Annotated in this window: 41 protein-coding genes; 24 read left to right on the top strand and 17 right to left on the bottom strand. The window is 71.7% G+C overall.

The window, feature by feature from the left end:
• Positions 1-119 precede the first annotated feature (119 nt).
• From AB0C38_RS45865 to AB0C38_RS45845, 5 genes are read right to left on the bottom strand one after another with little or no spacing between them, the layout of a single operon-like run.
• Complete coding sequence (locus AB0C38_RS45865) at positions 120-1,088, bottom strand: ThuA domain-containing protein (RefSeq protein ID WP_360686680.1); 969 nt, start codon at positions 1,086-1,088, stop codon at positions 120-122.
• 13 nt (positions 1,089-1,101) lie between these two features.
• Entirely contained in the window at positions 1,102-1,953 is an 852-nt protein-coding gene (locus tag AB0C38_RS45860; RefSeq protein WP_360686677.1) for an MBL fold metallo-hydrolase, read from the bottom strand.
• Positions 1,950-3,338, bottom strand: a complete 1,389-nt coding sequence (gene pqqE / locus AB0C38_RS45855) for a pyrroloquinoline quinone biosynthesis protein PqqE (RefSeq protein ID WP_360686674.1) — start codon at positions 3,336-3,338, stop codon at positions 1,950-1,952. The genes AB0C38_RS45860 and pqqE overlap by 4 nt, the downstream gene beginning before the upstream one ends.
• Positions 3,335-4,024, bottom strand: coding sequence for a pyrroloquinoline-quinone synthase PqqC (gene pqqC, locus AB0C38_RS45850; RefSeq protein ID WP_360686671.1), 690 nt, complete (start codon positions 4,022-4,024; stop codon positions 3,335-3,337). The genes pqqE and pqqC overlap by 4 nt, the downstream gene beginning before the upstream one ends.
• Positions 4,009-4,152 carry a hypothetical protein gene (locus tag AB0C38_RS45845; RefSeq protein WP_360686668.1) on the bottom strand — a complete coding sequence of 48 codons (144 nt, stop codon included), beginning with the start codon at positions 4,150-4,152 and terminating at the stop codon, positions 4,009-4,011. The genes pqqC and AB0C38_RS45845 overlap by 16 nt, the downstream gene beginning before the upstream one ends.
• A gap of 266 nt (positions 4,153-4,418) precedes the next feature.
• Here AB0C38_RS45845 and AB0C38_RS45840 point away from each other — a divergent pair, with 266 nt between their 5' ends.
• The 4 genes from AB0C38_RS45840 (at position 4,419) to AB0C38_RS45825 (ending at position 11,224) form a co-directional block, all read left to right on the top strand.
• On the top strand, positions 4,419-6,554 hold the full coding sequence (locus AB0C38_RS45840; protein ID WP_360686665.1) for a PQQ-binding-like beta-propeller repeat protein: 2,136 nt from the start codon (positions 4,419-4,421) through the stop codon (positions 6,552-6,554).
• A 127-nt stretch (positions 6,555-6,681) separates the two neighbouring features.
• Positions 6,682-8,382, top strand: coding sequence for an FAD-dependent oxidoreductase (locus AB0C38_RS45835; RefSeq protein WP_360686662.1), 1,701 nt, complete (start codon positions 6,682-6,684; stop codon positions 8,380-8,382).
• 284 nt (positions 8,383-8,666) lie between these two features.
• On the top strand, positions 8,667-9,872 hold the full coding sequence (locus AB0C38_RS45830) for an LLM class flavin-dependent oxidoreductase (protein WP_360686659.1): 1,206 nt from the start codon (positions 8,667-8,669) through the stop codon (positions 9,870-9,872).
• An 11-nt stretch (positions 9,873-9,883) separates the two neighbouring features.
• Positions 9,884-11,224, top strand: coding sequence for an NtaA/DmoA family FMN-dependent monooxygenase (locus AB0C38_RS45825; protein WP_360686656.1), 1,341 nt, complete (start codon positions 9,884-9,886; stop codon positions 11,222-11,224).
• A 2-nt stretch (positions 11,225-11,226) separates the two neighbouring features.
• On the opposite strand, the gene AB0C38_RS45820 is transcribed toward AB0C38_RS45825, so the two are convergent.
• Positions 11,227-12,087 (bottom strand): LysR family transcriptional regulator, encoded by an 861-nt coding sequence (locus AB0C38_RS45820; protein ID WP_360686652.1) that lies wholly within the window; start codon positions 12,085-12,087, stop codon positions 11,227-11,229.
• An 89-nt stretch (positions 12,088-12,176) separates the two neighbouring features.
• Here AB0C38_RS45820 and AB0C38_RS45815 point away from each other — a divergent pair, with 89 nt between their 5' ends.
• Entirely contained in the window at positions 12,177-13,001 is an 825-nt protein-coding gene (locus tag AB0C38_RS45815; RefSeq protein ID WP_360686649.1) for a TIGR03620 family F420-dependent LLM class oxidoreductase, read from the top strand.
• Position 13,002: 1 nt separating this feature from the next.
• Here the strand turns inward: AB0C38_RS45815 and AB0C38_RS45810 are convergent, their stop codons facing one another.
• The 4 genes from AB0C38_RS45810 to AB0C38_RS45795 form a co-directional block, all read right to left on the bottom strand.
• On the bottom strand, positions 13,003-14,712 hold the full coding sequence (locus AB0C38_RS45810; RefSeq protein WP_360686646.1) for an ABC transporter ATP-binding protein: 1,710 nt from the start codon (positions 14,710-14,712) through the stop codon (positions 13,003-13,005).
• A complete protein-coding gene (locus AB0C38_RS45805; protein ID WP_360686683.1) occupies positions 14,709-16,340 on the bottom strand; it encodes an ABC transporter substrate-binding protein in 1,632 nt (543 codons plus the stop codon). Before AB0C38_RS45805 ends, AB0C38_RS45810 begins: the two co-directional genes overlap by 4 nt.
• Positions 16,341-16,461: 121 nt before the next feature.
• Positions 16,462-17,457 (bottom strand): ABC transporter permease, encoded by a 996-nt coding sequence (locus tag AB0C38_RS45800; RefSeq protein WP_360686643.1) that lies wholly within the window; start codon positions 17,455-17,457, stop codon positions 16,462-16,464.
• Positions 17,457-18,395 carry an ABC transporter permease gene (locus tag AB0C38_RS45795; RefSeq protein ID WP_360686640.1) on the bottom strand — a complete coding sequence of 313 codons (939 nt, stop codon included), beginning with the start codon at positions 18,393-18,395 and terminating at the stop codon, positions 17,457-17,459. Before AB0C38_RS45795 ends, AB0C38_RS45800 begins: the two co-directional genes overlap by 1 nt.
• A 194-nt stretch (positions 18,396-18,589) precedes the next feature.
• On the opposite strand from AB0C38_RS45795, the gene AB0C38_RS45790 reads away from it, so the two are divergent.
• The 3 genes from AB0C38_RS45790 to AB0C38_RS45780 all read left to right on the top strand — a co-directional run bounded on the left by AB0C38_RS45790 (position 18,590) and on the right by AB0C38_RS45780 (position 22,281).
• Positions 18,590-19,990, top strand: a complete 1,401-nt coding sequence (locus tag AB0C38_RS45790; protein WP_360686637.1) for a pyridoxal-phosphate dependent enzyme — start codon at positions 18,590-18,592, stop codon at positions 19,988-19,990.
• A 118-nt stretch (positions 19,991-20,108) separates the two neighbouring features.
• The gene (locus tag AB0C38_RS45785) at positions 20,109-21,170 is read left to right on the top strand and encodes an LLM class flavin-dependent oxidoreductase (RefSeq protein WP_360686634.1); all 1,062 of its coding nucleotides are present in this window, start codon (positions 20,109-20,111) and stop codon (positions 21,168-21,170) included.
• Positions 21,163-22,281 (top strand): LLM class flavin-dependent oxidoreductase, encoded by a 1,119-nt coding sequence (locus AB0C38_RS45780; protein WP_360686632.1) that lies wholly within the window; start codon positions 21,163-21,165, stop codon positions 22,279-22,281. The genes AB0C38_RS45785 and AB0C38_RS45780 overlap by 8 nt, the downstream gene beginning before the upstream one ends.
• Before the next feature lie 7 nt (positions 22,282-22,288).
• Here the strand turns inward: AB0C38_RS45780 and AB0C38_RS45775 are convergent, their stop codons facing one another.
• Together AB0C38_RS45775 and AB0C38_RS45770 are read right to left on the bottom strand one after the other, a co-directional pair.
• Positions 22,289-22,891 (bottom strand): flavin reductase family protein, encoded by a 603-nt coding sequence (locus tag AB0C38_RS45775; RefSeq protein ID WP_360686629.1) that lies wholly within the window; start codon positions 22,889-22,891, stop codon positions 22,289-22,291.
• A gap of 113 nt (positions 22,892-23,004) precedes the next feature.
• Positions 23,005-24,141, bottom strand: coding sequence for an acyl-CoA dehydrogenase family protein (locus tag AB0C38_RS45770; protein WP_360686626.1), 1,137 nt, complete (start codon positions 24,139-24,141; stop codon positions 23,005-23,007).
• Positions 24,142-24,303: 162 nt separating this feature from the next.
• Between AB0C38_RS45770 and AB0C38_RS45765 the strand changes: the two genes are divergently transcribed.
• The 13 genes from AB0C38_RS45765 (at position 24,304) to AB0C38_RS45705 (ending at position 36,344) form a co-directional block, all read left to right on the top strand.
• Positions 24,304-25,413, top strand: coding sequence for an LLM class flavin-dependent oxidoreductase (locus tag AB0C38_RS45765; protein WP_360686623.1), 1,110 nt, complete (start codon positions 24,304-24,306; stop codon positions 25,411-25,413).
• Entirely contained in the window at positions 25,410-26,045 is a 636-nt protein-coding gene (locus tag AB0C38_RS45760; protein ID WP_360686620.1) for an alpha/beta hydrolase, read from the top strand. Before AB0C38_RS45765 ends, AB0C38_RS45760 begins: the two co-directional genes overlap by 4 nt.
• A gap of 8 nt (positions 26,046-26,053) precedes the next feature.
• Positions 26,054-26,476, top strand: a complete 423-nt coding sequence (locus AB0C38_RS45755; protein WP_360686617.1) for an Rrf2 family transcriptional regulator — start codon at positions 26,054-26,056, stop codon at positions 26,474-26,476.
• Between the two features lie 10 nt (positions 26,477-26,486).
• Positions 26,487-26,915 (top strand): cupin domain-containing protein, encoded by a 429-nt coding sequence (locus AB0C38_RS45750; protein ID WP_360686614.1) that lies wholly within the window; start codon positions 26,487-26,489, stop codon positions 26,913-26,915.
• Positions 26,916-26,918: 3 nt separating this feature from the next.
• On the top strand, positions 26,919-27,623 hold the full coding sequence (locus tag AB0C38_RS45745; RefSeq protein WP_360686611.1) for a DsbA family protein: 705 nt from the start codon (positions 26,919-26,921) through the stop codon (positions 27,621-27,623).
• Positions 27,624-27,761: 138 nt separating this feature from the next.
• Positions 27,762-28,730 carry an ABC transporter substrate-binding protein gene (locus AB0C38_RS45740; RefSeq protein ID WP_360686608.1) on the top strand — a complete coding sequence of 323 codons (969 nt, stop codon included), beginning with the start codon at positions 27,762-27,764 and terminating at the stop codon, positions 28,728-28,730.
• Positions 28,727-29,545: an ABC transporter permease subunit gene (locus AB0C38_RS45735; RefSeq protein ID WP_360686605.1), complete on the top strand. Its 819-nt coding sequence runs from the start codon at positions 28,727-28,729 to the stop codon at positions 29,543-29,545. Before AB0C38_RS45740 ends, AB0C38_RS45735 begins: the two co-directional genes overlap by 4 nt.
• A gap of 9 nt (positions 29,546-29,554) precedes the next feature.
• Complete coding sequence (locus AB0C38_RS45730) at positions 29,555-30,517, top strand: ABC transporter substrate-binding protein (RefSeq protein ID WP_360686602.1); 963 nt, start codon at positions 29,555-29,557, stop codon at positions 30,515-30,517.
• Positions 30,514-31,233, top strand: coding sequence for an ABC transporter ATP-binding protein (locus AB0C38_RS45725; RefSeq protein ID WP_360686599.1), 720 nt, complete (start codon positions 30,514-30,516; stop codon positions 31,231-31,233). Before AB0C38_RS45730 ends, AB0C38_RS45725 begins: the two co-directional genes overlap by 4 nt.
• Positions 31,230-32,714, top strand: coding sequence for an FAD-binding protein (locus tag AB0C38_RS45720; protein WP_360686596.1), 1,485 nt, complete (start codon positions 31,230-31,232; stop codon positions 32,712-32,714). Before AB0C38_RS45725 ends, AB0C38_RS45720 begins: the two co-directional genes overlap by 4 nt.
• On the top strand, positions 32,711-33,064 hold the full coding sequence (locus AB0C38_RS45715) for a ferredoxin family protein (protein WP_360686593.1): 354 nt from the start codon (positions 32,711-32,713) through the stop codon (positions 33,062-33,064). The genes AB0C38_RS45720 and AB0C38_RS45715 overlap by 4 nt, the downstream gene beginning before the upstream one ends.
• A complete protein-coding gene (locus AB0C38_RS45710) occupies positions 33,061-34,122 on the top strand; it encodes an LLM class flavin-dependent oxidoreductase (RefSeq protein WP_360686590.1) in 1,062 nt (353 codons plus the stop codon). Before AB0C38_RS45715 ends, AB0C38_RS45710 begins: the two co-directional genes overlap by 4 nt.
• Positions 34,119-36,344 carry a molybdopterin-dependent oxidoreductase gene (locus AB0C38_RS45705; protein ID WP_360686587.1) on the top strand — a complete coding sequence of 742 codons (2,226 nt, stop codon included), beginning with the start codon at positions 34,119-34,121 and terminating at the stop codon, positions 36,342-36,344. The genes AB0C38_RS45710 and AB0C38_RS45705 overlap by 4 nt, the downstream gene beginning before the upstream one ends.
• On the opposite strand, the gene AB0C38_RS45700 is transcribed toward AB0C38_RS45705, so the two are convergent.
• Both AB0C38_RS45700 and AB0C38_RS45695 read right to left on the bottom strand, forming a co-directional pair.
• Positions 36,307-36,666, bottom strand: coding sequence for a hypothetical protein (locus tag AB0C38_RS45700; protein WP_360686584.1), 360 nt, complete (start codon positions 36,664-36,666; stop codon positions 36,307-36,309). The two genes, AB0C38_RS45705 and AB0C38_RS45700, sit on opposite strands and share 38 nt — an antisense overlap.
• Positions 36,667-36,856: 190 nt before the next feature.
• On the bottom strand, positions 36,857-38,032 hold the full coding sequence (locus tag AB0C38_RS45695) for an NAD(P)/FAD-dependent oxidoreductase (RefSeq protein WP_360686581.1): 1,176 nt from the start codon (positions 38,030-38,032) through the stop codon (positions 36,857-36,859).
• Positions 38,033-38,153: 121 nt separating this feature from the next.
• Here AB0C38_RS45695 and AB0C38_RS45690 point away from each other — a divergent pair, with 121 nt between their 5' ends.
• The gene (locus AB0C38_RS45690) at positions 38,154-38,840 is read left to right on the top strand and encodes a TetR/AcrR family transcriptional regulator C-terminal domain-containing protein (protein ID WP_360686578.1); all 687 of its coding nucleotides are present in this window, start codon (positions 38,154-38,156) and stop codon (positions 38,838-38,840) included.
• Positions 38,841-38,944: 104 nt separating this feature from the next.
• A complete protein-coding gene (locus AB0C38_RS45685) occupies positions 38,945-42,142 on the top strand; it encodes a family 78 glycoside hydrolase catalytic domain (RefSeq protein WP_360686576.1) in 3,198 nt (1,065 codons plus the stop codon).
• 186 nt (positions 42,143-42,328) lie between these two features.
• Here the strand turns inward: AB0C38_RS45685 and AB0C38_RS45680 are convergent, their stop codons facing one another.
• Entirely contained in the window at positions 42,329-46,234 is a 3,906-nt protein-coding gene (locus AB0C38_RS45680) for a family 78 glycoside hydrolase catalytic domain (RefSeq protein WP_360686573.1), read from the bottom strand.
• Positions 46,235-46,379: 145 nt separating this feature from the next.
• Entirely contained in the window at positions 46,380-46,733 is a 354-nt protein-coding gene (locus AB0C38_RS45675) for a TraR/DksA C4-type zinc finger protein (protein ID WP_360686570.1), read from the bottom strand.
• 102 nt (positions 46,734-46,835) lie between these two features.
• Here AB0C38_RS45675 and AB0C38_RS45670 point away from each other — a divergent pair, with 102 nt between their 5' ends.
• Positions 46,836-48,386, top strand: a complete 1,551-nt coding sequence (locus AB0C38_RS45670) for a family 43 glycosylhydrolase (RefSeq protein ID WP_360686567.1) — start codon at positions 46,836-46,838, stop codon at positions 48,384-48,386.
• Between the two features lie 82 nt (positions 48,387-48,468).
• Here AB0C38_RS45670 and AB0C38_RS45665 read toward each other — a convergent pair whose 3' ends face one another.
• Entirely contained in the window at positions 48,469-48,801 is a 333-nt protein-coding gene (locus tag AB0C38_RS45665) for a MerR family transcriptional regulator (RefSeq protein ID WP_360686564.1), read from the bottom strand.
• Positions 48,802-48,882: the final 81 nt, after the last annotated feature.

Below are 48,882 nucleotides of genomic sequence, written 5' to 3'. Positions count from 1 at the left end.
CATTTTTGTAAGCACACCTTGTGGGACTTAGAGTCCCTCAAGGTGGCCTTCACGGCTGTGGCCGGCCTGAGTGCTGGCGCCGGGAGCGGGTCCGGGCGATGCAGTCTCGGGCCCGGCCGTCAGCGGCAGAACGGCGAGGCGCCGGCCGCGGACTTGATGCCGTTCACGATCAGCGACTGGAAGTACGCCGCGCCATCCGCCGTCGTCGTGTTGGTGAACGCCCAGGCCTCGTGGCCCAGCGTCGTCACCCACGACCGGCCGCCGTCGTAGTACTGGCACCACGCCACCGGGTGGTTGTCGCCGTGGCCCGGGTGTCCCATCGATCCCTTCACGCCCTTCGCCAGGGTCTTCTCGTCGACCTTGGCCAGGATCCGGACGTTCGTGGGGAACGGCACCAGGTTGTACCACTCGTCCGTGAAGGCCCACCGGTTCGGCAGCCCCTTCGTCGAGACGTCATTGCGGTCGGCCGTCTGCACGACCCCGGGCTGGGCCGGGCCGTGGTCGTAGTAGTTGGCTCCGCCGAGCAGGCCTTCGTACCACGGGAAGTTGTACTCGGTGCCGAACGCGTTGTGGATCGCGACGAACCCGCCGCCACCGCGGATGTACTGCCGCAGCGACGTCTGCGCCGCGTCGTCGAGCGTGTCGCGGCTGGTGCTCAGGAAGACCACCGCGTTGTACTTGAACAACGCGTTCGGGGTGGCCAGCTGCGTGACGTCCTCGGTCCAGTCGACGGCGAACCCGTTCTCCTGCCCGAGCCGCACCATCGCCTTCTGCGCGACGTTCGCGTCGGTGAGCGGCGGGTTCAGCCCGGGCGCCAGCGCCGGGCCCAGGTTGGCGTGCCGCGGTCCCGGGGTGCGCGTGTACACCAGGACCTTGACGCCCTTGGACAGGTCGAAGTTGCCCCAGTTGTGGTAACACCGCGAGTCCAGGCCCCGGCACACGCCGTAGTCCGGGTCGCCCAGCTCCGTCGCGCCGGTCTTCCCGCCGTCGTGGGCGGACGCGGGCAGGCCGAACGCCAGCATGGTGGTCAGTGCGGCCGCCATCGCGCTGGCGAGCGCGGTCAGCACCGTCGCCGATCGTCTTTTCATGGGTCTTCCATCCTTAGATCTCGAGCAGGTGCCCGTCGGCGGCCACGGAAGCGTTGACCTCGGCCAGCTCCGCCAGCTCGGGTGCGCCGGGCAGGACCAGGGGGTTGGTGTTGTTGAGGTGGGTGAACACGTAACGGGGACCGGGGTGCGCGCCGAGCAGCGGCAGCACTTCGCGGATCGCGAGGTGCCCCATGCCCGACGCCGGGCGGTCCGGCCCCAGCTCGTCCTCGGTGAGGAACGTGCCGTCCAGCACGACGACGTCCGCGCCGGTCACGAGCTCGGTGTGCCATGTGGACAGTCCGGGGGCGTACACGAAGACACCGCCGGACGTCTCGAACCGGTAGGCGCTCACCCACTCGCCCGCGGGCAGCGCGGCCGCGTACCGGGGCCGTTTCCCGCTCAGGACGACCGTGGTCACCCGCAGGCCGCCGTCGAGGTCGAAGGGTTCGCCGTCGCGGACCCGATGCTCGCGCACGCGGGTGTAGCCCCCGAGCGCGGCTTCGATCGGAAACGCGGTCTTCAGCGCGTCATGCACCGAAGCGGTGGCATAGACGTCGAGCGCGGTGGTTTCGCGCAGGCCGAGCAGACCCAGGGTGTGGTCCAGCTCGGCGCTGGTGAACAGGACCCCGCGGATCGGCGTGTCGCGGGTGCCCGGCGGCGGCCGGATCTCGGGCGTCGCGAGCAGCTGCGTCCGCAGGTCCGGCGACGCGTTGACGAGGTACCACGACGCACCGTCGCCGCTGACGGCCAGGCCGTCCTGGGTCCGGGAAACCCCCTCACGACGAGCGTGCTCGCAGACCCGGCAGCCGCAGTTCCACTGGGGTGCGCCACCTCCGGCAGCGGTCCCCAGGAACCGGACCTTCACGACATCCGCCGGGGTACGACCGGTTCGGGTCCGTGCGCGCCGACCTGGTCCAGGACGAGCTGGTGGTGCTCGGACAGCTCGCACACCGGGTCGGTGGCCCCGGCGTCCCCGGTCAGCTGGAAGGCCTGGCAGCGGCACCCGCCGAAGTCGATCTCCTTGAGCGCGCAGCTGTGGCACGGGTCCGGGAGCCAGTCGGTGCCGCGGAACCGCCGGAACGCGCTCGACTCGTACCAGATCGACGACAGCGACCGGGTCCGGACCGACGGGATCTCCAGGTCCGGCAGGGTTTCCGCGGCCAGGCAGGGCAGCACGCCCCCGGTCGGGGTGACGACCAGCTGCCGGGCGCCCCACCCGTAGTTGCACGGCTTCGGGCGCGGGTCGTAGTAGTCGGCCGCGACGTGCACGATCTCGAATCGGTGCACTTCCCGCGCCTGGGCGACGGCCGCGGTCGCGCGGTCCACCTGCTCGCGGCTGGGCATGAGCGCGGCACGGTTGCGCAGGGCCCACCCGTAGAACTGCGTGTGCGCGAGTTCGAGACGGTCGGCGTCCAGCCGCGCGGCGAGGTCGGCGATCGCCGGGATGCGGTCGACGTTGGCCCGGTGCAGGACGACGTTGATCGTCAGCGGCAGGCCGGCTTCCCGCACCGCCTCGGCCACGGCCAGCTTGCGTTCGTGCGCCCGGCGGCCGGCGATGACGTCCGCCGGCGCGGCTTCGGAGTCCTGAAGGGACAGTTGGAAGTGGTCGAGCCCCGCGTCGGCCAGCTGCGCGATCCGCTTGCCGGACAACGAAACACCACTGGTGACGAGGTTGGTGTACATCCCCAGCCGGTGTGCGGCGGCGACCAGGTCGGGCAGGTCGCGGCGCAGGCCGGGCTCGCCCCCGGACAGGTGCACCTGCAGCACCCCGAGTTCGCGGGCCTGCTCGAACACTCGAGTCCACGTCCCGGTGTCGAGTTCGTCGCGGTAGTCGCCGAGGTTGAGCGGATTGGCGCAGTAGCCGCACTGCAGGGGACAGCGGTAGGTGAGCTCGGCGAGCAGGCCCAGCGGAACCGGCGCCCGTGGTGACGACGGGGTCTCCCCCGCCACCACGGAAGCCGGCCGCGCCGGGGAGACGCCGGATCCGCTGCCGATCAGGCCACGTGCTTCGAGATCCGCCAGGGTTCGCAGCACCGAGCCCTCGGTGACCCCGGCGTACGACGCGCCGAGGTCCTCGACGATCTCCCCGGCCGTGCGGAGCGTGTCACACCGTTCGACGACGGCGACGGCGGTTTCGTTGAGCAGCAGCACCCCTTCGGGGAACAGCAGCACCGGCCGCCCGCGCACGGAGTCGAACCCCAGCCGGACCCCCCGGCGCAGGCCCGGCCGGTCGCCGGTCGTGACGCTCATGAGCGCTCCGCGTAGTCCACCGCGTCGAGCACGCCCCACAGCACGTCGCACTTGAACGCCAGCGCGCGGATCGCCGCCTCCTGCTCAGCGCGGCTCAGGCAGTGGGCGAGCACGAGTTCGAGGGTGCGGCTGCTGTCCTCGCGGGCGGCGGGGATCCGCCGGTCGAAGTAGGCGAACCCGGCGGGCTCGATCCAGGGGTAGTGCGTGCGCCACGCCGTCACGCGGTCGGCCATGTGGTCCGGGGAGAACAGCTCGGTCAGCGCCGCGGCCACGCTTTCGATCCACGGCTTGGTCCGGCAGAAGTCCAGGTACCGGTCGACGGCGAAGCGCACGCCGGGCAGCACGTGCCGCTCGTCGAGCACCTCGGCCCGGCTCAGCCCGACCGCCTCGGCGAGGCGCAACCATTGCTGCATCCCGCCTTCGCCGTCACGCTCGCCGTCGTGGAAGACGATGCGGCCCACCCACTCGCGTCGCACTTCGGGCAGCGGGCAGGCCGCGACGATCGCGGCGTTCTTCTGCGGCAGGCACTTCTGGTAGTACCAGCGGTTGGCCACCCAGCGGCGGATTTCGGCCGGCTCACAACCCCCTTCGTGCACCCGGAGGTGGAACGGGTGGTGCGCCCAGTAGCGCTTCTCCAGGCCGAGCAGGGCGTCGGTGAACTCCGCCGGCGTCAGCGGGCGTTCCACGGCGCCCCGTCAGCGGCGTAGGCCGTCACCTCCGGGCGGGTCTCGTAACACTCGGCCACGGGCTCCGACCAGCTCGGCAGCACGGGCACGAGTTCTTCGGCGGCAACGGATTCCAGAACCGACGACATGCTGACGCTCCTCTTCACGGCAACGGGACAGAGAGACCGACAGGTCCACCTAGCGGACCGATCGACCCGCCTAGCGTTCCGGACAGTACCCCCGGCCCCGATGCGGAACAAGAGGCGGAACGCAATCCGCGAACCCTTGCGAGAGAGCACTCAGGCGTTTTAAGCTCAACCGTCTCTCGGGTCATGCGTACCACCAGGCGGACCACTTAGCTTCGGCTCGTTCACCTCCTCGCAGCGCTGTTCCTCAATGAAGAGAGGGCAATTCGATGGATCGTCGGAAATTCCTGACCGGTGCGGCGGGAGCGACCGTGCTGGGCACCGTGCTCGGCTCCCAGCCCGCCGCGGCGGACACCCCGAAGCAGCCCGCTTCGTTCGGCGCGCCGGGGGCGAACTTCCCGAAGGTGGGCGGCGATCTCGGCAACCAGAACCACACCCCGCTGAGCCAGATCAACCGCCGCACGCTCGACCGGCTCGGCGGCGCGTGGCACGTCAACCTCGAGGGCGGCGACACCTCGAGCGCGCAGCAGAGCACGATCGTGGCGCAGGACGGCGTCCTGTACGTCCAGACCACCCAGCAGAACGTGTACGCCGTCGACGGGCGGACCGGCGCGGTCAAGTGGAAGGCGAACGTCGGCTCCGAGCGCACCAACATGCGAGGCGTCGCGCTCGGGCAGGGCAAGGTGTTCTCGACCTCCGGCGCCAACATCCTCCACGCGCTGGACCAGAAGACCGGCGCCGTGGTGTGGAAGACCCCGCTGCTGACCGAAGACCCCGGCCAGGGCACCCCGGAGCCGTGCGACCCCGCCAACGGGCAGTGCGGCGGCACGACCGGGACGCTCGCGGGCGCGGTCGTCTACTGGGACGGCCTGATCTACGTCGGCATGCAGGGCAGCACCGCCGGCGCGCGCGGGCGGGCGTACGCGCTCGACGCGGCCACCGGCAAGATCGCCTGGACGTTCTGGGCGGTGCCGGGTCCGGACCAGTTCGGCGGCGACACCTGGGAAGGCGACAGCTGGAAGACCGGCGGCGCGGTCTGCTGGATCCACCCGGCGATCGACCCGGACCTCAAGACCGTCTACTGGACCTTCGGCAACCCCTACCCCCGCACCAACGGCTCCACCCGCGGCGGCGACAACCTGTTCGCCAACTCCCTGGTGGCGCTCGACGCCAAGACCGGCAAGCGCCGCTGGCACTTCCAGTCGGTGCACCACGACATCTGGGACTACGACAACGTGATGTCGCCGGTCCTGATCGACCTCCGGATCGACGGCCGGCTGCGCAAGGTCCTCGTGTACGGCAGCAAGGTCGGCATGTACTACATCCTCGACCGCACCAACGGAAAACCCGTCCAAGGCATCGAAGAACGCCCGGTCCCCCAGGACCCGCGCCACAAGACCTCGCCGACGCAACCGTTCCCGAAGGGCGACCCGTTCGTCCCGCAGGAGCCGCGACTGGACAACGCCACGCGGCCGGTGCCCTTCTACCCCACCGGCGGCCTGTTCGCGACGCACTGGGACCGCGCGACGATCATCTTCCCCGGCGCCGGCGGCGGGGCCGACTGGTCGCACGTCTCGTTCAACCCCGAGACCGGCTGGGTCTACGTCGGCTACGGCCTCATCAACTCCGCCTACTCCAACACCGTCGGCGGGCGGGTCAACACCGCCCGGCCCTACGGCGAGTACTTCGCCGGCGGGCTCGCCGCGGTCGACCCGCGCACCAACAAACTGGTGTGGAGCAAGGACAGCCAGTGGTCGCTGGCCCACGGCAACGGCATCCTCACCACCGGTGGCGGGGTGATGTTCCAGGGCGGCCCGGACGGCGTCCTCATCGGCATGGACGACACCGACGCCCGCGAGCTGTGGCACTTCCAGTGCGGCGCGGGCGTGCACACGAGCCCGATCAGCTACGAGATCGACGGCCAGCAGTACCTCGCCGTCTTCGCCGGCGGCAACGGCCTCCCCTACCCCGACATCCCGAAGGGCGACCACCTCTGGGCGTTCAAGCTCGGCGGGAAGGTCGCGCCGGCCGCCGCGCCCACGCCGCCGTCGAAGCGCAACCAGATCCGCGCCGCGGCGGTCACCGCGGCGGCCGCCCGCAACACCGTCACGCTCGGCCGCGTCTGGGACGCCGCCGCCGGGGCACCGGGCGCGCAGGAGAACACGGTCGCGCAGACGGCCATGGCGCCGCAGAACCTCAGTGTTCCGGTGGGCACGGAGATCACGTTCGTCAACCCGGCGGGCAACGTCTCCGCCCACGGCGCGGTGTCGTTCTTCGAGTACGAGTTCGACAGCGGGACGCTGATGCCGGGCCAGTCCTTCAAGCACACCTTCACGAAGAAGGGCGAGTTCTTCTACAACGACCCGATCTACCCGCAGAGCACTGGGAAGATCGTCGTCACCTGAGCGCGGCAGCGCGACGCGGACGGCCACCGGCACCTCCTCCGCGTCGCGCCCAGCGTTATGAACTATCCGGTTAGTACCGAAGATCCTGAGCGCCGCCGGCGGCGGTGTCAAGCCTCGAGGAGCGCCCTTGCTCGGCCAGCCCCTCCGCCTCGGCGGGATCACCCTGCCGAACCGGCTCGTGTCCGCGCCCATGGAACGCAACTACGGCGACGCCGACGGGCACCTGACCGCCCGGTACGCCGACTACCTGCTCGAACGCGCCCGCGCCGGAGTCGGCCTCGTGTTCACCGAAGCCACCTACGTCCGAGCCGACGGAAAGGGGCGGACGCACCAGCTCGGCGCCCACGACGACTCGTGCGTCCCGCCCCTGGCCGACCTCGTGACGCGCATGCACGCCGAGGGCGCGCTCGTCGGCTGCGAGCTGAACCACGGCGGGCGCACCGCGCAGAGCCGCGTCAGCGGGCAGCCGTGCGTGGCCCCGTCGCCAGTGCCGTGTGAAGTCGCCGGTGGTGAGCTCCCGCTCGAACTCACCACCGACGACGTCCACCGGCTGGTGACGTCGTTCGCGGACGCGGCGGCCCGCTGCGTCGCGGCAGGGGTAGACGTCCTGTCCGTCCATTCCGGACACGGCTACCTGGTGCACCAGTTCCTGTCGCCGCGCTGCAACCGCCGCACGGACGAGTTCGCCGACCCCGTCCGGTTCCTCAACCTGGTCCTGGCCGCGATCCGGGAGCGGGTCCCGGACACGACCCTGGGCATCCGCTTCTCGGCGCTGGAGGGCGTCGAGGACGGTCTCGACGCCGACGCCACCTACAAGGTGATCGAACGCGTGTCCGTGGACCGGCTCGACTTCCTCGACATCTCCGCCGGTAGTTACGAAGCGGGCGAATGGATCGTCCAGTCCGGCGAGTGGGAGCCCGGGTTCCTGCGCGACCTCGCGAGGCGCTACCGCGCGTTCGGGCTGCCGCTGGGCATAGCGGGCCGGATCAACTCCCCCGAAGTCGCGGCCGGCCTGGTCGCCGACGGCACCGCCGACTTCGTCAGCCTGGCTCGCGCGTTGCACGCCGACCCCGCCTTCGCCGCGGCCGCACTGGGAAACGCACCCTCCTACCGCCCCTGCATCGCGTGCAACGTGTGCATCGACGACCTCCGCGACGGCCCGGTCGGCTGCTCGGTCAACCCGGCCCGCCCGCCGATCCCGCTCATCACGAACCGGCCGGAGGTGACCGTGGCCGGCGCCGGGCCGGCCGGGCTGACCGCGGCCCGCGAGCTCGCGCTGGCCGGCGCGCACGTCACCCTGGTCGACGAACACGACGAACTCGGCGGCGCGATGGCCCTGGCCGCGCGGATGAAAGCGACCCCCGAGTTCCCCCGGTTCCTCACCTGGTCGGCCGCCGAACTCGCCCGGCTCGGCGTCACCCCGGTGCTCGGGCAGCGGTACGAACCGGCCGCGACGACGCTGGTCGACGCGACCGGCGGTGTCCCGGTCGTCCCGGACGTCGAAGGCGTCGGCTGCCGCGCGTGCACACGCTTCGCGCCTGGCTGTCCTCGGGCGCGCCCGATCCCGGAACGTGCGTCATCTGGGGCGTGGACGCGGCGGGGATGGCCGCCGCCGACACCCTGGCGAGCCGGGGCGTGGTGGTCGTCCTGGTCGGCGCGGAACCCGAGATCGCCCCCGAGTCGGGGCGGCGGGCGAAGATCCTCGCCGTCCCCCGGCTCCGGTCCGCCCCGGGCGTCCGGATCTTCCTGTCGACGGAGGTCCGCGCGATCACGACCGACCGGATCCTGCTGCCGGACGGCTGGCTCGACGCGCCCGGACCGGTGCTGATCTCCCACGGCATCGCCCCAGCCGAAACTCTCCGCGGCGCTGCCGCAGTCACCGGGCCCGCCTCGACCATCCGGCAGGCGGTAACGGCCGGGCACCGGGCCGCGGCCGAGGTCTCGGCCCGGCTGCGCGGGATTTTCGGGGCTTGACGTGCGGCGTCGCCACGCCTGATGGATATTCCCGTCACCGGCCACGACCTCGATTCGTCCCAGTGGTTGGCCATCCCTGCCCGCCACCCGGAACCCGGCGCACACTGCGGACACGGGCCGAGCGAAGGGAACGCCGGGATGGCATCAGGAAACGGACCACGGATCGCCGTCGCGCTGGACGGCGCCGGCTGGCACCCCGCCGCGTGGCGCGAACCCGGTGCGCGACCGGCCGAGCTGCTCACCGCCGCCTACTGGACCGACCTGGTCCGCGAGGCCGAGGCCGCCAAGCTGGACTTCGTCACCCTCGAAGACTCGCTGGCCCTGCAGACCGTGAGCTACCTCGACCGGCCCGGCGAGCGGACCGACATCGTCCAGGGCCGTCTCGACGCCGTGCTCATCGCCGCCCGCGTCGCCCCGCTCACCTCCCGCATCGGGCTCGTGCCGACCGCCGTCGTCACCCACACCGAGCCGTTCCACCTGTCGAAGGCCATCGCGACGCTCGACTACGTCAGCGGCGGCCGGGCCGGCGTCCGCGTGCAGGTCGCCGGGCGCGCCGACGACAACCGGCACTTCGGCCGCCGCGAGTTCGGCGAGTTCCGCCTGGAGGACTCCCACGAGCCCGACCGGCCCAGCCCGCTCGCGGACCTGTTCGACGAGGCCGCGGACTACGTCGAGGTGCTGCGCCGGCTGTGGGACAGCTGGGAGGACGACGCCGAGATCCGCGACGTGGCCACCGGCCGGTTCGTCGACCGCGAGAAGCTCCACTACATCGACTTCGAAGGCCGCTGGTTCAAGGTCAAGGGCCCGTCGATCACCCCGCGGCCCCCACAGGGCCAGCCGCTGGTCACCTCACTCGCCCACGCCCCCATCCCCTACCGGCTCGCCGCCCGCTCCGCCGACGTCGTCCACGTGACGCCGTTCGACCGCGAGCAGGCCGCCACGATCGTCGCCGCGGTGCGCGACGAGCAGGACCGGGCCGGGCGCGGCGGCGAAACGCTGCACGTCTTCGGCGACGTCGTCGTGTTCCTCGGCGAGACCGAGCGGGCCGCCGCGGACCGCAAGGCCCGGCTCGACGACTTGGCGGGCACGGAGTACTCCTCCGACGCCCACGTCTTCACCGGCACCCCGGCCGGCCTCGCCGATCTGCTGCTCGACTGGCACGGCGCCGGGCTCTCCGGCTTCCGGTTGCGGCCGGGCGCGGTGCCGCACGACCTGACCGCCATCACCCGGGGACTCGTCCCCGCGCTGCGGGCCCGCGGGGCCTTCCGCACCGACTACGAGGCGGACACCCTGCGCGGGCTGCTCGGCCTGTCCCGCCCCGCCAACCGCTACACCGCCGTCTGAGGAGGATCGAGATGTCCCAGCCCCGCAAGCAGATCCACCTCGCGGCGCACTTCCCCGGCGTCAACAACACGACCGTGTGGAGCGACCCCGAAGCCGGCAGCCACATCGAGTTCAGCTCCTTCGTCAAGCTCGCGCAGACCGCCGAGCGCGCGAAGTTCGACTTCTTCTTCCTCGCCGAAGGCCTGCGGCTGCGCGAGCAGAACGGCGAGATCTACGACCTCGACGTCGTCGGCCGCCCGGACACCTTCACCGTGCTGTCGGCGCTGGCCGCCGTCACCGAACGCCTCGGCCTGGCGGGAACGATCAACTCGACTTTCAACGAGCCGTTCGAGGTGGCCCGCCAGTTCGCCTCGCTGGACCACCTCTCCGCCGGACGCGCCGCCTGGAACGTCGTCACGTCGTGGGACGCCTTCACCGGCGAGAACTTCCGCCGCGCCGGGTTCCTCCCCCAGGACCAGCGCTACGCGCGCGCCGAGACGTTCCTGCGCACCGCCTGGGAGCTGTTCGACTCCTGGCGCGGCGACGAGATCGCCGCCGACCAGAGCACCGGCGAGTTCCTCCGCGACCTGGCCGCGGGCGCGTTTTCCCACCACGACGCGCACTTCGACATCGAGGGCCGGTTCCCGGTGCCGCGCAGCCCGCAAGGCCGCCCGGTGATCATCCAGGCCGGCGACTCCGAAGAAGGCCGCGAGTTCGCCGCGGCCACCGCCGACGCGATCTTCAGCCGCTACGGCACCCTCGAAGCCGGACAAGCGTTCTACTCCGATGTCAAGGGCCGCCTGGCGAAGTACGGCCGGACCGCCGAGCAGCTGGTGATCCTGCCCGCGGCGACGTTCGTCCTCGGCGACACCGACGCCGACGCCCACGAACGCGCCCACGTCGTGCGGCGGCAGCAGGTCAGCGCGCAGACCGCGATCAAGTTCCTGGAGCAGGTCTGGAACACCGACCTGAGCGACCACGACCCGGACGGCCCGCTGCCGTCGACGGATCCCGTGGTCGACGGGTCCACGATCGCGCCCGGCCGCGCCAGCGTCCGCATGTACCGCGACCCGCTGGCCACCGCCCGCGAATGGCGGCAGCTGGCCGAGGCGAAGAACCTCTCCACCCGCGACCTGATCGTCGAGGTCACCGGGCGCCAGACGTTCATCGGCGCACCCTCGACCGTGGCGGCGGCGATCGACGACCTCGTCCAGGCCGACGCGAGCGACGGGTTCATCCTCGTCCCGCACGTCACCCCCGGCGGGCTCGACGAGTTCGCCGACACGGTGGTGCCGCTGCTGCAGGAGCGCGGCTCGTTCCGCACCGAGTACACCGGCACGACCCTGCGCGAACACCTGGGGCTGGACGCCTGACGTCAGTCGCCGAAGTCCGCCACGTGGGCCGCGGCGCACCGGCCGGGCAGGTCGGGTGGGGTGATGACGCTGCCGGTGATCGTCAGCCGCGGTTCCACCGGAACCGCGCGCACCCGGGCCGAGCGGACTTCGGCGAGCTGGTCCGCGGGCAGCAGCGCCCAGCTGTGCGGGTCGGTGCCGATCTCGACGATCGTGTCCTGGAGCGTCCCCGGCGGGCGGCCGAGCGGGGCGCGGACCCCCGCGTCGCGCAGCGCGGAGGTGACGGCGTCGTGCAGGGGCAGGTCGTGCTCCCGCGACGGGACGCGCAGGGTCCCGCCGGCCAGTTCCGCGACGCCGACGACGGGCCGGCCGGCGGCGGGGTGGTGCCGGGACAGCAGCGCCACCAGCGGTTCGGTCCACGTCGGCAGGACTTCGAGCTCGTCGGCCGAGTGCACTCCCCTGGCCAGCGTCAGGTCGATCTCGCCCTGACGCAGGGCGTCCAGGCGCGCGGCGATCGGCAGGTCGACGAGGACGACGTCGAACGTCGGGGACGCCTCGCGCAGCGCGTCGATGCCGCGTTCCAGGCGCGTGGTGAACCCGGCGCCCGTGCCGATGCGCATGGTGCCCCCGGACGCCCCGGCGGCCGTCCGCACCCGGTCGGCCGCCGCCAGCGCCTCGCGCGCCGCGCCGAGCACCCGGTGCCCGGCCGCGGTGAGCCGGACGTGGCGCGGGGAGCGGTCGAGCAGCCGGACCCCCAGCTCGCGTTCCAGCCGGGCGACCTGCTGGCTGACGGCGGGCTGGGCGATGTGCAGCCGCTCGGCGGCCCGGCCGAAGTGCAGCTCGTCGGCGACCGTGACGAAGTACCGCAACGCGCGTAGCTCCACCGTTCCTCCTCCCGGCGATAGCGCCAGGTTATCGCTGCGCGTGGGCGCCGGGGCTGGTTCCACGATCCGGGCGGTGCTGGAGTCTTCCCATGACGATCGACCCCGGAACTCTCGGCGCGCACCTGCGCGAACACCAGGCATCCCCGGCCGCGGCCCGCGAACTCGAGCGGGCCGGCTACGGCACGCTCTGGCTGGACGCCTCACCGCCGGCCGAGCTCGCCCAAGCGGAGGAACTGCTCGACGCCACCACCCGGCTGGTCGTCGGCACGAGCGTGGTCAACGCCTGGACCGCCGAAGCGGCGGCCGTCGCCCGCTCCTACCACCGGATCGAGGCCAAGCACCCCGGCCGGTTCCTGCTGGGCGCCGGGATCGGCCATCGCGAAGTCCACACCGAATACGCGTCGCCGTACGACCGGCTCACGTCCTATGTGGACGATCTGACCGCGGCCGGCGTACCCGCCGGGCGGATCGTGCTGGCCGCGCTCGGACCGCGGATGCTGCGCCTGGCCCGGGACCGCACGGCCGGCACCGTCCCGTGCCTGGTCACGCCCGAGCACACGCGGCGGGCGAGGGCCGTCCTCGGTCCGGGGAAGCTGCTGCTGCCCGGCCACTTCGCGCTGCTGGAAACCGATGTGGAGCGGGCCCGCGCCCTCGCCCGGTCCCAGCCTCCCGGTACCGCGCTGGGCGTCACCAACTACGCCGCCAACCTGCGGCGCCTGGGCTTCACCGACGACGATCTCGCCGGCTCCGGCAGCGACCGGCTCATCGACGCGCTCGTCGCCCACGGCGAGCCCGGCACGGTCGCGAAAGAGCTCCGGAGCCACCTGGAGGCCGGGGCGGACCAGGTCGGCGTCTACCCGATCGGCGACGACCCGATCGCCACGCTCCTGGCGATCGCCGAAGCGCTGCGGTGACCTAACGCAGGAGCCGCCAGGCTTCACGACGGCGGCGCTGGGCGTCGGGATCGGCGACCGGCGCCGCCGACAGCAGGCGGCGGGTGTAGGCGTGCGCGGGCGCGGTCAGCACGTCCTTGGTGGCCCCCTGCTCGACGACGTGGCCGCGGTGCATCACCGCGACCCGGTCGGCGAGCTGCTCGATCACCGCGAGGTCGTGGCTGATGAACAGGCACGCGAAGCCGAACTCGTGCCGCAGGTCGCGCAGCAGGTCGAGGATCCGGGCCTGGATGGTGACGTCGAGGGCGCTGGTCGGCTCGTCGGCGACCAGCAGGTCCGGGCGCAGGGCCAGGGCCCGCGCGATGCAGGCGCGCTGCCTTTGCCCGCCCGACAGCTCGTGCGGGTAGCGCGTGCGCAGCGACGGCGACAGCTGGACCGCCTCCAGGAGCGCGGTGACCCGGCTGTCCACTTCGGACTTCCGGGCGGCGTGGTGCAGCCGCAGCGGCGTCGCGACGCTCTCCCCCACCGTCGTCCGCGGGTTGAGCGAGGACAGCGGGTCCTGGAACACGACGCCGATGCGCCGCCGCAGCGCCTTCGCGGCCCGTCCGCGGACCCGGGTGATGTCCGCGTCGCCGATGTGGACCGCGCCCGCGGTCGGGGCGAGCAGGCCGGTGACCGCCCGGGCCACCGTGCTCTTGCCCGAGCCGGACTCCCCGACCAGGCCGAGGATCTCCCCCGGCTCGACGTGCAGGCTCACGCCTGCGGCGGCGTGGACGCTCATGGCCCGGAACCGGCCGCGGTAGGTGACCGAGAGGTCTTCCACCCGCAGCAGCGGAGCTACGGCAGGAACGTCCGGGACCGACTCGACCGCCGGGTGTTCGGTCGCGGCCACGTGCCCGGGCGAGACCTCGATGTCCGCGGACAGCGCCCGTTCGAGGCCGGTCGTGGCCGCGCTGCTCAGCGACACCACCGAACCGAGCAGCTGCCGCGTGTAGTCCTCGGTGGGCGCGGTGAAAATCGCACCGACGTCGCCATGTTCGACGACGCGGCCGTCGTGCATCACCACGACGCGGTCGGCGAGGTCGGCGACCACGCCCATGTCGTGCGTGATGAGCAGGATCGCCGTGCCCAGCCGGGACCGCAGGTCCCGCAGCAGCTCGAGGATCTCGGCCTGGACGGTGACGTCCAGGGCCGTGGTCGGCTCGTCGGCGATCAGCAGCTTCGGCTCGTTCGCCACCGCCATCGCGATGACGACGCGCTGCAGCTGGCCGCCGGACAGCTCGTGCGGGTACGACCGGAACCGCTGGCGCGGCGCGGGCAGCCCGACCAGGCCGAGCAGCTCGACCGCCCGCTCGCGGGCCGCGGCCGGCGGGATCGGCTGGTGCGTGCGGATCGCCTCGACGAGCTGGTCGCCGATGGTGAACACCGGGTTCAGCGCGCTCATCGGCTCCTGGAACACCATGCCGACCTCGCCGCCGCGGACCTCCCGCAGCTCGGCCGGGGCCATCGCGTAGAGGTCCCGCCCGGCCAGCTCCGCGCGCCCGGAAACCCGGGCGGTGGGCGGAAGCAGGCCGAGCAGGGACATCGCGGTGACCGTCTTGCCGGAGCCGGACTCCCCGACCACCGCGACGACCTCGCCCGCGGCGACTTCGTAGCCGACGCCACGGACGGCTTCGACGTCCCCGAAGGAGACCGCCACGTCGTGCAGCCGCAGGAGCCCGGCTCCGGTCACGAGACGATCCCGAACTTGCGGTAGTCGACGTAGGCCGGGAACTTGCCGATCTGGACGTCGCCGACGTTCGAGCCGTGCAGGAACGAGTTGCGGTTGTAGAGCAGCGGGACCACCGGCGAGTCGGCGAGGATCTTCTTGTCCAGCGCCGCCCACTTCTTGCCGGCCTCGGCCGGGTCGATGGTGGCCTGCGCCTCGGCGATCAGCCGGTCGACGTCGGGGTTGCTGTAGCGCGACTCGTTGTACCCGCCGTTGCCGATCTCGGTCGACTGGAACAGCGGCTGGATGTTCGCGTTGGCCGACGGGATGTCCGGCTGCCACGAGGTGAGCGTCAGGTCGTAGTCCGACAGGCCCTTGGTGTCCACTTCGGACGTGTAGGTGTCCGAGTCGAGCGGCTTGATGGTGACCTTGATGTTCGCCCGCGCCAGCGCGGCCTGGATCGCCGCGGCCTTCTCGGGGTAGCCGTTCTCGTTGTGCGTGGCCAGGACCAGCCCGTCGATCCCGTTCGGGAAGCCCGCCTCGGCGAGCAGCTGCTTGGCCTTCGCCGGGTCGCCGGACGGCGGCGCCGGGAAGAGGTCGTACTGCTCGCGGCCCTGCAGACCCGGCGTGATCAGCGTGGTGGCGACGTCGCCGGCGAGCTGCGCGTTGCCCGCGCTGGCCACCTGGTAGGCGGCCTTGTCGACGGCGTACTGGAACGCCTCACGCACCTTCGGGTTGGTCAGGTTGCCCCGCTGGACGTTGAGCGAAAGGTACGACAGCGCCCCGGATTCCGACGTGACGAGCCGGGACTTCGCCGACGCGCTGCCCTGGATCTGCGCCAGCTGGGCCGGCGAGGCGAAGGACATGCCGAAGGCGTTGCGGTCGTTGCCGGTGTCGTCGATCAGGCGCTTGGAGATGACGCTGGTGTCCTGGCCGAGCTCGAAGGTGATGGTGTCGGCGTTGGCCTGGCGCGTCGGGTCGGTGGCGCGGTCCCAGTTCGGGTTGCGGACCAGCTTCGCGGACTTGCCGCGCTCGTAGCTCTGCAGCTGGTACGGCCCGGACGCGATCGAGTGGTCACCGTAGTTCGCTTCGGCGCCCTTGCCCTTGGGCACCGGGGTGAACGCCGGGGTGCTGGCGACCCAGTTCCAGTCGCCGTACGGCCGCGCCAGGTGGAAGATGATGGTCTTCGCATCGGGCGTCTGGATGGAGTCGAGCTCCTTGTTGCCGTCGTACGGGCCCTTGTACGCCAGGCCCGGCGAGAGCAGGTCCTTGTGGTAGGCCAGACCGCCGGAGAACGCGGGCGCGAACGAACGTTCCAGGCCCCACTTGACGTCCGCCGCCGTGATCGGCGTGCCGTCGCTGTACTTCAGGCCGTCCTTGAGGGTGAACGTCCACGTCTTGCCGCCGTCGCTCGGGCGGCCGGTGTCGGTGGCCAGGTCCGGCACGACCGTGGTGTCCTTGCCCGGCGCGACGTCCCACGACGTGAGGCGGCGGTGGATCAGCCCGAGCGTCGTCACGACGAGGTTGGAGCTCTTCGCCGGGTCCCAGGTGATCGACGGCGCGTCGTTGAGCAGGACGAGGTTCCCGCCCGGCTTGACCGAGCCGCCTTGGGCGGCCGGTGTGTCGTTGGCGCCGCACGCCGTCAGCAGCATGACGGCGGCCGTCACCCCCGCGGCGAGCCGCAGTGACAACCGGGGCTTCGCCCCGGGCCGGGGGCTCCGCCACCCGGAACCCCCGAAAAGCTGCCAGTGTCCCCGTTTCATGAGTTCCCCTTCAGACGAGGCGGGCTCGCGGATCGAGCGCGCCGTAGCAGAGATCGACCAGGAAGTTCAGGAGCGTGACCAGCAACGCCGAGAACAGCGTCACGCCGAGCAGCACCGGCAGGTTGAGCGACGAGATCGCGTCGACGAGCAGCCGCCCGACGCCGGCCATGCCGAAGATCCGCTCGGTGATCACGGTCCCGGCCAGCAGCGAGCCGAGGTCGACGCCGAACACGGTGATCACCGGCAGCAGGACGTTGCGCAGCGCGTGCCGGCCCACCACCTTGCGCTCGGTGAGGCCTTTCGCCCGCGCGGTCCGGATGTAGTCCTCGCCGAGGGTCTCCAGCATCTGCCCGCGCGTGAGCCGGGCGTAGATCGCGGCGTGCAGGAACGCGAGCACCAGCCACGGCAGCACGAGGTGCCACGCCCACTGCGCGGGATCCTCGGTCAGCGGCACGTACCCGTTCTTCGGCACGACGTCGAGGGCGAACGCGAAGATCGTGATGCCGATCATCCCGGCCAGGTAGGCGGGCATGGACACCCCGGCCATCGCGGCGGCCATCGTGATCCGGTCGACGGCGGTGCCGCGGCGCAGCGCGGAAAGCACGCCGAGCCCGACCCCGAGGACGATCCAGATCACGGCCGCGCCCAGCGCCACCGAGAAGCTGACCCCGACCCGGCTGCCGATCTCGCTGAGCACGTCGACGTTGTTCTGGAAGTCGTAGCCGAAACACGGTGCGGTGCAGTGGATCGCGGTGACCCCGACACCGAACGTGCGGCCGCCGAAGATCCCGCCGAGGAACTCGAAGAACTGCTGGTACCAGGGACTGTTGTACCCCATGAACTCCCGCGCCAGCTCGAGGCTTTCCGGCGAGCACGGGCGGCCGCAGGCCATCCGCGCCGGGTCCGCGGGCAGGACGTAGAACACCACGAACGTCACGAAGGCGACCACGAGCAGGACCAGCAGCATCCCGGCGAACCGGGTCGCGACGAAGCGGACGGTGCGCATCAGGCCGCGCCCCCGGACCGCGGGTCGAGCGCGTCGCGGATCGCGTCGCCCACGACGTTGAACGCCAGCGTGATGAGGAACAGCAGCAGGCCGGGGAAGACCAGGTACATCGGGTCGGTCTCGAAGAAGTCGATGGCCGCGCTGATCGTGCGGCCCCAGCTCGGGGTGGGCGGCAGCACGCCGACGCCGAGGAACGACAGCGCGGCTTCGCTGCCGATCATCGACGGGATGCTCAGGCTGGCCACGACGATGATCGGCGCCCAGAGGTTCGGCAGCAGCTCCTTGGTGAACACGTGCCACGGCCCGCCGCCCATGACCCGCGCCGCGGCGACGAAGTCGCGCTTGGCCAGCGTCAGCGCCTGCGCCCGCAAGATCCGCGCGACGCGCGGCCAGCCGAACAGCCCGAGGACGACGACCAACGTGAACTGCCGCGGGAAGTCGACGGGCAGCACCGCACCGAGCGCGATCATGAAGATCAGGTAGGGGAAGCCGAGGATGACGTCGGCGGTCCAGGTGACCAGCCGGTCCCACCAGCCGCCGAGGTAGCCGGCGCTGATGCCGATGACGACGCCGAGCGCGGTGGCCAGCACGGTCGCGCCGAGCCCGACCAGCAGCGACGTCCGCGCCCCGTGCGCGGCGAGCGCGAAGAGGTCGACGCCGGTGAGCGGTTCGACGCCGAACCAGTGCGCGCCGCTCACGCCCCCGAGCGTCCCCGCGGGCAGGCCGGTCGGCCCCAGCGTGCCGATGTCCGGGACCAGGCTCTGCCCTTCCACCAGCACGAACAGGTCCGCGGCGGCGGCGAGCAGCACGATGAGCACGATCAGGGCGGCGCAGGTGGACGTCCACCACCCGGACCGGACGGCACGCCACAAAGCGGCCGGAAGTGAGCGCGCCGCGGCCGGGGTCACACCGGCGGGCAAGAGCGTGGGGTCGGGCACGGCACCTTCAGGATTCAGCCGATCGAGTGATGATCGGGAACTTTAAGGAATGACGCCTCGTAAACCCAGTGGGCAATCCACTGTCCCACGATCTGGACGGCAAGTCCCGCACTCTTCCCACGAACTGGTAGTGCGTGCGCCGGCCGCGTCCGCCTGGATAGCTGGGGAACAACCGAACCCCGAGGTGGTGCCGCATGGCCTCCGATGACGTCGACGCGTTCGACTCCGTGCTCGACGCGATCGGCGGGACCCCGCTGATCCGGCTCGCCCGGATCGCGCCGCCGGACGGGCCGCGGATCTACGTCAAGGCCGAGTTCCTCAACCCGGGCGGGAGCGTCAAGGACCGCGCCGCGCTCTCGATGGTCCTCGACGCGGAGCGCTCGGGTGCCCTGCCGCCCGGCGGTCTGATCGTCGAAGGCACGTCCGGTAACACCGGGATCGGGCTGGCGATCGTGGCCGCCCAGCGCGGCTACCGGCTGACCGTCGTCCTGCCGGACAAGAGCAGCCGGGAGAAGATCACGATCCTGCGGGCCTACGGCGCCGACGTCGTGGTCACCCCCGGCGCCGTGCCGCGCGAGGACCCGGCGCATGTCTCGCAGGTCGCTCGCCGGATCGCCGAAGAGAACGGCGGCTGGCTCGCCGACCAGTACGACAACCCCGCCAACCCGGCCGCCCACGCCGCGACGACCGGGCCCGAGATCTGGCGGCAGACCCGCGGCCGGGTCACCCACTTCGTCGCCGGCGTCGGCACCGGCGGGACCATCAGCGGGGCCGGCGCCCACCTCAAGCAGGTCAGCGACGGCCGGGTGCGGGTGATCGGGGCCGATCCCGAGCACTCGGTCTATTCGGGCGGCGACGGCAGTCCCTACCTGGTCGAGAGCATCGGGCACTACCTGCACCCGGACACCGTCGAGGACCTCTGGCCGCAGTCGTACCACCAAGACGTCGTCGACCGGGTCGAGGCGATCGGCGATCGCGAGTCCATCCTGACCGCGCGACGGCTGGCCCGGGAGGAAGGACTGCTGCTCGGCGCTTCCGCCGGCACGGCCGTCGCCGCCGCGCTGCGGGTCGGCGCCGGGCTGGGCCCGGACGACCTGATCGTCGTCGTGGTGCCCGACTCCGGCCGCTCGTACCTGTCGAAGTACTACGACGACGACTGGCTCCGGCGCCTCGGCTTCCTCGACGACCGCGAGGACGAGCCGACCGTGGCGGACCTCGCCGGACCGTGGCCGAATCCCGCACCCGGACTGGCGGCCACGGCCTCGGTCGGCGAGGCACTCGCCCTGGCCGACCGGCATCCCGGCGCCGGGCCGCTGTGGCCGGTCGGCCCGGACCGGCCGGGCGTTCCGGGACCACCGTCGGTAGCGGAGGTGACCGGCGCGCTCGACGTCGGCGAGCTCGGCCTGATGGTCCGGGCCGGGGTGGCCCGCCCGGCCGACCCGATCGCCGGCTACGTCACGGGTCCGCTGCCCGCCATCGGGATCGGTGAGGGTCGCGCCGCCGCCGTGTCCCGGCTCGGCACCCACGAAGCCGCGTGGGTCCTCGTCGACGGCCGCGTCGCCGGCTCGGTCGGCAAGCGGCTGCTCGGTTCCTGACTATTCCCTTCACCGCAACGATTCTCCCGCCGTCCCACTCCCTGGCCGTCCCCGCACGACGGACCGGTTCCGGCGCACACTGAAGCGATCCCGGCCGGGGAACGAAAGGGGCGGCCGCGTGAAGTTCCTGCTCATCACCCTGATCACCCACGTCCCGGACCCGGTCACCGGCGTTCTCACCCCGACCCACGACCGGTTGCGCGAGGTGGTCGCGAACGCCGAACTGGCCGAGGAACTGGGGTTCGACGGCTACGGCGTCGGCGAGCGGCACGAGCGGCCGTTCATCTCCTCCTCGCCCCCGGTCGTGCTCAGCCACATCGCCGCCCGGACGGCCCGGATCCGGTTGTTCACCGCCGTCACGACGCTCAGTCTGCTCGACCCGGTCCGCGCGTTCGAGGACTACTCGACCCTGGACAACCTCTCCGGCGGCCGGCTCGAGCTGATCATCGGCAAGGGCAACGGCGCCGCCCAGCGCGAGCTGTTCCACGTCACGCCGGACGACCAGTGGGACCGCAACGCCGAGGGTTACGAGCTGTTCCGCAAGCTGTGGCGCGAGGACAAGGTCACCTGGTCCGGGCGGTTCCGGCCGTCGCTGACCGACGCCGAGGTCTGGCCGCGGCCGCTGCAGCGGCCGATCCGCGTCTGGCACGGCAGCGCGACCAGCCGGGAGTCGGTCGACCTGGCCGCGAAGTGGGGTGATCCGCTCTTCTCCGCGAACGTCACGAATCCCGTCGAGCCGTACGCGGAGCTGGTCCGCCACTACCGCGAGCGGTGGGTCCACCACGGCCACGCCCCGGCGGATCTCGTCGTCGGCGCCGGAACCGCCGGCTACTACGCCGCCCGGACGTCGCAGGAAGCGCTCGAGGTCTACCGGCCGATCTTCGAGAGCCGGCTGGCCCTGCAGACCCGGCTCGGCCTGGAACCGGTGTTCCGGACGCTCGAAGACTTCGTCGAGCGCAGCTCCGCCCTGATCGGCAGCCCGGCTCAGATCACCGACAAAGTCCTGCGGTACCACAAGGAACTCGGGCACGTGGTGATGCACCTGCACGCCGACCGTGACGGGCTCACCGCACGCCAGCACCGCGACACCCTCGAACTGTTCCAGTCGGACATCGCGCCCGTGCTCCGCCGGGAGCTCCCCGGCCCGCCGTGGCCCGCCGGAAAGGACCGTCATGCCTGAAGTCCCGTTGTCGGTGCTGGACCTCGTCCCGATCAGCTCCGGGTCCGGCGTGGGCGAAGCCGTGCGCAACACGGTCGACCTCGCGCGGCAGGCCGAGCGCTTCGGTTATCACCGCTACTGGTTCGCCGAGCACCACCTGAACCCGGGCGTCGCCGGTGCCTCGCCGCCGGTGCTGATCGCGCTCGTCGCCGGGGCCACCAGCCGGATCCGGCTCGGGTCCGCGGGTGTCCAGCTCGCCCACCGCACCCCGCTGGCCGTGGTCGAGGAGTTCGGTCTCCTCGAAGCACTCCACCCGGGACGGCTGGACCTCGGGCTCGGCCGCAGCGGGAAGCAGCTCGTCCGCGAGTACGCCGCCGCGGCCCCACGACCACCGGCGACCCAGGCGGGCAACGGCCTGCTCATCCCCGAGAAGCCCGACTTCGGCACCCTCGCCCGCTCGTCGCGGATCGGCCTGACGTTCGGGCTCCTGCAACAGCCCGGCGCCGAGTCGCCCGACTACGGCGAGCAGGTCGACGACATCCTCGCGCTGCTCGCCGGCACCTACCGGTCCGCCGAAGGGCTGGACGCGCACGCGGTGCCCGGCGAAGGCGCGCAGGTCGAGGTCTGGATCCTCGGCAGCAGCGGCGGGCAGAGCGCGTCCGTGGCCGGCCTCAACTCGCTGCGCTTCGCCGCGAACTACCACGTGAGCCCGTCCAGCGTGCTCGAAGCCGTCGCGGGCTACCGGCAGGCGTTCCAGCCATCGGAGGCGCTCCCCCGGCCCTACGTGGCCGTGTCGGCCGACGTCGTCGTCGCCGAGGACGACGTCACCGCCCGCGAACTGGCCACCGGCTACGGCCTGTGGGTCCGCAGCATCCGCCGTGCCGAGGGCGCGATCCGCTTTCCCACCCCGGAAGAAGCCGCCGCGCACGTCTGGAGCGACGAGGACCGCGCCCTGGTCGCCGACCGCGTCGACACCCAGTTCGCCGGTTCCCCCGCGACGGTGGCGGCCCGGCTGCGGCAGCTGCAGGAGGCGACCGGCGCCGACGAGCTCGTGATCACCACCATCACCCACGACCACGCCGACCGCGTCCGGTCCTACGAACTGCTGGCGCAGGAGTGGTACCGGGGCTGAACCGGGGTCACCCGGAGAAGAACTCGTCCTCAGACGGGATCGTGTGCCGTACCCAGTTGTCGACCCTCGTGAAGGTGGCGCCGCCGAGGCGGCCGACGGGGTGGTAGACGTCCTGGTCGAGGCGGCCGTCCTCGCGCAGCAGGTGGTCGTCCACCGCGACGCCGAGCACCTCACCGAACACCAGCTTCGAGCCCTTGAAGTCCTGGACGGTCACCAGCTCGCACTCCAGGCTCGGCCCGGCGCCCGCCGGGTGCGGCACCGCGATGCCGACCCCCGGCGCCCAGGCCAGCCCGACGTGCGAGGCCTCGTCGACGTCCGGGCCCACGACGGCCGCGGTCCTGGCGACGAGCTCCTCCTGCCCGGCCAGCGCGATCGTCACGGCGAACTGGCCGGTCGCGAGGATGTTGTCCACGGTGTCCTTCCGGCCCGACACCGAGAACATCACGGTCGGCGGATCCATGGTCGTCGGCGCGAAGTAGCTGAACGGTGCGAGGTTGGGCGTGCCGGCCGCGCTCACCGTGCTGACCCACGCGATCGGCCGGGGCACGACGGCGTTCTTCACCATCCACACGAACCCGTCGTGGTCGGCATCGGTGTTGCTGCTGTACATCCTTCTCTCGATCCGTAGTCACTGCCGGGCGGGCTCGGCGGCACCGGTGGTGGGGGTGATCGACTCGGGCACTCCCCCGACCCTACCCAGCGTCGCGCCGGTGAGCAGAACACTCACCCCAGGATCGAGCGGCCCAGCCCGGACAGCACCGCGTCGTCCTGCGGGGTGTGGACGCGGCTGCACAGCACGTCGCGGTAATGCCGCTGCAACGGGTTCGCGTGGGTCAGCCCCGGATTTCCCGCCAGCGCGACGGCCTGCTCGACCGCCTCGATGAGCAGGCGCGTCGCCAGCACCTTGGCCACCCCCGCGTGCGTGCCGGGTTCGCCGGCGTCCACCCGGGCCGACAGGCCGAAGAGGATCTCTTCGGCCCCCGTGATCCGGGCGGCGATCTCCCCCACCCCGGTCTGGAACCGCGGCAGCGTGGACAACGGCTTGCCCAGCCCGCTGGGGACGCGCTCGCGCAGGAAGCCGGTGAGCCACTCCAGCGCGTTGCGCGCCACACCGAGGTAAAGCGCCGGGAGCGCCAGCGGGAACGTGAGCACCGGCGGTCGCTGCTTGTCCGGTGTGGACAGTCCGGCGGTCGCACCTTCCGGGACCGGGACGTCGGTGAAAACGACGTCGTGGCTCGCGCTCGCCCGCAGGCCCAGGTGGTCCCACGTCGGTTCGATCGTGATGCCCCGGGAATCCGCGCGGACCAGGAACCCGCCGACCCGCGGGTCGGGCTCGTCGGTGCGAGCCCAGACGATCATCCAGCGCAGGCCCACCGAGCCGGTCGAGTAGATCTTGCGGCCGGACAGGCGCCAGCCGGCCGCGGTGCGCCGGGCGATCGTCGCGGGCAGGCCGCCGCGGGTCGGCGAGCCGAGTTCGGGTTCCACGCGCAGCGCGTTGATCAGGACCGGCCGCTCCGCCGACTCCGCCAGCACCTCGCGGTAGACGTCGTCAGGCCACGAAGGCGCGGTCGCCTGCCCGGCGTGGACGAACAGCGTCATCGCCGTGACGAGCGCGACCGACGGGTCGCCGCGGCCGAGTTCGGCAAGCAAGCGGGCGGTGTCGAGCACGCCCGCGCCCGGACCGCCGTAGCGCGGGTGCACGGTCGTCGTCAGCAATCCCGCCGCGTGCACCAGTTCGACGCCTTCGTGGGGGAAAGTCCCTTCGCGGTCGTGCTCACCGGCGCGCGCTGCCAGCCCGGCGACGATCGACGGCAACGCGCCCAGGTCGGGCGAGGGCACGGTGGCGACGCTCGTGGTCACGAGATCCTCCGGAGGGTCGGGTGCGGCGAGACCATAAGCCGCCCGGAACGCCGGTGGCCAGCGGCGTCCAGCAAATGGACACCTGGAGATGCCCAATTGACAGCGCGGGTGCTCGTGCCGTTCCCTGACGCCTGCGTTTGTCTTGCGGCGAAAGGAAAGCAGATGCCCGTCGAGTTCGTCGGCATGATCGGCACCCGGGACGCGAGCGAGACCCGGCCGGCCCGAGGCCCGGTCATCGACCCGGGTTACGTCCGGCGGTTCGCCCGCGCCCACGAGGACGGCGGCTTCGACCGCGTGCTGATCGGCTACGGCGCGGGCTGGCCGGAGGGCCAGCAGGTGGCGGCCTACGCTGCCGCCCACACCGAGCGCCTCGGCCTGCTCATCGCCCACCGCCCGGGGTTCGTCGCGCCGACGCTGGCGGCGCGCGCGTTCGCCACCCTCGACCACTTCAGCGGCGGCCGCGTCGCGGTGCACACCATCACCGGCGGCAGCGACGTCGAGCAGGCCCGCGACGGCGACTACCTCGGCAAGGACGAACGGTACGAACGCACCGACGAGTACCTGGAGATCCTCAAGCGCTCCTGGACCTCCGGCGACGCGTTCTCCCACCACGGCAAGCACTACCGCCTCGACGACTACACCCCGCAGGTGCGGCCGCTGCAGAATCCCCGGATCCCGGTGTATTTCGGCGGTTCGTCGGAAGCGGCCTACCGGGTCGGCGGCAAGCACGCGGACGTCTTCGCGCTCTGGGGCGAGCCGCTGAAGGAGACGGCCGAGCAGATCGCCGCCGTCCGGGCCGCCGCCAAGGCCGCCGGGCGCCTCACGCTCCCCGGGATCAGCGTGTCGTTCCGCCCGATCCTCGGGCCGACCGAAGACCTCGCCTGGGAACGCGCGCAGCGGATCCTCGACACGATCACCGCGTCCGGCGCGGCGAAGGCGGCCCGCGAATGGCGCGACGGCGGCACGCCGACCAACGTCGGCAGCGTCCGGCTGCTGGCCGCGGCGGCGAAGGCCGAGCGGCACGACCGTGCACTGTGGACTCCCACGGCCACCGCGACCGGCGCCGCGGGCAACTCCACCGCGCTGGTCGGCACGCCCGAGACGGTGGCCAAGGCGCTGCTGGACTACGTCGACATCGGCGTCACCACCCTGCTGATCCGCGGTTACGACCCCCTGGACGACGCGATCGACTACGGCCGGCACCTGCTGCCGCTGGTCCGCTCCGAGCTGGCCCGCCGCGAGCGGCAGCCGGCCACGGCGGCCGCCGTATGACGCTCGCCGCCCCCGTCCGGTGGGCCCCGGCCGACGGCGTCACGGTCCGCGGCACCGTCGTGCTGCTGCCCGGCCGGGGCGAGCACCCCGCGCTCTACCGCAGGCTCGGTGCACGGCTGGCCTTCGACGGCTACCGCGTCACGACGGACGCGGCCGACACCGCCGGTCCGGCGCCCGTGGTGCTGCTCGGACACGACACGGGTGCCGCCCAGGCGCTCGACCTGGCCGCCCGGTCCCGGGTCGCCGCGGTGGTCGCGAGCGGCCTACCCCTCGGCGCGCCGGGCGACTGGGCGGACGAGCTGGACGCGCGGACCGCGTGCCCGGTCCACCGCGCCCTCCTCGACGGCGATGACCGGTTCGCGCCCGGCGAGCTGCGGACGCCCGCCGTGGGTCCGGTGGCGGAACCGGCGGTTCCGGTCCTGGTGCTGCACGGCGAGGCTGACCGCGTCGCCGACCCCGAAGCCGCCCGCGCGTACACGGCGAAGCTGCCCCATGGCCGGTTCGTGCTCGTCGCCGGCGGCCGGCACGACGTGCTCAACGACGTCGACCACCGCAGCGTCGCGGCCGAGGTCGTCCAGTTCCTGGAATGGCTGCGGGCCGGAGCGAGCACACCGGCCCTGGTCCGGGGATGATGGCGGGCATGCGCATCTCGGCCAGGGCGGACTACGCGATCAGGGTCCTGCTGGAGCTCGCCGCGGACACCACGCGGCCGATCACCTGCGAAGCCGTCGCGTCCACCCAGGACATCCCGGCGCGGTTCATCAAGGCCGTCCTGCGCGACCTGCGCCAGGCCGGGCTGGTCCGCAGCCAGCGCGGCTGCGAAGGCGGCTACTGGCTGGCCAGGGCCGCGGCGGAGATCACCGTGCGGGACGCCGTGGTGGCGGTCGACGGCGAGTTCCTCTCCGTCCGCGGCGAACCGCGCCCGGCGCTGGCCTACCACGGCACCGCCGCCGGGCTCGCGCCGTTCTGGTCCGAAGTCGAGTCCGGCCTCGACGCCATCCTGCGTGCGACGACGCTCGCCGACCTGCTCACCGACGCGGCCGCGGACCGCGTCGCCACCTGAAGGGACTCCGATGACCGACCTCTGGCACCAGCCGCTTCGCCACATCCGCGGCGCGGACCTGACCGGCGACACGAACCAGACGACCGGGATGACCCGCCTGGAGGCGATCTCCGGCAAGACCGTGGGGTCGCAGAAGGTCTGGATGGGCGAGACCCACGTCGCGCCGGAGACCAACTCCGGCGATCACCACCACGGCGAAGCCGAGACGGCGATCTACGTCAAGTCCGGCCACCCGGTGTTCGTCTTCGCCGACGGCGACGAAGAAATCCGCATCGAGGCCGGGCCCGGTGACTACATCTTCGTGCCGCCGTACGTGCCGCACCGCGAAGAGAACCCGACCGGCGAAGAGGCCGTGGTGATCATCGCGCGCAGCAGCCAGGAAGGCATCGTGGTCAACCTGCCGAGCCTCTGGTCCCCGGTCGACGTCCCCACGGATTGAGCCGTGGTGCTCGAAGTCGTCGAGTACACCGACCCCGCCTGCCCGTGGGCGTGGGGGTCGGAGCCGAAGTTCCGCTGGCTGCGGGGAAAGCTCCCGGACGCCCGGTGGCGCCGGGTGTTCGGCATCCTCTTCGACGACGACGAAGACCCCGCGCCGGATCCGGCCGCCGAAGCCGCCTGGTACGCGAAGTTCATCGACGGCGTCACCGAACACACCGGTGCCCCGAAGGCACCGCATCTCGAATGGGTGGCACGGACGAGCTGGCCGGCTTCCCTGGCCGCGAAAGCCGCTGAGGCCCAAGGGGAAACCGTCGCCGACCTCGTCCTGAGCCGGCTGCGCGAGACGACGTTCGTCCACGGCACCCCGGCCGACGACACCGATCGCGTGCTCGCCGCCGTCGACGGCATCCCCGGCCTCGACCTCGCGGCGTTGCACACGGCCATGCTGAGTGACGAAGTCCGCCAAGCCGTTCGCGAGGACTGGCGCGAAACCCGGAACCCGTGTCCGGAAGTCCTCGACATCACCGCGCCCGGACCGCACAGCGGCCGCGCGAAGCACCTCGAGCACCACGTCCGCTACGCCCTGCCGACGCTGACCTTCACCGGTCCCGGCGGGCGGTTCGTCGTGCCCGGCTGGCGTCCGCTGCGGGAGTACGCCGACGCCGTGCGCGCGGCCACTGGCGTCACGCTCGACGACTGTCCACTGTAGATTCTTCCCGGCTCGTGGGAACCCGCCCGGGAGCGTTGACTCTCCCCGGCCGCCGAGCAGAATAGACACACGCCGGTGACCATTTGGTCCGCGCCACCGGCTTCTTCCGCGGACAACACCGTATTGGGGAGTTCCCGCATGCCTTCGAAACCCCGGCTCGCCCTGCTCGTGGCCGCCCTGCTCGGCCTGACCACGCTCACCGCGTGCGGATCGTCCACATCGGACGCCTCGGGTGAGGTGGTGCTGCGCGTCGGCGACCAGACGGGTGCCACGCAGTCCCGGCTGAAGGCCGCCGGCCTGCTCGACAACCTGCCGTACAAGATCGAGTGGTCGCAGTTCGCCGCGGCCGTCAACCTGCACGAGGCCCTGCGTGCCGACGCGATCGACATCGGCGGCGCCAACGACTCCCCCACGGTCACCGCGATCGCCGGCGGCTCGAAGATCAAGGTCGCCGCGGCCTGGAGCAACGGCGGCAAGGGCACCTACCTCCTGGTGCCGAAGGACAGCCCGATCCGCACCCTGGCCGATCTCAAGGGCAAGCGGGTCTCCCCGACCACCCGCGGCAGCGTCGCGCACTACCTGGTGATCGGCGCGCTGAAGCAGGCCGGGTTGTCGGACAAGGACGTCACGCTGAACTTCCTCGCCCCGTCCGAGGCGAACGGCGCTTTCTCGACCGGCAACATCGACGCCTGGGCCACCTGGAGCGTGTACGCGGCCCGCGCCCGTGGTGAGCTGGGCGCCCGGGTGCTGTCCGACGGCGCCGGCGTCAACTCCGGCCTCAACGTGCTGTCGGCCACGGACAAAGCCCTGGGAGACCCGCGCAAGCGCACCGCCATCCAGGACTTCGCGAGCCGCGTCGACAAGAGCTACGCCTGGTCGAAGGACAACCCCGACGCGTTCGACAAGTGGTACGCGGGCTTCGCGCACCAGCCCCTGGCCGTGGCGACCCAGGTCCGGCCGGACGAGACGACCTACCAGCGCATCCCGGTCGACGCCGCGCTCGCCGCCCAGTTGCAGAAGACCTACGACACCTGGGTCCAGCAGGGGCTGTTCCCCGGCGGAAAGAAGCTGAGCGAGTACCTCGACTCGGGACTCGATCCGCGGTGACGCGCGCCGTGGTCGTCCCTTCGGCGTCCCTGCCCGCGAGCAGCCGCGGGTTCCCCTACCGCGCGGTGTCCTGGCTGACGCCGGTGGCCGTGCTCGCGCTCTGGGAGCTGCTGGCCCGGACCGGTGTCCTGCCGAAGCAGGTGCTGCCGGCGCCGAGCGGCGTCCTGGCCAAGGCGGGCGACCTGCTCGCCGACGGCGAGCTGGTCACGAACCTCTTGGCCAGCCTGCAGCGTTCGGCCACCGGGTTTGTCATCGGCGCAAGCCTCGGCCTCGCGCTGGGCCTGCTCGTCGGGCTGTCCCGGGTGGCCGAAGCGCTGCTCGACCGCAGCATCCAGATGGTGCGCGCGGTCCCGTTCCTGGCGATCCTGCCCCTGGTCATCGTCTGGTTCGGGATCGGCGAGGCCGGGAAGATCTTCCTCATCTCATTGGGCACCGCCGTCCCGCTCTACCTGACGACGGTCCTCGGCATCCGCCAGATCGACCCGAAGCTCCTGGAGATGACCGACGTCGTCGGCCTCGGCCGCACGGCACAGATCCGGTGGGTGGTCCTGCCGGGCGCGCTGCCGTCGATCCTGGGCGGGCTGCGGCTGTCCCTGACCGCAGCCTGGCTCGCCCTGGTCATCGCGGAGACCCTCGGCGCCGACGCCGGGCTCGGGTTCATGGCCACCAACGCCCGGGAGTTCCTGCAGACCGACGTGATCGTGCTCGTCGTGATCATCTACGCCGTGATCGGGATCCTCTGCGACCTCGTCACCCGGCTGCTCGAACGCCGCCTGCTGCGCTGGCACCCCACCTACGCCCGCCTGACCGCCTGAGGAACCCCCATGACGCTCTCACGCCGAACGTTCCTGACCGCTGCCGGCCTGGCCGCGCTGTCCGCCCCGCTCGCCGCCTGCGGTTCGGCCGGCGGCGCCACCCAGGGCAAGGTGCGCCTGACCTACAGCACGATCTCCGTGCCGAAAGCCCGTGGTGTGCTGGAGAAGACGCTCAAGGACCAGGGCATCACGGTCGAGTGGGTCGGGCCGTTCCCCAACCACGCGCCGACCCTGCAGGCCGTGGTCGGCGGCACCGCGGACTTCAGCTTCGGCGGCAGCACCACCCCTGCCGACCAGGCGATCCTCTCCGGCGCCGACCTGGTGTACGTCGCCTGGGCGGCGTCCACCCCGCGGACCACGGCGATCGTCGCGGGCGCCCACACCGGTATCCGGAAGGTCACCGACCTCGTCGGCAAGACCGTCGCGGTCAACAAGGCGGGCCTCGGCGAGTTCCTTCTCGTTGCGGCGCTGGAGAAGTACAACGTGCCGCGCGAATCCGTCAAGGTCACCTACCTCAACCCGCCCGAGGCGTCCGCCGCGTTCGGCGCCGGGAAGATCGACGCCTGGGCGATCTGGCAGGGCTTCCGCGAGATCGCCGAGGTGCAGTACGGCGCCAAGCCGATCTTCGTCGACGGCGACGAGCTGGACTTCCAGATCGACTTCACCAGCTACCTCGTCCGCCGCGAGTACGCCGAGCAGAACGCCGACACGATCCGCAAGGTGATCAGCGCGTTCCAGGCCGACTACGAATGGCAGAACCAGAACTACAAGCAGGCGCTGGACATCGGCAACGCCGTCTCGCACTACCCGCAGCCGGTGCTGGACAAGATGGCCGCCGAGAACGTCCAGACCAAGCTGTCGCTCATCAACGACGACGGAATCGCGCAACTGCAGCGCGGCGCCGACTGGCTGAGCCAGCGGAAGATCCTCAGCGGCCCGATCACCATCGCCGACCATGCGGTGAAGCTGTGACCACCGCCGTGCGCGTGCGCGCGCTGACCAAGAGCTTCGGGGAGCGCACTGTCCTCAACGGACTCGACCTCGACATCGCGCCCGGCGAGTTCGTCGCACTGATCGGCGAAAGCGGTTGCGGCAAGACGACGTTGCTGCGGCTGCTCGCCGAGCTGGACGAACCCGACAGTGGTGAGCTGAGCGCCCCGCCGGAGCGGATGGTGGTGTTCCAGGAGCACCGTCTGCTGCCGTGGCGCCCGGTGTGGCAGAACGTGGCGGTCGGTCTCCCCCGCACCGGGGCGCGCGAGGCCGCGGCCCGGGCGCTGGCCGAGGTCGGCCTGACCGGCCACGCCGACGCCTGGCCCGCGACTCTGTCGGGTGGCGAGGCCCAGCGCGTCGCGCTCGCCCGGGCGCTGGTCCGCGAGCCGCGCCTGCTGCTGCTCGACGAGCCGTTCGCCGCCCTCGACGCCCTCACCCGGATCAAGATGCACGCGTTGGTCCGGCACCTGGTCGACGTCCACCGCCCGGCGGTCCTGCTGGTCACCCACGACGTCGACGAGGCGATCCTGCTGGCCGACCGGGTCGTCGCGCTGCGCGAGGGCACGCTCGCCGCTGAGCACCGGGTCGCGTTCGAGGGTGAACGCACCCGCCGCAACCCCGAGTTCGAGGAGCTGCGCTACCGGCTGCTCGCCGAACTCGGGGTCGCCGCCGACGCCGAACTGGCGGAAACGCGATGACCAGCGATCTCGAACTCACCGCCGACGTGCTCGTCGTCGGCGGAGGTCTTGCCGCGACCTGGACCGCCTTGGCCGCGGCCCAGGCCGGTGGGACCGTCGTCCTGGCCGACAAGGGCTATTGCGGCACCAGCGGCGTCACCGCCACGGCCGGGGTGACGCACTGGTTCGTGCCGCCGGCCCGCCACGAACAGGCGGTCGCGGAACGGCACGCGCACGCCGGCGGGCTCGCCGACCCCGAACAGGCGTTGCGCGTCCTGCGCACCACCTGGGAGCGACTGCCCACTTTGGACAAGTACTACCCCTTCCCGGTCCGCGACGGGCAGCCCGACCGGACCAACAACGTGCGCGGCCCGGAGTACCTGCGCGCGATGCGCGGCCTGATCCACCGGGCGGGCGTCCGGATCCTCGACCACCACCCCGCGCTGGAGCTGCTGCTGCGTCCGGACGGCTCGGCGGGCGGCGCGACCGGGGTCCGCCGTCAGGCCGGCGGCACCTGGCGCGTCCGCGCAGGCTCGGTGGTGCTGGCCACCGGCGGGACGGCGTTCCGGTCCAACCTGCTGGGCTCGCGCGGCAACACCGGCGACGGGCACCTGATGGCCGTCGAAGCGGGGGCCCGGCTGTCGGGCATGGAGTTCTCGAACTACTACACCCTCGCCCCGGCCTACTCGACGATGGCGCGGTCGATGTCGTACCTGTTCGGCACCTACACCGACGCCGGCGGCGCGGAGATCGAGCTGGGCCGGAACCGCAACCGGGACCTCGGCGCCGCGCTGCTGCGCGGGCCCGTGTTCACCACCCTCGACCGGACGCCGGAGTGGGTGCGCCGGAAGATGCCGATCGTGCAGCCGAACTTCCTGCTGCCGTTCGCCCGGCGCGGCATCGACCCGTACACCGACCGGTTCGAGGTCACGCTGCTCGGCGAGGGGACGATCCGCGGGGTCGGCGGCCTCACCGTCTCGGCTCCGGACTGCGCCACCGACGTGCCCGGGCTGTTCGCCGCGGGCGACGTCACGAGCCGCGTGCCGGTGGTCGGCGCGATCTCCGGTGGCGGCTCGCCGAACTCCGCGTGGGCGGTGTCGTCGGGGACCTGGGCCGGGCGCGCCGCGGTCCGCCACGCTCGTTCGGCGGGCACGGCGCCGCTGCACTCGGTAGGACGCGCCGGGATCCGCCCGAGCGGCCGGACGACCACTGTGGACACCACCGGCGTGGTCGACGTCGTGCGCGAAGAGCTGAACGCCTACGACAAGAACATGTTCCGCGACGAGCGTGGTCTCCAAGAGTCTTTGTCTACTTTGGATGCACTGTGGACGGTGGTCGAGGGCGGCCTGACCGGCACCGGCCGCGAGGCCGTCACCGCCCGCGAAACCGCGTCGCTGGTGGCCATGGGCCGCTGGGTCAAGACGGCGGCCCTGCGCCGGCCCGAGACCCGGGGCATGCACTGGCGCACCGACGACCCCACCTGGCAGGAGGCCGCCGCATGATCGAACTCGTCCTCGCCGACCGCTGCATCGAGTGCGACAAGTGCGTCCAGGTGTGCCCCAGCGACGTCTTCGACGCCGTCCCGGAGGCAGCCCCGGTCATCGCCCGCCAGGGCGACTGCCAGACGTGCTTCCTGTGCGAGCTGTACTGCCCGGTCGACGCGCTGTTCGTCGACCCCGACTGCCGCACCCCGGTCACGGCGGACGAAAAGGCTGTCCGCGACACCGACTGGCCCGCCCAGTACCGGCGCGACTCCGGCTGGGGCCGGGCGCGCCGCACCCACCCCAACGAGAGCTGGCGGATGAGCGACATCTTCGCCGCCGCCCGCGCCCTGGGACAGGAGACCCCGTGACTGTCGAGTTCATCGGTTACGCCGCCGGCCGCCAGGCCAGCGAGATCGTCGCGCCGGAAGGCCCGGTCGTCCAGCCCGGCTACCTGCGCGAAGTCGCCCGCACCCACGAAGAGGCCGGGTTCGACCGCGTGCTGATCGCCCAGTCGGCCAGCAGCCCGGACGGGTTCGTGCTCGCCGACCAGGTCCTGGCCGCCACCGAGCGGCTCGGCGTGCTGCTCGCCCACCGGCCCGGTTTCGTCGCGCCCACCCAGCTGGCCCGCAAGTTCGCGACGCTCGACGCGTTCCACCCCGGCCGGATCGCCCTGCACGTCATCACCGGCGGCGACGACGCCGACCAGGCCCGCGACGGCGACTTCACCGACAAGGCCACCCGCTACCGCCGCACCGACGACTTCCTCGAGGTCGTGCGGAAGACGTGGGACGAGACCGAGCCGTTCGACCACGACGGCGAGTTCTACCAGGTCCGCGACGCCCGTTCGGACGTCCGGCCGGACCGGATCCCGGTCTACTTCGGCGGCGCGTCGGCCGACGCGATCCGGGTCGGCGCGAAGCACGCCGACGTCTACGCCTTCTGGGGCGAACCCCTGGCCGGGATCGCCGAACGCATCGAGCAGGTCCGCGCGGCCGCCGCGCCGCACGGGCGGACCCCGGCGTTCAGCGTCAGCCTCCGGCCCATCCCGGCGGCGACCGAAGCCGAGGCCTGGGAGCGCGCGAAAGACATCCTCCGGCTCACCCAGGACCGCGTGAGCGACTTCAAGGGCATCCGCGACTCCAGCGCCGCCGTCGGCTCACAGCGGCTGCTCGAAGCCGCGGCCACCGGCGAGGTCCACGACGAGCGGCTCTGGACGGCCGTGGCGAAGACGACCGGCGCCGCCGGCAACTCGACCGCGCTGGTCGGCAGCTACGAGCAGGTCGCGGACTCGCTGCTGGACTACGTCCGCCTCGGGGTCGGCACCCTGCTGATCCGCGGCTTCTCGCCGCTGGCCGACGCCCGGGACTACGGCACGCTCGTGCGTCTCGTCCGCGAGCGGGCCGACGTGGCTATCGTCGGGGTATGAGGCCGAGCACATCTCACTGGGGCGCGTTCTCCGCCGAAGTCGAGGACGGCCGGCTGCGGGTGGTCCCGCACCCGGCCGACCCGGCGCCGTCACCCCTGCTGGGGAACCTGGCCGCGGCGCTGGACCACCCGAGCCGCGTCGCCCGCCCCGCGGTCCGCCGCGGCTGGCTCGAAGACGGTCCCGGGCCCGATGAGCGTCGCGGCCACGACGAGTTCGTCGAGGTGCCGTGGGACGAGGTCCTCGACCGGCTCGCCACCGAGCTCGGCCGCGTCCGCGACGAGCACGGCAACCAGGCGATCTTCGGCGGGTCCTACGGCTGGGCGAGCGCCGGGCGGTTCCACCACGCGCAGAGCCAGCTGCACCGGTTCCTGAACACGATCGGCGGCTTCACGACGTCTCGCAACAGCTACAGCACCGGGACGTCCTCGGTGCTGCTGCCGCACGTCGTCGGCGGCGAGCACGCCGTGCTGCGCCAGGCGTCGAGCTGGCCGACGATCGCCGAGCACACCGAGCTGATCGTGGCCTTCGGCGGCGTGCCGGAGAAGAACGTGTTCGTCACCCCCGGCGGGGTCACCGAGCACGGCACGCCCGGGCACCTCGCCCGGCTGGGCGCCCGGGTCGCGCTCGTGAGCCCGCTGCGCGACGACATCCCGTCCACAGTGGACGCCCGCTGGTACCCGATCCGCCCGGCGACCGACACCGCGCTGATGCTCGGCCTCGCGCACACGCTCGTCAAAGAAGGATTACACGACCGCGCTTTCCTCGACCGCTACTGCGTCGGCTACCCGGAGTTCGAGCGGTACCTCCTGGACACCGGCAAGGACGCGCGCTGGGCGAGCGGGATCACCGAGATCCCGGAAGCCGACATCGTCGCGCTCGCCCGCGAAATGGCCGCGCACCGCACGCTGGTCACGGTGACCTGGTCGTTGCAGCGCATCGAACACGGCGAGCAGCCGGTGTGGGCCGGCATCGCGCTGGCCGCGATACTCGGGCAGATCGGCCTGCCCGGCGGCGGGTTCGGCCACGGTTACGGCTCGATGGGCGACGTCGGCGACACCGGCCCGGAGCTCCGGACACCGCACCTGCCGCAAGGCGTCAACCCCGTCGAGGAGTTCATCCCGGTCGCCCGGATCGCGGACCTGCTGCTGCACCCCGGCACTTCCTACGACTACAACGGTGAAGTCCGCCGGTACCCGGACACCCGGCTCGTCTACTGGGCGGGCGGCAACCCGTTCCACCACCACCAGGACCTCAACCGGCTGCGGCGCGCCTTCACCCGGCCGGACACCGTGGTGGTGCACGAACCGTTCTGGACGGCCACGGCCCGCCACGCCGACGTCGTCCTGCCTGTCACGACGGCTTTGGAACGCGAGGACCTCGGCTCCGGCCGTCGCGACACCCACCTCATCGCGATGCACCGGATCGCCGAGCCCGCCGGAGAAGCTCGTGACGACTACGCGATCTTCTCCGGCCTGGCCGCCCGGCTCGGCGTCGAAACGGCGTTCACCGAAGGGCGATCGCCGCGGCAGTGGCTGGAGCACCTGTACGGCAAGTGGCGGGACAGCCCGTCCTTCGCGGAGTTCTGGGCGGCCGGCGAACTGCGGCTCCCGCCGGGGCCGGCGCACCACACGCTGTTCGAGGACTTCCGCACCGACCCGGACGCGCATCCCCTGCGGACGCCGAGCGGCCGGATCGAGATCACCTCCGCCGTCATCGCCGGGTTCGGGTACGACGACTGCCCGGGTCACCCGGTCTGGTTGCCGCCGACGGAGACCGGTCCGCTGTACCTCATCGCGAACCAGCCACGCACCCGGCTGCACAGCCAGCTCGACGCCGGCGACGTCAGCCGCGCGGGCAAGGTGGCGGGCCGCGAGGCGATCCGCCTCAACCCGGCCGACGCGGCGGCCCGCGGCATCGGTTCCGGGGACGTGGTCCGGGTGTTCACCGCGCGCGGCGCGTGCCTGGCGGGCGCGGTCCTCGACGACGCCCTGCGCCCGGGCGTGGCCCAGCTCCCGACGGGAGCCTGGTTCGACCCGGTCGACGACCACCCGGCCGGCCCGCTGTGCGCCCACGGCAACCCGAACGTGCTGACGGCGGACGTGCCGTCGTCCCGGCTGTCGCAGGGGTGCGCGGGCCAGCACGCCGTCGTGGAGATCGAGCGGTTCGACGGCCCGGTCCCGGAGGTCACCGCGCTGCGGCCGCCCCGCTTCCGGCCACGGTGAACCGCAGCAGGTTTCCCGAAGGGTCTCGTATGTGCAGCGCGTCCGCCGCAAGGTCGTGCGGGTAGCCCTCGACGTCGAAACCGAGCAGGTCACAGTAGAAGGGCTCCGTGGCCGTCAGGTCCGGGTCGGTCACCTTGAGCTGGACGTGCCCCAGCTCGGTGCCCGCCGGAAGGCCGTCGAAGGGCAGGTCCCAGCCGGGCTCGGCGGAGAAGTCCCGCAGTTCGAGGGGATCGGCGACGAGCACCGGCCGGCCGTTCTGCCAGCGCCACTCCGCCTGAGGCCGGGCACAGGTGACTTCGACGCAGTGACCGTCCGGATCCACGATGTAGATCGAGCGCGCGACGACGTGGTCGGTCAGTTGGTACTCGGCGTGCCGGGCCGTGTAGTGGCGGACGAGCCTGGCCAGCGTTGCCGCAACACAACGAAAGCCCGCTCGGGCACTCCCAGCCGGGCACGCCCGTCGTCGCGGTCAGCGACCGTCAGTTCGACGGCGCCCAGAGCCACGTTTTCCGTCATTTCGTCCGGCCCCCTAAAGCGAACACGCGCTCGAACGGCCGGGTCAGGCGCGAAACGACGTCCATCGTCCGGAAGAACCGGACGATCTTGCGCGGCGGGCCGTCGACGAACATCGTGTCGAGGCCCTTTTGCGACGCCGCCGCCGACTTGGCCGCCCGCGGGAACATCGTCTTCTCGTAGACCGCGAGCGCCGTGCCGAGGTCGTCGTGGTGCAGGATCGCCCGGGCGAGATCGGCGCCGTCGATCAGCGCGAGGTTGGCTCCTTCGCCGGCGAACGGCGACATCAGGTGCGCGGCGTCGCCGACGGCCGTCACCCCGGGGACCCCGTCCCACGTGAGCCCGATCGGCAGGGCGTAGATCGGGCGCGGCCAGATGGTGTCGTCGCAGTCGCGGATCAAGTCGGTCAGGGACGGCGCCCAGTCCTCGAACCGGCTCAGCAGCGCCTCGCGGGCCGCGGGCGGGGACTCCCAGTCGATCCCGCCGGCGGAGACCCAGTCTTCGGGGACGCGGAAGCCGCAGCCGAGCGCGATGGTGTCCCCGCCGTGCCCGCCGAGGTACTTGTCGTCCGAGAGCGCGAAGAGGCTTCCCCGGCCGGTCAGGGCGAGCGCGTCCGGGTGTTCAGTGGCCGCGTCGGAGAGCCGGATCTCGACGATGGTGATCCCGGTGTAGGCGGGCTTGGCCGGAGTCAGCAGGGGCCGGATCTTCGACCACGCGCCGTCGGCTCCGATGACCAGGTCCGCGCTCGCCCTGCTGCCGTCGGCGAACTCGAGTTCCGCGGGCCGCGCGGCGACGACCTTGTGTCCCCAGGCGATGGTGCCCGGCTCGAGTGCGTCGATGAGCAGCTGCCGCAAGGCTTTCCGGTCGATCTCCGGGCGGCCGCGGCCGCCGGGTGGCTCCTGGTGGTCGATGTGGACCCGTGCGTTCTTGTCGAGCACGCGGACGGCCTCACCGCCGACGTGGGTCCGCTCCCGGAACGCTTCGAGCAGGCCGGCCTCTTCGAGCGCGATCTGGCCGGTGTCGGCGTGGATGTCGAGCGAGCCGCCTTGCTGGCGGGCGGCGGCCGTCGCATCCGCTTCGTAGACGGTGACGGCCCTCCCGTTCCGCTGGAGGATCCGCGCACAGACCAGGCCGCTCAAGCCTGCTCCGACGATCGCGATGCTGGGTGTCGGCATGGCGGGTTCAGCCTCTCCTCGTCCGAAAGGTCACTAACGAACGGTATTCGTTAAGAACGCCGTTCGTCAAGGACGGGACACCGATTTGACGAACGGTGTTCGTGACGAATACCGTCGGCTGATGCCGTCTCGCGACCCTTTCCGCGAATCCACCGTGGCGAGCCGCCGCAACCGGCCGGCGAAGGCGCCGCTGAGCCGCGACGCGATCGTCGCGGAGGCGCTGCGCCAGATCTCGCAAGACGGCGGTGGGATGAGCCTGCGCAAGATCGCCACGGCTCTCGACACCGGCCCGGCTTCGCTCTACGCCTACGTCGACGACCTGAGCGAACTGCAGGCGCTGGTCCTCGACCACGCGCTGGACGAGGTCACCGTCGGCGAGACCGGCGAACCCTGGCGCGGCCGCCTCGAACGGCTCCTTCGCTCCTACGCGGAAGTCCTGTCGAAGAGCCCGACCCTCGCCCAGCTGGCCTTCCAGACGGTCGCCGTGGGACCCAACGCGCTGCGCATCGCCGAAGCCCTCCTCGAGATCCTGGCCGAAGCCGGCGTCGAGCCGACGACCGCGGCGTGGGCCATCGACATGATGTCGATGTCGATGGCGGCGATCGCGGCGGGACACGCTTACGGCGTCGACCCCGCCGCGCCGGACAGCCCGGTCAGGCAGGCGATCAACCGGGTGTCGGCGGACCAGCACCCCCGCGTGCACGCGGCCCGGGAGGACATCATGTCCGGCACCGGCGAGGAGCGGTTCGCCTGGTCGATCGACGTCCTCGTCCGCGGCATCCTCTCGTCCGGACAGCCGCACCCCTGACCGCGCGGCCATTGTCACTTCCAGGGAAGCGCTATATCGTTTCCCCATCTCCATGAATTGAAACGATTCAAGACCACTCACCTGCGACGACGGAGGAAAGTGCGATGAGATCGCGGATGGCGGGAATCTCGGCCGCGCTGGTGGTCGTGCTGGCCATGCCTGTCGTGGGATCAGCTCCGGTGCTGGCCGACCCGGCCGGGGCCAGGGGCCTGCAGGCCGGGACGCTGACGGTCGAGCACCAGGAGGACCCGCTCGGTGTCGACGTCACCAAGCCCCGGCTCGGCTGGGTGCTGGACTCGGACCGGCCGGGTGCCCGGCAGTCGGCGTACGAGGTGCAGGTGTCGTCGGCGCCGGGCCGGGCGGGCGATGTGTGGGACAGCGGCCGGGTGCCGTCGGCGAAGTCGTTCGACGTCGAGTACGCCGGAGCCCGCCTGCAGCCGCGCACCCGGTACTACTGGCGCGTCCGCGTCTGGGACGCCGACCGGCGGACGTCGGCGTGGAGCGAGGCCGCGTGGTTCGAAACCGCGTTCCTGGACGGCAAAGACTTCCAGGGCGACTGGATCGGGGCGCGCGCAGAGCCGGCCGCCACTTCGCTGCAAGGCGCGAGCTGGATCTGGTACCCCCAGGGCAATCCGGCGGACTCCGCGCCGGTCGGCACCCGGTACTTCCGGCGGACGATCGACCTGCCCGCCGACGCCCAGGTCACGGCGGCCCACTTCCAGCTGACCGCCGACGACAACCTCATCCTGCACGTCAACGGAAAGCAGGTCGCCGCCTCGCCCCAGGTCACCGACTCGTGGCGGACGGCCGTCGACGTCGACCTCACGGCCGAGCTGCGTCCCGGGCGGAACGTCCTCGCGATCCAGGCCGCCAACGCCCAACCCGGGCCATCGGGGCTCGTCGGCAAGCTGCACCTCGAGACGTCGAAGACAGACCCGGTCGACCTCGTCACCGACGCCGCCTGGAAGTCGTCCGACACGGAGACTCCGGGGTGGCAGCAGCCGGACTTCGACGACTCGGCGTGGCCGGCGGCGCTGGTGGCCGCCGCCTACGGATCGGGTCCCTGGGGAAACTCGGTCACGACGGCGCCGCAGCCGGAACCGCTGCTGCGCAAGGACTTCACGGCGAAGAAGCGAATCAAGTCGGCCCGCGCCTACATCGCCGGTCTCGGCTACTACAAGCTCTACCTCAACGGCCGGCGCGTCGGCGACCACGAGCTCGACCCGGGGTTCACGGTCTACGACAAGACGGACCTCTACGCGACGTACGACGTGACGCAGGCCCTGCGGTCCGGCGACAACGCGCTCGGCGTGAGCCTGGGGCGCGGCTACTACGCGATGACGAACCCCGACGAGTGGAACAGCTCGCCGTGGCACGGTGAGCCGAAGCTGAAGCTCGAGCTCGACATCACCTATGCGGACGGCACGAACGGGCGCGTCGTCAGCGACGGGAGTTGGACGCTCGCCGACGGCCCCACCACGTCCGAATCGCTGTGGTTCGGCGAAACCTACGACGCCCGGCTCGAGCAGCCGGGCTGGAACGACACCGGGTTCGACGACGCCGCCTGGCGCCCCGCCCGCGTCGTCCCGGCGCCCGCGGGTGCGCTCCGGGCGCAGTCGTTCCCGCCGATCAAGGTGACCGGCACGCTCCCGGCCGGGAAGGTGACCACCCCCGCGCCCGGAACGACGGTCCGCGACTACGGCACCCCGACCGCGGGCTGGGCCGGGGTCGCCGTGCGCGGACCGGCCGGCGCCGCCGTGACGATCACCTACGGCGAGAAGCTGAAAGCCGACGGCACCGTCGACAACGTCGGTGGTTTCGGGATGCAGCTGCAGAAGTACACCTACGTCCTCAAGGGCGGCGGGCGGGAGACGTTCACGCCGAGCTACTCCTACGCCGGGTTCCAGTACGTCCAGGTCACCGCACCCTCAGGGGTCACCGTCGAGTCGGTGACCGGGCAGCGCGTCCACACGGCGGTCACGAAGACCGGTGACTTCACCAGCTCGAGCGACCTGCTCAACCGCTACCACGACGCGCAGGCGAACACGATCCTCGACAACCTGCACTCGGTGCCGACCGACACCCCGATGTACGAGAAGCGGCCCTACACCGCGGATGCCTTCCTGGCGGCCGACTCGGCCATCGCCAGCTTCGACATGCGGAACTTCTACGAGAACTGGATGCGCGCCCACCGGGACGACCAGACGCCGGAGGGGAACATCGGCCAGACCGTGCCGGGGACCGTGGGCGCCAAGCAGGTGATCGACCCGGTCTGGTCCGCGAGCTTCGTGCTCGTCGACTGGGACCTCTACTGGTACTACGGCGACCTCCAGCCGCTCGCGGACAACTACGCGGCGATGAAGGCGTGGCTCGGGTTCTTCGAGAAGAACATCGCGCAGACCGGCTACATCTACACGGGCGGCAGCTACGCCGACTGGCTCGCGCCCGGTTATGCGCAGCCGCCCGAGGGCGCGCGGCTCGCGGGCACCGCCTACATCCACAAGACCACCACGACGATGGCGGCGATCGCGCGTGCCCTCGGGCACAACGACGACGCGGCGCGCTTCGACAGCCTTGCGGGCACGATCGCCAACGCGTTCAACACCAAGTTCTTCGACGCCTCCAAGGGTGCGTACTACGACGACCCCGCGGCCGGATATCGCCAGACCAGCAACCTGCTGCCGTTGAGCCTCGGCATCGTGCCGGAAGCGGCCCGCGCCGGCGTCGTCGCGAACCTCGTCGGCGACATCAAGGGGCGCGGCGTCCACCTGAACACCGGTGCGCTGGGCACGAAGCTGATCCTGCCGGTGCTCACGGACACGGGGAACTCGGAGCTCGCCTACAGCGTCGCGACGAACCCGGCGTACCCCGGCTGGGGTTACTGGTTCCAGACCCTGGGCGCCACGACGATGTGGGAGGAGTGGCCCGCCACGTCGCGGTCCCACCAGCACGCGTTCATGGGCACCGTCGACGACTGGCTGTACCAGAACGTGGCCGGTATCGAGCCCGCGGCGCCGGGGTATGCGAAGGTCAAGTTCCAGCCCTCCCCTGTGGGTGACCTGCGAAATGCTTCCGCCGAGGTCGAGTCTCCGCTCGGTAAGGTCCGCTCGGCTTGGACTCGGGACCGGAACCGCTTCACGTTGCGGGTGAGCGTGCCCGTCGGCGCGACGGGTGAGGTCTTCGTGCCGGTTCGCCAGGGTGACAAGGTCGCCGCTCCGGCCGGTTCAAGGTGGGAAGGTACGCGGAACGGCTATGCGAGGTACCAGGTCGGCTCCGGAACCTACGAGTTCCGGGCCGGTTAGTGTCGCGCGCCTGAGGTTCGTCGACGGCGGTCCGGCAACGCGCTCGGGTCCGGCGGTCCCAGGCCGCCTTGGGTGCGATGCCGCCGGCCGAGGCCGGCGGCATCGCATGGGAACTCGCTAGCCGTTCGGAGGGCGCGAAGCCTCACGCACGGTCAGCCGAGGCGAACCGGTCGGCTCGCACCTGCGTCACGGCGTCACTTCCGCGATCCTCGAGAAGCTGTTCTGCGCAGCCGCGACAACCACCCGCACCTGGGTCGTGGTCACCGGCGCCGGGAACGGGATCCACCGGTACACCGCCGCGTTGCCGGTCACGTGGACCTGGTCGGCCCACTGCGCGCCGTCCCAGGTCTGCACCGTGAAGTCCGTCGGGACGCCGTCCGGGTTGGACGCGAAGCCGACACCCGTCAGCGCGGTCGCGGCCGGGGCCGTGACGGTGAGCGTGTCCGGGTACTGGCTGTCCGTGTCGTCGTTCCAGAACGTCGCCAGGTCGTGGTCGATCGCGTTCGACGCGAGGTAAGTCCGCGTAGCACCATTGACGACGTTCGGTGCGTGTTCGCTCGACGCCGAAGCCGTCGTCCCGCTCGCCCAGCTGCCGAACACCGGCACGTTCACCGTCGTCTTCGCCTCTCCCCCGCGAGGCGTCTTCACGGTCAGCGTCACCGGGTACAGACCGCTCTTCACCCCCGCGGGCACGGTGATCCGCACACTCCCCGGTGTCTCGGAAGTGGCCGGAGTCAGCGGGATCTGAGTCGCCGTCGCCGTCCAACCCGAAGGGACCTGCGCGCTGAGCGTCGCCCGCTTGTCCACCGTGGACCGCCCGGAAACGACCACCGGGATGTCGCCGCGGCCGCCCGCGGTGATCGCGGCGGGCGTGCCCGTCGTGAGCGCGAGCCGGGTGAACGGCGTGCGCGGCGGGGTCACCGTGAACGTGTAGTCGCCCGAACCCGCGGTCAGGGTGAGCGTCTCGTCGTCGGCCCGGCCGACCGTCAGCCCGGGGTCGGGCTGGGCCGCGTGGCCGTCCGCGAAGATCGTCCGGCCGTTCTCGCGCACCGACGACTGCTTGCCGCCGAGCAGCGGCAGCCGGATCGTCGCCTTCGCCCCGACCGGGACCGTCGCGTGGTAGGTGAGCGTGCTGCCGTCGCGCCGCCAAGAGCTCACCACGGTCCCCCGCACGGTCTGCTGCTGCGCCGTCACGTGGGTGAGGTTCCCGGCGACGGCGGGCGCGAGCGTGAACTCGCGCCAGCCCGGGGTGCCGGGCTGGATCCCGGCCAGCTGCTGCTGGAACCACTGCCCGATCGCGCCGCCGAGTCCGATGTGGTCCTTCGACGACGTCCCGTCCGGCGCCGAGGAGTTGTCCCACTTCTCCCAGATCGTCCCCGGCCCCTGGTTCACCATGTAGCCGAAGCTCGGGTAGTCGGTGCGCTGCGCGATCGCGAGGGCGACGTCGTTGCGCTGGTACGTACCCAAAGCCTGGAACACCAGTGTGGTGCCGACGAACCCGGTCGTGACGTGGTTCTGGTGCGCCGCGATGTCGGCCACCAGGTGGTCCACTGTGGACTGCTCGCGCCCGGCCGGGACGAGCCCGAACACCAGCGGCAGGGCGTAGGACAGCTGCGTCCCGGTGCCGAAGACGCCGGTCTCGGCGGAGTAGAAGCGCTTCAGGAAGCCCGTCGCGATCTGCCCGGCGAGTGCGTTGTACTTCGTGGCGTCGGCCTTCTTGCCGAGCACTCCGGCCATCTTCGCGAGCAGTGTGGCGTCGAAGTAGGAGAAGCCGGTCTGGAAGTAGCCGTGCGGGGTGCTGACCGTCGAGAGCCAGTCGTCGCCCCAGGACGTCGGCGGGTTGACGACGACGTGGTCGGCGTCGCTGATCGTGCCGAGGTAGTCGACCCAGGCCTTGACGTGGTCGTAGTGCGTCGCGAGCAGCTGCGTGTTCCCGTACTGGGTGTAGGAGTCCCAGATGATCTGCGGGTACGCGGTGCCCCACGCGGGGTCGGTGAGCCAGTCCGTACGCCCGTTGACCGGAGCGACAGACGGCAGGCTCCCATCGGCGTTGCGGCTGGTCACCATGTCGCCGAGCCACTTCGTGTAGAACGCCTGCATGTCGAAGTTGGCCATCGCCTCCTGGTCGGAGTCGGCGGCGTCGCCGAGCCAGCCGTGCCGCTCCCGGGTCGGGCAGTCCATCTGGATCGACTCGAGGTTGTTCAGCTGGGTCTGTGTGACGGCGGCCTGGATCTTGTTCAGCTCGGCGTCCGAGGTGTCGAACCGGCCCACTGAAGCGACATCGGTGTGGATCTCCTGCGCGGTCACGGTGACGGCGGCGTCGTCGGGGACGCCGGTCAGCTCGGCGTAGCGGAAGCCCGCGTAGTTGAAGTGCGGCAGGTAGGTCTCGGTGCCGGTGCCGCGGAACGTGTAGTGGTCGGTCTGGCGCGGCGGTTCGGAGCCGTTGAAGCTGATGTTGGCGGTCGTGACGCGGCCGTTCGCGTCGAGGATCTCGCCCTTCTTCAGCGACGCCGTCGTTCCGGCGGGCTGGGCGGCCCGGAGTGTCGCCTGGCCGGTGCGGTTCTGGCCGAAGTCGTAGACGCGCACCCCCGGCGCGGGCCGGGTTTCCTTCACCGGCTGGAAGTTCGCGACGACCCGGGTCGGCGGGGTGGTGTCGGGCTGCAGCTGCGTGACGCCGCTGTCGACCACCGCCGGGTTCGGCCCGTACACGCCGATCTCGGCCAGCCGGAAGGTGCAGCTGGTGCCGGCGCAGGCGAGCTTCGTCGCGGTCACCCGCACGTACCGGCCGGTGACGTTCGCGGGCAGGGTGACGGCCGCGGTGCCCGGGTTGGGCTGGTCGGCGTCCGTGCGGTCGGCGACGGTGGTCGCGGTGGCGAACGCCGGGTCGTCACTGACCTGGACCCGGTAGCGCACGGGGAAGCCGGCGCCGACGACGTCACCGGCCGTATCGTTGGTCGGCCGCGCCGGGAACAGCGCCACCGAGCCGATCTTCTGCGCCGAACCGAGGTCGGCCTGCGCCCACTTCGTGCTGTCGGCGCTGGATTCGATGGCCGAGTGGTAGCCCTCCGACGCGTCGATCGAGCCGTCGATGCCGTCGGCCGCGGCCGCCGGGGACCAGCCGCAGCAGGTGGTCGTGTCCGACGCCGTCACCGGCTTGCCCTGCGCCAGGCTCCGGCGGTGGGCCGCCGGGGCCACGGCGTGCGCGGCGGGCCAGGCGCCGGCGTCGAACCCGGCGGTGTCCCAGCCCGCGATCTCCTTGCGGGCGTCGTAGGTCTCGCCGTAGTAGAAGTCGTCACCGGTCACCGGGCCCGCTTGGGCCTTCCAGTCGGTTCCGGTGCCGAAGCGCGCGGTTGAGCCGTCGGTGTAGGTGACGTTCAGCTGGGCGACGAGGGCGGGACGGCCGGTGTACTGGCCCTTCCCGGCCATGAACGCGAGCGCGTTGCGGCCGGGCTTGACCAGGTTCGTGACGTCGAGGTCGCGGTAGAGCACGCGGGCGGCGTAGTCGGTCACCGCGGAGTCGAGGACCCGGTCGGGCTCGACGCGGGCGCCGTTTAGGTGCGGCTCGGCGACGCCCTGGGCGCCGAAGTACAGCCGGGCGCGGGCGACCGGCTTGGTGACGTCGAAGCTGCCCCGGACCAGCGCGCCGTCGTCGACCTGCAGCCACCAGGCCGACCAGTCGGCGGGCCGGAGCAGGCCGGTGTCGAACTTCGCGGGCGCCGACCACGGCGACGGCCGGCCCTGGCTGTTCCAGGTCCGCACCGACCACTGGTAGGTGCGGTCGCTGTCCAGCGCCGGTCCGCTGTAGGCGACGTCGACCGAGTTCGGCGACGGCACCCGGCCGGAGTCCCAGTGGGACCGCGGGCCGTCGACGCGGATTTCGTACGCCGTCTGGGTTTCCGCGCGTCCCGAGTCGTTCACGGCCCACGCGAACGTCGGCTGTGGACTGGCCGCCAGGACGTTCGACACCTGGCCGTCGGCACGCAGCGACGTCGGCGGCAGCGGGCCGCCGTGCGCGGGCTCGGCGGTCGCGGCCGTGGCGGGCACGACCGCCGCGGCGAGCGCGAGCGCGACGACGACGGCCCGTCTCTTCATCGAGGTTCCCGACCGGCGCATGAACGTCTCCTGACGCTATAAAACGTTTCAAATAGCCGTGGGACTTTCTACAACCTCCGTCGCGGGGAAACAAGGAATGGCGCCGATCCTGTCCGGATGACGCGCAAGAAGACACTCGATCAGCTCAGCGCGTGGCCTTGTTCGCGCAGGTGATGCAGATCCGCGTCGCCGGGAGGGCGGCGAGCCGGCCTTCCGCGATCGGTCCCCCGCAGCGTTCGCAGGTTTCGTAGACCCCGGCGCGCACGCGTTCGGCGGCGCGGTCGAGGTCCACGAGGTCGTCCTGCGCTTGCCGCAACAGGGACTGGACCTGCGCCCGTTCGAACGCGATCGTGACGCCTTCCGGATCGTGCTCGTCGTCGTTGCTGGTGAACTCCGACGCCGCCACGATCCCGTCCCGCTGCCGGGCCAGCGCGCCGGCCAGGCGCTCGGTCTCGGCACGGGCCCGGGCGATCAGGTCCGCCGCGGCGTGCTCATCCATGCGCGAAGTCTGTCACGAGCCTTGACGACCGTGACCCGGGTCACGTAGGTTGCGTCGTTGAATCGTTTCATACATCGAGGATGAGCGAGGGAGAAGACCACCATGAGGAATCTTCGCCCGCTCGTCTTCGTCGTCGCGCTCGTGGCGATGCTCGCCCTGGCGCTCCCCGCGAGCGCGGCACCGTTCACCACGACCGTGACCAACTTCGACGCACAGGGCCACCAGGTCATCCGGTTCGACACGAACGGTGACTCGGTGGACGCCCACGACGGAGAGATCGCCTTCTTCGGCGGGACGTACTACCTCTACGGCACCAGCTACGACTGCGGGTTCGCCTGGCAGGCCACGACTTCGCCGTTCTGCGGGTTCAAGGTCTACACCTCCCCCGACCTGGTCCACTGGACCGACCGGGGCCGGCTCTTCGAACCCACCGGCGTCTGGCAGACGCGCTGCGACGGGGCCACCTACGGCTGTTTCCGGCCGCACGTCGGCTACAACGCGCGGACCCATCGTTACGTGCTCTGGGTGAACGTGTACGACAACCAGGTCGGCTTCCGGGTGCTCACCAGCCCGTCGCCGGCCGGGCCGTTCACCGAAGCACCGGTGCCGGCACTCGCGGTGAACAACAACGCCCCGGCGGGCGGGGTGAACAACGGCGACCACGACGTCTTCGTCGACTCCGACGGCACCGCGTACCTCGCCTACACCGACTGGCGCAGCAACGGCGACCTCGTCGTGGAGCGGCTTTCGGGCGACTACCGCACCGGAACGGGCCAGTACACCCGGCTCGGTCAGCAGCAGACCGAAGCACCGGCGTTGTTTAAGCGCGGCACCGTCTACTACCTGACCTACTCCGACCCGAACTGCGGGTACTGCGCGGGCACCGGGACGTCGTACCGGACGGCTTCGAGCCCGCTGGGCCCGTGGTCGGCGCCGGTGAAGATCAGCACCGACTCGTGCGGCGGGCAACCGGCGTTCGTCTCGGCGATCCCGACGACGTCGGGCACGACGTACCTCTACGCCAGCGACCTCTGGAACAACGCGCAACGCAACGAGGCTCTGGCGAACTACTTCTGGGCCCCGCTGAGCTTCACCGCCACCGGGGCGATCGAGCCGCTCAGCTGTCAGAACTCGTTCTCCCTCACCCTGTCGACCGGCGCCGCCGGGCACCAGGTCCCGCCGCCGGACGCCGACCAGGCGGACGGCGTGAGCGGGTTCCGCTCGTACTGCGACGTCGGCTCCGGCGTGGCCCGGTTCCAGACGTTCGTGCCCGGCCGGACCGGCAGGCTGTCCGCCGTCTCGTACACGAGCTTCCAGGCCGGCAACCCGGACGCGGGCCTCGAAATCAGCGTCTACCGGGCGACCGACGCGTTCCAGCCGACCGGTGACGCGCTGAGTTCGACGGTGGTGCCGGCCGCGCGGATCGGCTGGTCACCGCGCAACGTCACGGTGGCGCCGGACGTCTCCGTCGTGGCCGGGCAGAGGTACGGCTTGCTGGTCCGCTCGGCGACCACCACGGGCTGCTATGGCCTGGCGTACAACGACTCCAGCCCGTATCCCGGTGGCGGAGAGGCCTACAGCAACGACAACGGCTCGACCTTCCGCGCCGAGGCCGGCCGTTCGCTCAAGTTCTCGACGAGCGTCAGCAAGTAACTTTCACCGCTCCGGCGGGTTCCGGGACGGGACCGGCAGATCGGCACGCGGCGCCGGGGCCGCGTGCCGAGCGGGTCGGACCTCAGTCGCCGGCGCGGAGTTCGGTGTTCTGGCGCTGGGCTTCGTGGAGCTGGTCCTCGAGGGACACGATGCGGCACGCGGCGTCGATGGCGGTGCCGCTGTCGACCAGTTCCCGCACCCGCGCGGCCAGGCGCAGCTGGTGCCGCGAGTAGCGGCGGTGCCCGCCGGCGGAGCGTTGCGGGGTGATCAGGCCGGCCTCGTCGAGGCTGCGCAAGAAGCCTTGCGTGGCGCCGAGGACGTCGGCGGCCCGGCCCATGGTGTACGCGGGGTAGTGCTCGTCGTCGAACTTGTCGGCCGCGCTGGGCGTGGCCGGTCCTTCTTGGTCAGGAATCATTCCACCTCCACATCACGAAGGACCCCGGGTGCCACTGCGGCACCCGGGGTCCTCAAGGGTTGGTTTCACCATTGTCAACCG

It is taken from the genome of Amycolatopsis sp. NPDC048633, from assembly GCF_040650695.1.
Classification (GTDB): Bacteria; Actinomycetota; Actinomycetes; order Mycobacteriales; family Pseudonocardiaceae; genus Amycolatopsis.
This window is presented reverse-complemented; position numbering and strand designations above follow the sequence as displayed.

Coding starts and splice junctions, on each gene's coding strand:
- AB0C38_RS45865 (WP_360686680.1), bottom strand. CDS start 1,088: ATGAAAAGACGATCGGCGACGGTGCTGACCGCGCTCGCCAGCGCGATG.
- pqqE (WP_360686674.1), bottom strand. CDS start 3,338: ATGAGCGTCACGACCGGCGACCGGCCGGGCCTGCGCCGGGGGGTCCGG.
- AB0C38_RS45845 (WP_360686668.1), bottom strand. CDS start 4,152: ATGTCGTCGGTTCTGGAATCCGTTGCCGCCGAAGAACTCGTGCCCGTG.
- AB0C38_RS45840 (WP_360686665.1), top strand. CDS start 4,419: ATGGATCGTCGGAAATTCCTGACCGGTGCGGCGGGAGCGACCGTGCTG.
- AB0C38_RS45830 (WP_360686659.1), top strand. CDS start 8,667: ATGGCATCAGGAAACGGACCACGGATCGCCGTCGCGCTGGACGGCGCC.
- AB0C38_RS45825 (WP_360686656.1), top strand. CDS start 9,884: ATGTCCCAGCCCCGCAAGCAGATCCACCTCGCGGCGCACTTCCCCGGC.
- AB0C38_RS45815 (WP_360686649.1), top strand. CDS start 12,177: ATGACGATCGACCCCGGAACTCTCGGCGCGCACCTGCGCGAACACCAG.
- AB0C38_RS45805 (WP_360686683.1), bottom strand. CDS start 16,340: ATGCTGCTGACGGCGTGCGGCGCCAACGACACACCGGCCGCCCAAGGC.
- AB0C38_RS45800 (WP_360686643.1), bottom strand. CDS start 17,457: ATGCGCACCGTCCGCTTCGTCGCGACCCGGTTCGCCGGGATGCTGCTG.
- AB0C38_RS45790 (WP_360686637.1), top strand. CDS start 18,590: ATGGCCTCCGATGACGTCGACGCGTTCGACTCCGTGCTCGACGCGATC.
- AB0C38_RS45780 (WP_360686632.1), top strand. CDS start 21,163: ATGCCTGAAGTCCCGTTGTCGGTGCTGGACCTCGTCCCGATCAGCTCC.
- AB0C38_RS45775 (WP_360686629.1), bottom strand. CDS start 22,891: ATGTACAGCAGCAACACCGATGCCGACCACGACGGGTTCGTGTGGATG.
- AB0C38_RS45765 (WP_360686623.1), top strand. CDS start 24,304: ATGCCCGTCGAGTTCGTCGGCATGATCGGCACCCGGGACGCGAGCGAG.
- AB0C38_RS45760 (WP_360686620.1), top strand. CDS start 25,410: ATGACGCTCGCCGCCCCCGTCCGGTGGGCCCCGGCCGACGGCGTCACG.
- AB0C38_RS45755 (WP_360686617.1), top strand. CDS start 26,054: ATGCGCATCTCGGCCAGGGCGGACTACGCGATCAGGGTCCTGCTGGAG.
- AB0C38_RS45750 (WP_360686614.1), top strand. CDS start 26,487: ATGACCGACCTCTGGCACCAGCCGCTTCGCCACATCCGCGGCGCGGAC.
- AB0C38_RS45740 (WP_360686608.1), top strand. CDS start 27,762: ATGCCTTCGAAACCCCGGCTCGCCCTGCTCGTGGCCGCCCTGCTCGGC.
- AB0C38_RS45730 (WP_360686602.1), top strand. CDS start 29,555: ATGACGCTCTCACGCCGAACGTTCCTGACCGCTGCCGGCCTGGCCGCG.
- AB0C38_RS45720 (WP_360686596.1), top strand. CDS start 31,230: ATGACCAGCGATCTCGAACTCACCGCCGACGTGCTCGTCGTCGGCGGA.
- AB0C38_RS45715 (WP_360686593.1), top strand. CDS start 32,711: ATGATCGAACTCGTCCTCGCCGACCGCTGCATCGAGTGCGACAAGTGC.
- AB0C38_RS45705 (WP_360686587.1), top strand. CDS start 34,119: ATGAGGCCGAGCACATCTCACTGGGGCGCGTTCTCCGCCGAAGTCGAG.
- AB0C38_RS45695 (WP_360686581.1), bottom strand. CDS start 38,032: ATGCCGACACCCAGCATCGCGATCGTCGGAGCAGGCTTGAGCGGCCTG.
- AB0C38_RS45690 (WP_360686578.1), top strand. CDS start 38,154: ATGCCGTCTCGCGACCCTTTCCGCGAATCCACCGTGGCGAGCCGCCGC.
- AB0C38_RS45685 (WP_360686576.1), top strand. CDS start 38,945: ATGAGATCGCGGATGGCGGGAATCTCGGCCGCGCTGGTGGTCGTGCTG.
- AB0C38_RS45680 (WP_360686573.1), bottom strand. CDS start 46,234: ATGAAGAGACGGGCCGTCGTCGTCGCGCTCGCGCTCGCCGCGGCGGTC.
- AB0C38_RS45675 (WP_360686570.1), bottom strand. CDS start 46,733: ATGGATGAGCACGCCGCGGCGGACCTGATCGCCCGGGCCCGTGCCGAG.
- AB0C38_RS45670 (WP_360686567.1), top strand. CDS start 46,836: ATGAGGAATCTTCGCCCGCTCGTCTTCGTCGTCGCGCTCGTGGCGATG.
- AB0C38_RS45665 (WP_360686564.1), bottom strand. CDS start 48,801: ATGATTCCTGACCAAGAAGGACCGGCCACGCCCAGCGCGGCCGACAAG.